The organism is Paraburkholderia jirisanensis, from assembly GCF_054782355.1.
Genome location: NZ_BAAGSQ010000029.1, coordinates 800,093 through 857,763, shown reverse-complemented (window position 1 = coordinate 857,763; position 57,671 = coordinate 800,093). Strand labels below are relative to the sequence as shown.

General features: G+C 65.5%; 49 protein-coding genes (2 of these 49 running past the window's edge). 22 read left to right on the top strand and 27 right to left on the bottom strand.

The window, feature by feature from the left end:
• Window positions 1-209, top strand: the 3' end of a protein-coding gene (locus ACYVNQ_RS29545; RefSeq protein ID WP_460907581.1) for an SDR family oxidoreductase. The gene continues 538 nt to the left of window position 1, outside the view; only the last 209 of its 747 coding nucleotides appear in the window; the start codon falls outside the window, past its left edge; the stop codon is at window positions 207-209.
• Window positions 210-271: 62 nt separating this feature from the next.
• Here ACYVNQ_RS29545 and ACYVNQ_RS29540 read toward each other — a convergent pair whose 3' ends face one another.
• The 16 genes from ACYVNQ_RS29540 to ACYVNQ_RS29465 form a co-directional block, all read right to left on the bottom strand.
• The gene (locus ACYVNQ_RS29540) at window positions 272-922 is read right to left on the bottom strand and encodes a DUF924 family protein (protein WP_460907579.1); all 651 of its coding nucleotides are present in this window, start codon (window positions 920-922) and stop codon (window positions 272-274) included.
• The gene (locus ACYVNQ_RS29535) at window positions 919-1,650 is read right to left on the bottom strand and encodes an alanyl-tRNA editing protein (protein ID WP_460907577.1); all 732 of its coding nucleotides are present in this window, start codon (window positions 1,648-1,650) and stop codon (window positions 919-921) included. The genes ACYVNQ_RS29540 and ACYVNQ_RS29535 overlap by 4 nt, the downstream gene beginning before the upstream one ends.
• 84 nt (window positions 1,651-1,734) lie before the next feature.
• Window positions 1,735-2,145 carry a group II truncated hemoglobin gene (locus ACYVNQ_RS29530; RefSeq protein WP_460907575.1) on the bottom strand — a complete coding sequence of 137 codons (411 nt, stop codon included), beginning with the start codon at window positions 2,143-2,145 and terminating at the stop codon, window positions 1,735-1,737.
• Between the two features lie 34 nt (window positions 2,146-2,179).
• Window positions 2,180-4,669 (bottom strand): ABC transporter permease, encoded by a 2,490-nt coding sequence (locus ACYVNQ_RS29525; RefSeq protein ID WP_460907761.1) that lies wholly within the window; start codon window positions 4,667-4,669, stop codon window positions 2,180-2,182.
• Between the two features lie 92 nt (window positions 4,670-4,761).
• Complete coding sequence (locus ACYVNQ_RS29520) at window positions 4,762-5,373, bottom strand: DUF4126 domain-containing protein (RefSeq protein WP_460907573.1); 612 nt, start codon at window positions 5,371-5,373, stop codon at window positions 4,762-4,764.
• A 380-nt stretch (window positions 5,374-5,753) separates the two neighbouring features.
• Complete coding sequence (gene sugE, locus ACYVNQ_RS29515) at window positions 5,754-6,074, bottom strand: quaternary ammonium compound efflux SMR transporter SugE (protein WP_460907571.1); 321 nt, start codon at window positions 6,072-6,074, stop codon at window positions 5,754-5,756.
• A 146-nt stretch (window positions 6,075-6,220) separates the two neighbouring features.
• Window positions 6,221-6,919, bottom strand: a complete 699-nt coding sequence (gene kdpE / locus ACYVNQ_RS29510) for a two-component system response regulator KdpE (RefSeq protein WP_175109242.1) — start codon at window positions 6,917-6,919, stop codon at window positions 6,221-6,223.
• A complete protein-coding gene (locus ACYVNQ_RS29505; protein WP_460907569.1) occupies window positions 6,912-10,085 on the bottom strand; it encodes a DUF4118 domain-containing protein in 3,174 nt (1,057 codons plus the stop codon). Before ACYVNQ_RS29505 ends, kdpE begins: the two co-directional genes overlap by 8 nt.
• Before the next feature lie 195 nt (window positions 10,086-10,280).
• Window positions 10,281-10,859: a potassium-transporting ATPase subunit KdpC gene (gene kdpC, locus ACYVNQ_RS29500; RefSeq protein ID WP_460907567.1), complete on the bottom strand. Its 579-nt coding sequence runs from the start codon at window positions 10,857-10,859 to the stop codon at window positions 10,281-10,283.
• 26 nt (window positions 10,860-10,885) lie between these two features.
• Entirely contained in the window at window positions 10,886-12,970 is a 2,085-nt protein-coding gene (gene kdpB / locus ACYVNQ_RS29495; RefSeq protein ID WP_460907565.1) for a potassium-transporting ATPase subunit KdpB, read from the bottom strand.
• Between the two features lie 34 nt (window positions 12,971-13,004).
• On the bottom strand, window positions 13,005-14,810 hold the full coding sequence (gene kdpA / locus ACYVNQ_RS29490; protein ID WP_460907563.1) for a potassium-transporting ATPase subunit KdpA: 1,806 nt from the start codon (window positions 14,808-14,810) through the stop codon (window positions 13,005-13,007).
• Window positions 14,807-14,899 carry a K(+)-transporting ATPase subunit F gene (kdpF, locus tag ACYVNQ_RS29485; protein WP_175226450.1) on the bottom strand — a complete coding sequence of 31 codons (93 nt, stop codon included), beginning with the start codon at window positions 14,897-14,899 and terminating at the stop codon, window positions 14,807-14,809. The genes kdpA and kdpF overlap by 4 nt, the downstream gene beginning before the upstream one ends.
• Window positions 14,896-15,009 carry a potassium ABC transporter ATPase gene (locus tag ACYVNQ_RS29480; RefSeq protein WP_460907561.1) on the bottom strand — a complete coding sequence of 38 codons (114 nt, stop codon included), beginning with the start codon at window positions 15,007-15,009 and terminating at the stop codon, window positions 14,896-14,898. The genes kdpF and ACYVNQ_RS29480 overlap by 4 nt, the downstream gene beginning before the upstream one ends.
• A gap of 270 nt (window positions 15,010-15,279) precedes the next feature.
• Window positions 15,280-16,254, bottom strand: a complete 975-nt coding sequence (locus tag ACYVNQ_RS29475; protein WP_460907559.1) for a quinone oxidoreductase family protein — start codon at window positions 16,252-16,254, stop codon at window positions 15,280-15,282.
• Window positions 16,255-16,272: 18 nt separating this feature from the next.
• Entirely contained in the window at window positions 16,273-16,692 is a 420-nt protein-coding gene (locus ACYVNQ_RS29470; RefSeq protein ID WP_460907557.1) for a methylglyoxal synthase, read from the bottom strand.
• A 202-nt stretch (window positions 16,693-16,894) separates the two neighbouring features.
• Window positions 16,895-17,686, bottom strand: coding sequence for an SDR family oxidoreductase (locus ACYVNQ_RS29465; protein WP_460907555.1), 792 nt, complete (start codon window positions 17,684-17,686; stop codon window positions 16,895-16,897).
• 470 nt (window positions 17,687-18,156) lie between these two features.
• Between ACYVNQ_RS29465 and upp the strand changes: the two genes are divergently transcribed.
• The 13 genes from upp (at window position 18,157) to ACYVNQ_RS29400 (ending at window position 28,846) form a co-directional block, all read left to right on the top strand.
• Window positions 18,157-18,807 carry a uracil phosphoribosyltransferase gene (gene upp / locus ACYVNQ_RS29460; protein WP_460907553.1) on the top strand — a complete coding sequence of 217 codons (651 nt, stop codon included), beginning with the start codon at window positions 18,157-18,159 and terminating at the stop codon, window positions 18,805-18,807.
• Window positions 18,808-19,579: 772 nt separating this feature from the next.
• A complete protein-coding gene (locus ACYVNQ_RS29455) occupies window positions 19,580-20,308 on the top strand; it encodes a YebC/PmpR family DNA-binding transcriptional regulator (RefSeq protein ID WP_460907551.1) in 729 nt (242 codons plus the stop codon).
• A gap of 279 nt (window positions 20,309-20,587) precedes the next feature.
• Window positions 20,588-21,865, top strand: coding sequence for a phosphoribosylamine--glycine ligase (gene purD / locus ACYVNQ_RS29450; protein WP_460907549.1), 1,278 nt, complete (start codon window positions 20,588-20,590; stop codon window positions 21,863-21,865).
• A gap of 363 nt (window positions 21,866-22,228) precedes the next feature.
• Window positions 22,229-23,152 (top strand): oxygen-dependent coproporphyrinogen oxidase, encoded by a 924-nt coding sequence (gene hemF / locus ACYVNQ_RS29445; RefSeq protein WP_460907547.1) that lies wholly within the window; start codon window positions 22,229-22,231, stop codon window positions 23,150-23,152.
• Between the two features lie 55 nt (window positions 23,153-23,207).
• The gene (locus tag ACYVNQ_RS29440) at window positions 23,208-24,074 is read left to right on the top strand and encodes a nicotinate-nucleotide adenylyltransferase (RefSeq protein ID WP_460907759.1); all 867 of its coding nucleotides are present in this window, start codon (window positions 23,208-23,210) and stop codon (window positions 24,072-24,074) included.
• A gap of 4 nt (window positions 24,075-24,078) precedes the next feature.
• Window positions 24,079-24,534, top strand: coding sequence for a ribosome silencing factor (gene rsfS / locus ACYVNQ_RS29435; RefSeq protein WP_460907545.1), 456 nt, complete (start codon window positions 24,079-24,081; stop codon window positions 24,532-24,534).
• A 58-nt stretch (window positions 24,535-24,592) separates the two neighbouring features.
• A complete protein-coding gene (rlmH, locus tag ACYVNQ_RS29430) occupies window positions 24,593-25,063 on the top strand; it encodes a 23S rRNA (pseudouridine(1915)-N(3))-methyltransferase RlmH (protein WP_460907542.1) in 471 nt (156 codons plus the stop codon).
• Between the two features lie 101 nt (window positions 25,064-25,164).
• Window positions 25,165-25,797 (top strand): Maf family protein, encoded by a 633-nt coding sequence (locus tag ACYVNQ_RS29425; RefSeq protein ID WP_460907540.1) that lies wholly within the window; start codon window positions 25,165-25,167, stop codon window positions 25,795-25,797.
• A 9-nt stretch (window positions 25,798-25,806) separates the two neighbouring features.
• Window positions 25,807-27,276: a ribonuclease G gene (gene rng, locus ACYVNQ_RS29420; RefSeq protein WP_460907538.1), complete on the top strand. Its 1,470-nt coding sequence runs from the start codon at window positions 25,807-25,809 to the stop codon at window positions 27,274-27,276.
• 197 nt (window positions 27,277-27,473) lie between these two features.
• Window positions 27,474-27,878, top strand: a complete 405-nt coding sequence (locus ACYVNQ_RS29415; RefSeq protein ID WP_460907536.1) for a hypothetical protein — start codon at window positions 27,474-27,476, stop codon at window positions 27,876-27,878.
• A 131-nt stretch (window positions 27,879-28,009) separates the two neighbouring features.
• Window positions 28,010-28,210, top strand: a complete 201-nt coding sequence (locus tag ACYVNQ_RS29410) for a hypothetical protein (protein WP_460907534.1) — start codon at window positions 28,010-28,012, stop codon at window positions 28,208-28,210.
• A 123-nt stretch (window positions 28,211-28,333) separates the two neighbouring features.
• A complete protein-coding gene (locus ACYVNQ_RS29405) occupies window positions 28,334-28,492 on the top strand; it encodes a hypothetical protein (protein ID WP_460907532.1) in 159 nt (52 codons plus the stop codon).
• 24 nt (window positions 28,493-28,516) lie between these two features.
• Window positions 28,517-28,846: a hypothetical protein gene (locus ACYVNQ_RS29400; RefSeq protein ID WP_460907530.1), complete on the top strand. Its 330-nt coding sequence runs from the start codon at window positions 28,517-28,519 to the stop codon at window positions 28,844-28,846.
• Window positions 28,847-28,919: 73 nt separating this feature from the next.
• Here the strand turns inward: ACYVNQ_RS29400 and ACYVNQ_RS29395 are convergent, their stop codons facing one another.
• The 5 genes from ACYVNQ_RS29395 to msbA all read right to left on the bottom strand — a co-directional run bounded on the left by ACYVNQ_RS29395 (window position 28,920) and on the right by msbA (window position 36,601).
• Entirely contained in the window at window positions 28,920-30,218 is a 1,299-nt protein-coding gene (locus tag ACYVNQ_RS29395) for an O-antigen ligase family protein (RefSeq protein ID WP_460907528.1), read from the bottom strand.
• Window positions 30,215-31,354: a glycosyltransferase family 9 protein gene (locus tag ACYVNQ_RS29390; protein ID WP_460907526.1), complete on the bottom strand. Its 1,140-nt coding sequence runs from the start codon at window positions 31,352-31,354 to the stop codon at window positions 30,215-30,217. The genes ACYVNQ_RS29395 and ACYVNQ_RS29390 overlap by 4 nt, the downstream gene beginning before the upstream one ends.
• Before the next feature lie 546 nt (window positions 31,355-31,900).
• Window positions 31,901-33,019, bottom strand: coding sequence for a glycosyltransferase family 4 protein (locus ACYVNQ_RS29385; RefSeq protein ID WP_460907524.1), 1,119 nt, complete (start codon window positions 33,017-33,019; stop codon window positions 31,901-31,903).
• Between the two features lie 418 nt (window positions 33,020-33,437).
• Window positions 33,438-34,694, bottom strand: a complete 1,257-nt coding sequence (locus tag ACYVNQ_RS29380; protein WP_460907522.1) for an O-antigen ligase family protein — start codon at window positions 34,692-34,694, stop codon at window positions 33,438-33,440.
• Between the two features lie 113 nt (window positions 34,695-34,807).
• On the bottom strand, window positions 34,808-36,601 hold the full coding sequence (msbA, locus tag ACYVNQ_RS29375; protein ID WP_460907520.1) for a lipid A export permease/ATP-binding protein MsbA: 1,794 nt from the start codon (window positions 36,599-36,601) through the stop codon (window positions 34,808-34,810).
• A gap of 283 nt (window positions 36,602-36,884) precedes the next feature.
• Between msbA and ACYVNQ_RS29370 the strand changes: the two genes are divergently transcribed.
• The gene (locus ACYVNQ_RS29370; RefSeq protein WP_460907518.1) at window positions 36,885-37,652 is read left to right on the top strand and encodes a glycosyltransferase family 2 protein; all 768 of its coding nucleotides are present in this window, start codon (window positions 36,885-36,887) and stop codon (window positions 37,650-37,652) included.
• Window positions 37,653-37,654: 2 nt separating this feature from the next.
• On the top strand, window positions 37,655-38,059 hold the full coding sequence (locus tag ACYVNQ_RS29365; RefSeq protein ID WP_460907516.1) for a DUF6088 family protein: 405 nt from the start codon (window positions 37,655-37,657) through the stop codon (window positions 38,057-38,059).
• Window positions 38,060-38,145: 86 nt separating this feature from the next.
• Here ACYVNQ_RS29365 and dnaE read toward each other — a convergent pair whose 3' ends face one another.
• A complete protein-coding gene (gene dnaE, locus ACYVNQ_RS29360) occupies window positions 38,146-41,742 on the bottom strand; it encodes a DNA polymerase III subunit alpha (RefSeq protein WP_460907757.1) in 3,597 nt (1,198 codons plus the stop codon).
• Window positions 41,743-42,020: 278 nt separating this feature from the next.
• Here dnaE and ACYVNQ_RS29355 point away from each other — a divergent pair, with 278 nt between their 5' ends.
• Window positions 42,021-42,938 (top strand): sulfurtransferase, encoded by a 918-nt coding sequence (locus ACYVNQ_RS29355; protein WP_460907514.1) that lies wholly within the window; start codon window positions 42,021-42,023, stop codon window positions 42,936-42,938.
• Window positions 42,939-42,999: 61 nt separating this feature from the next.
• On the top strand, window positions 43,000-43,902 hold the full coding sequence (gene gluQRS, locus ACYVNQ_RS29350; protein WP_460907513.1) for a tRNA glutamyl-Q(34) synthetase GluQRS: 903 nt from the start codon (window positions 43,000-43,002) through the stop codon (window positions 43,900-43,902).
• A gap of 207 nt (window positions 43,903-44,109) precedes the next feature.
• On the opposite strand, the gene ACYVNQ_RS29345 is transcribed toward gluQRS, so the two are convergent.
• Both ACYVNQ_RS29345 and ACYVNQ_RS29340 read right to left on the bottom strand, forming a co-directional pair.
• Window positions 44,110-44,862, bottom strand: a complete 753-nt coding sequence (locus tag ACYVNQ_RS29345) for an SDR family NAD(P)-dependent oxidoreductase (protein ID WP_460907755.1) — start codon at window positions 44,860-44,862, stop codon at window positions 44,110-44,112.
• Window positions 44,863-44,871: 9 nt separating this feature from the next.
• Window positions 44,872-45,075 (bottom strand): hypothetical protein, encoded by a 204-nt coding sequence (locus tag ACYVNQ_RS29340; RefSeq protein WP_460907511.1) that lies wholly within the window; start codon window positions 45,073-45,075, stop codon window positions 44,872-44,874.
• Window positions 45,076-45,110: 35 nt separating this feature from the next.
• Here ACYVNQ_RS29340 and ACYVNQ_RS29335 point away from each other — a divergent pair, with 35 nt between their 5' ends.
• Window positions 45,111-46,628 carry a xylulokinase gene (locus ACYVNQ_RS29335; protein WP_460907509.1) on the top strand — a complete coding sequence of 506 codons (1,518 nt, stop codon included), beginning with the start codon at window positions 45,111-45,113 and terminating at the stop codon, window positions 46,626-46,628.
• A gap of 181 nt (window positions 46,629-46,809) precedes the next feature.
• Here the strand turns inward: ACYVNQ_RS29335 and ACYVNQ_RS29330 are convergent, their stop codons facing one another.
• Window positions 46,810-48,492 carry a methyl-accepting chemotaxis protein gene (locus ACYVNQ_RS29330; RefSeq protein ID WP_460907507.1) on the bottom strand — a complete coding sequence of 561 codons (1,683 nt, stop codon included), beginning with the start codon at window positions 48,490-48,492 and terminating at the stop codon, window positions 46,810-46,812.
• Between the two features lie 466 nt (window positions 48,493-48,958).
• Between ACYVNQ_RS29330 and ACYVNQ_RS29325 the strand changes: the two genes are divergently transcribed.
• Both ACYVNQ_RS29325 and ACYVNQ_RS29320 read left to right on the top strand, forming a co-directional pair.
• On the top strand, window positions 48,959-50,215 hold the full coding sequence (locus ACYVNQ_RS29325) for an MFS transporter (protein WP_460907505.1): 1,257 nt from the start codon (window positions 48,959-48,961) through the stop codon (window positions 50,213-50,215).
• A 338-nt stretch (window positions 50,216-50,553) separates the two neighbouring features.
• Window positions 50,554-52,485, top strand: coding sequence for a propionate--CoA ligase (locus ACYVNQ_RS29320; RefSeq protein WP_460907503.1), 1,932 nt, complete (start codon window positions 50,554-50,556; stop codon window positions 52,483-52,485).
• 209 nt (window positions 52,486-52,694) lie between these two features.
• Here the strand turns inward: ACYVNQ_RS29320 and ACYVNQ_RS29315 are convergent, their stop codons facing one another.
• Both ACYVNQ_RS29315 and ACYVNQ_RS29310 read right to left on the bottom strand, forming a co-directional pair.
• Window positions 52,695-53,489, bottom strand: a complete 795-nt coding sequence (locus ACYVNQ_RS29315) for a 5'-methylthioadenosine/adenosylhomocysteine nucleosidase (RefSeq protein ID WP_460907753.1) — start codon at window positions 53,487-53,489, stop codon at window positions 52,695-52,697.
• 20 nt (window positions 53,490-53,509) lie between these two features.
• Window positions 53,510-55,870, bottom strand: a complete 2,361-nt coding sequence (locus ACYVNQ_RS29310; RefSeq protein WP_460907500.1) for a UvrD-helicase domain-containing protein — start codon at window positions 55,868-55,870, stop codon at window positions 53,510-53,512.
• Between the two features lie 385 nt (window positions 55,871-56,255).
• On the opposite strand from ACYVNQ_RS29310, the gene ACYVNQ_RS29305 reads away from it, so the two are divergent.
• Window positions 56,256-57,671: the start of a valine--tRNA ligase gene (locus ACYVNQ_RS29305; protein WP_460907498.1), read on the top strand. Its footprint extends 1,452 nt past the window's final position; 1,416 of the gene's 2,868 nt are visible here — the first part of the coding sequence; the start codon lies at window positions 56,256-56,258; its stop codon lies off the right edge, out of view.

The following is a 57,671-nucleotide window of genomic DNA, read 5'->3' as shown; positions in this document are numbered from 1 at the left end:
TGCGCGTGAATGCGGTGCGGCCGGGACTGATCGATACCGAGATTCACGCGAGCGGCGGCCGCCCGGACCGCGCCGCGGTGCTAGGCGCGACGACACCGCTCGGGCGTGCGGGCGGTGCGGATGAAGTCGCCGAGGCGATCGTGTGGCTGCTGTGCGATGAGTCTTCGTATGTGACGGGCGCGACGCTGGATGTGTCGGGTGGTCGGTGAGATGTTGATGTGAGCGACAGGCGCGACGTGCTAACGCGCCTCTCGCCGCACGCATGCGGCGCTCAAAACGACGAACCGCGTTGCGTCAGAAACACCCGCTCTTCGTCAGTGGACGTGCGACCGAGAATCGCATTGCGATGCGGGAAGCGTCCGAAGCGCTCGATCACCTGCGCATGCCGCAGCGCCGCTCCGTAGTACGACGGGTCGATCGGCTCCGCCTGCAACTGTTCCGCTAACCGCAGCGACTCGCGCTGCACGTCCAGCGATTCGCTGTGCTCGTACGGCAGGTACACGAATGCGCGGTGATAGGGCGTCGGCAACTGCCGGTCCGCGCCCACTTCGACCATCCGCTGTGCCACACGCAATCCGTGCGCATCTGCCGCGAAGGCTCGCGCGGTATTGCGGTGGCAATTGCGCGAAAACTGATCGAGCACGATGACCAGCGCCAGCGCGCCAGGCGGTGTGGCCTGCCACGCATCGAGTTCGCCTGCGATACCCGCGTCGATCAGTGCGCCGAAGCGCGTGCGTAGCATGTCGTCGAAAGCGGCATTGCGTTTGAACCACTGCTTGCGGTCGGTACCGAACTCCGGCGAACCCGGCACGCCAAACCAGCAGTCCAGCACCTCGCGGGCACGTGGCTCGAGCGAAGCGTATGAAGCGTCCGGATCAGGCGCCACGTGGTCGCCCGAAGCAGCCGGCGACGGTGGCTTCACACCAGCTCCAGCACCAGCCGTCGCGTGCGCGCGCTCTTCTTTTCGAGCTTCGCTACGCGCAGCACGCCGATTTCGCCGGTGTTGCGTACATGCGTGCCGCCGCACGGCTGCAAGTCGACGCCTTCGATACGCAACAGACGCACGCGGCCCAAGCCCATCGGCGGCTTCACGCTCATCGTGCGGACCAGTTCAGGACGCGCCGCCATTTCATCATCGGTGATCCACTCGGTCGCGACGCCGTGCGCGCCGCCGACCAGTTGCGCGAGTCGCGCCTCGACGTGCTCGCGTTCGATCGGCTCGACCGTCGCGAAGTCCAGACGCGCGTAGTCGGTGGTAATGCTGCAGCCGTCGACCGCATACGGCAGCACCGCGCACATCAGGTGACTCGCCGTATGCAAACGCATATGCCGATAGCGGCGCTCCCAGTCGATTTCCGCCTGCACGCGCGTGCCCACAGCAAATTGCGCAAGCAGCGCTTCCTGCCCGGCGGCAGGCACGTGCACCGCATCGTCGGGCGTCGCGCCGTCGAACTTCGCCTTGCGCGTATCCGCAATCGCGATGCGCGTGCCGTCGGCCAGCACCAGCGCGCCGGCGTCGCCGGCCTGGCCGCCGCCAAGCGGATAAAACACGGTCTGGTCGAGATGGATGCCCAGTTCGTCGACGGCGGTAATGGTCGCGTCGCAGTGGGTCAGATACGCGTCTTCGCGAAACAGTGCGCGTGTGGTCATGGGGAGTCTCCTGGACGTTTTTTATGGAACGGTCGAGCGGCGACGCGTAATGCAATCACACCGCGTGCAATACGCCGCGTGCACTCAACCCGGGCGGTTGCGCATCCAGTCCGCGGTATCGAAGAACGAGTGCAACAGCCGCTCGCGCAGCGCCTCGGACAGCCCGACGTCCTCCATCGCCCACGCCATCGCGCGCAGCCACTGGTCGCGCTCCGACGAAGCGATCGCAAACGGCAGATGCCGCGCGCGCAGCCGCGGATGGCCGAAGCGATCTTCGTAATGGCTCGGGCCGCCGAGCCAGCCGCACAGGAACCAGAAGAACTTGTCGCGCGAACCGTCGAGCGTCGGCGGATGCAGCGCGCGGATGCCGGCGAAATCCGGCTCGAGGTCCATCAGATCGTAGAAGCGGTCGACCAGCTCGCGCACGCGCGTCTCGCCGCCCACCAGTTCGAACGCAGTCGGTTGCGCCAGCGTTTCGTTGTTGGAGTCGGTCATACGGTAAAAAGAAAATGAACTGCGAAAACACCCATCACGCGTCGCGCAGCGACTGCAGCGCGGGCCGCATCAGCACGTGCCGCAAGCTGAGCCAGCCGCCGACGCCCGCACAGACGACCCCGGCCGCCACCCCCGCCGGCAACACCCACGGATCGAACGCGAGATAGAACTCGAACACACGTGTCGCGAGGATCGAGCCGATCAGCTGCGCGCCGAGTGCCGCCATCAAGCCGGACAGCGCGCCGACCGCGACGAACTCCGCCACCTGCACCGCGCGCACCTGGCGGTGCGACGCACCCAGCGCGCGCAGCAGCGCGGATTCTCGCATACGCTCGTCGCGCGTACCGGCAAGCGCCGCGTACAGTACCAGCACGCCGGCCACCAGCGTGAACAGGAACAGGAACTGCACCGCGCCGATCACCTGCTCCATCACCGCCTGCACCTGCGCGAGGATCGGCCCGGTATCGATCGCGGTCAGATTCGGATAGAGCGCGATCAGGCCGTCGATCACGCTGCGCTTCTCTGGCGGCACGTTGAAGCTGGTGATGAAGGTCGCCGGAAAATCCTTCAACGCGGCCGGTGGCATCAGCACGAAGAAGTTCACCTTGAACGAGCCCCAATCGAGCTTGCGCGTGCTCGTCACCGGCGCGTCGACCTGCAGGCCGGTCACGTCGAAGCGCAGCGTATCGCCAGGCTTCACGTTGACGATCTTCGCGAGACCCTGCTCGATCGAGATCTGCGGTTTGTCGGTGGCGCCGTACCAGCTGCCCGCGGCGATCCGGTTGTCGTCGGGTAGCTGCGTCGTGTACGACAGGTTGAACTCGCGATCCACCAGGCGGCGCGCGTCTTCGCTCTTGTAGTCGTCCGGATTGACCGGCTTGCCGTTGATCGCGATCAGCCGGCCGCGCACCATCGGCGACAGGTCGACGCCCGTCATGCCATGCGCGCCGAGATACTGCGTGACCGCGTCGCGCTGATCCGGCTGGATGTCGATGATGAACTGGTTCGGCGCGTCGGCCGGTGTCGATTTGCGCCAGCCTTCGACCAGATCGTTGCGCGTCATCGCGATCAGCAGCAGGCACATCAGGCCGATGCCGAGCGCGGTGATCTGCAGTGCGCTCGCATTGGCACGCCGCTCCAGCGACGCAAGCGCATAGCGCCAGCCAATACCGATACTGAAGCGCTCGCTGCGCACGAGACGCGCGGCGCCCCACAGCGCGGCGCGCGCGATGCACGCAAAAGCCAGCAACCCGCCCGCGAAGCCGCCGGCAACGATGCCGCCGAGTTTCACTTCGCCCGCCGCCAGCACCAGCAGCCCGGCAAACAGCACGATGCCGAGGCCGTACGCGAGCCACGCGGTGCGCCCCGCGTCGCCCCATTCGCGGCGCAGCACGCGCACCGGCGGCACGTGCGTAAGCGGCAGCAGCGGCGGTAGCGCGAAGCCGAGCAGCAGCACGAGACCCGCGCCGATGCCTTCGAGCGCCGGCCACGCACTGGGATACGGCAACGCGACGTCGATCAGGGTGCCGAGCCATTGCAGCAGCGCGAGATGGCCGGCAAAGCCGAGCGCGACGCCGATCACACCGCCGATCAGCCCCAGGCCGACGAACTCGAGCGTGAACAGCGTACGCAGCGTGCGCTGGCTGACGCCGAGGCAGCGCATCGCCGCGCAGCTGTCCAGATGCCGGCGCATGTAGCGATGCGCGGCCATGGCGATCGCCACCGCCGCGAGCAGCGCGGTCAGCAGCGACACGAGCGTCAGGAAATGGCGCGCGCGGTCGAGCGTCTGCCGCACTTGCGGCTGGCCGTCCTGCAGCGACTCGAGCGCGACGCCGCGCAGCTTGCCGCCGTCGACGCGCTCGTGCGCCCACTTCGCATATTGCTGGACCGCGCCGTCGCTGCCGGCGACCAGCAGCCGGTACGTGACGCGGCTGCCGTACGTGACCAGCCCGGTGGACGGCAGGTCTGCCGCATTCAGCATCAGCCGCGGCGAGAAGTTGACGAACGCGAAGCCGCGGTCGAGTTCCTTCGTGATCAGCGCGCCGATCGTGAACTCGCGGCCGCCGACTTTCACCTTGTCGCCCACCTTCAACTTCAGCGTATCGAGCAGTTGCTGGTCGACCCAGACGGTGCCGGGCGCCGGAATGGAAGTCGCCGCGGCATCGGGCGCGCCAGGTGCCGGCGCAATGCGCAGCGCGCCGCGCAGCGGATAACCGGGCGACACGGCCTTGATCGCCGCGAGCCGCGACATCGGCTGCGCGGCCATCGTGTTGACCATGCTGGGAAAGATCGCCGTATTCGCCACCGCAAGGCCCAGCGATTTCGCCTGCTGCGCGAACTGCGGATCGACCGGATGATCGGCGCGCACGATGAAATCGGCGGCGATCATGCGCCGTGCATCGCGTTCGAGCCCCTGGTGCAGGCGGTCGGCCAGAAAGCCGACACTGGCGAGCGCCGCCACCGCCAGCACCAGCGCGAGCAGCAGCATCGTCAATTCGCCGGCGCGCCAGTCGCGCGCGGTCATCAGCGCGGCTTGACGCAGCAGGTCGGAGAGCGTGAGGCGGCGCGCTTGCGGGCGCGGCAGACGGAGATCGTCAGGGGTATGGGCCGGTGCGCTCAATCGTGACGGCTCCGCGCGAGCCGCGACACCATATGCGTCGCCATGCCGCGAAAGCCGCCCTGCACGCTGCGCCACAGCCGCGGCAGGATCCAGCCCGCGACCATCAGGAAGCCAACCAGCATCACGAGGAACACCACCGGCACGAACAGCGCAAGCAGCACGCCGCCAAATACCAGGCCGTCTTCAGCGGTCGACGTAACAACGTTCGACACCGGTTCCGGCGACAGGTTGATCAGCGCGCGGGTGCCGGCCTTGGTCAGATGCGCGGTGCCGGCGAGCGTGCCGCCCGCCAGCGCCGCAACCGTCAGCAGCGCCGGGTCCGCATGGCCGAGCGCGCCGGCGGCCAGCATCGCGCCGGCAGGAATGCGGATAAACGTATGGACCGCATCCCATAGCGAATCGAAGGCGGGGATCTTGTCGGCGAGGAATTCGGTGATCGCGAGCGCGGCGGCCACGCCGATGACCCACGGCGAACTGAGCGCGGACAGCGTGTCCGGCAAATGGATGATGCCGAAGCGGGCAAACAGGCCGGCGATCAGCACCGTCAGGTAGAGGCGCAGCCCACTGCCCCATGACAGGCCTGCTGCAAGCGAAAGGGGTTCAAGCATGGCCGCCTCCGAAGGCGCGCGGCACGCGCCTCATGCTTCACGCAGCCAGGGACGCGAAGCACGCCCGGGCGCTCCGCCCCGCCGAAGCCGCCAGTCCCGCGCGGCGCGGGCCGCACGGTACGAGTTCAGGTTGGAATTGGGTTCATTATAGCCACGTCGATTCGGAAACCGTCGGTCGAAAACCGCGCATAGTGTCGCGAAATACCCGAATGGATGGCTTTGGAGACGGTTTTTTTGCGAGTTTCGCGCGTGGATGCGAGGGTTTTTGCGGAGGCGGGAGGCGGTAGGTGAGCCGGACGAGGGCCGGCTCTGCGGCAGAATCGAGGACCCGCGCGGGGACCAAGCCAGTGGCCAACTCAGTCGCCAACCCAGTGGCCAACTCAGTGACCGGACGACAGCTTCAGCCCGATCAACCCGACCACGATCAGCGCCGCGCTCGCCACGCGAGCCAGCGTGACCACTTCGCCCAGCATCACGATGCCAAACACGAAGGCGCCGACCGCACCGATGCCGGTCCACACTGCATAGGCGGTGCCGAGCGGCAGTTCGCGCATCGCATACGCGAGCAGCACGAAGCTGCCGAGCGCGGTCACGATGGTGAACACCGACGGCCACAGCCGCGTAAAGCCTTCGGAAGATTTCAGACCCGCGGCCCACGCTACTTCGAGCAGACCGGCGATAAAGAGAAGAATCCAGGACACGAGAACGCTCCCAGTGGATGGGGTCGTCCCCGTTGAGGCGAATGCGCAAGGCCGTCCTTACAGCGGTGTAATTATATCAAACGGAACTGGTTTGCGCGGGTCGTCATGCGCAAACCGATATATTGCGGCGATTTGCCGCGACGTCGTCAGGCAACGCCAACCAGCCGATACCCAACCCCGGTCTCCGTGACGATATGCTCCGGCTGCGCCGGATCGCGTTCCAGCTTCTGCCTCAGATGCGCCATATAGATGCGCAGATAGTGATGGCTCTCGACATGCGACGGCCCCCACACGTCGCGCAGCAGCTGCCGGTGCGTCAGCACGCGGCCCGCGTGCCGCACCAGCGTCGCGAGCAGCCGATACTCGATCGGCGTCAGATGCACCAGTTCGCCGTCGCGCCACACCTGGCGCAACGCGAGGTCGACGGTTACCGCGCCGAAATGCGCCTGCGGCGAATCGCTCGCGGCGGCCTGATTGCGCCGCCGCAGATGCGCGCGAATGCGCGCGAGCAGTTCCGATACGCCGAACGGCTTGGTCAGATAGTCGTCGGCGCCGGCGTCGAGCGCGGCCACCTTCTCGCTTTCCTGGGTGCGGGCGGACAGCACGATCACCGGCAGATCGCTCCAGCCGCGCAGCTCGCGGATCACGTCGAGGCCGTCGGTATCCGGCAGGCCGAGGTCGACGATCACGAGGTCGGGCTTGCGCGTGGCCGCTTCGACGAGCCCCTGCTTGCCGGTTTGCGCATCGTGCACGACGATGCCCTCGCCTTCCAGCGAAGCCCGCACGAAACGGCGGATCTGTTTTTCGTCTTCGATCAGTACGACCGTAATGCTGGGGTCACTCATGGGCGGGTCTGGTAGTCGTGGGCGGGGCGAGCGGCTGGTCGGCCGGAGCCGGCGCAGCTGCGGGCCGGCTGGCGGAAGGCGCGGCTGCGTCCCGTGCCGGCGCCCCGGTTGATGCCGCGTCTGGGGCGTCGGGTGATGCGTCGTCTGGTGCGTTGCGTGTTTCGTCGCTGGTTGCGTGGGCCGATGCCGCAGCCGACGTCGCGCCCGGCGCGTAGCTTGACGCGATACCTGCTGCGGGCGGCGTAACGAACGTTGGCGCTGAGGTTGCCGCTGAGGTTGCTGCGAATGACGCTGCCGGCAGCAAGTCCTGCGGTTCCTCGTCCAGTTCCTCCAGCGCATCGTCATCCAGCACTTCGGGCACCGGCGGCGGCGTCTCGGCCGGCAACGTAAACCAGAACCGCGCGCCTTCGATACGGCCATCGGCCGACAGCCGGTTGGCTGCGCCGATTGTACCGCCGTGTGCATCGACGATCGCGCGACAGATCGCGAGCCCAAGGCCGATGCCCGGCTTGGCCGATTCCTTCTCGCCGCGCGTGAATTTCTCGAAAATGCGCGACTCCATACCGACCGGCAGTCCCGGCCCGAAATCGTCGACGCTCACGCGCACATACGGCTTGCCGTCTTCGTCGATGCGCTGCGCGCCGATCATCAGCGGCGTATCCGCAGGCGTGTATTTCGCGGCGTTCTCGAACAGGTTCGAGAACAGCCGCTCCATCAGCACGGCATCGAGCTGCAGCAGCGGCAGATCGGCGGGCAGCTGCACCTGCACCGGGTGCCCGGCCAGTACGCGCCGGCACGCGCGCAACGCAGCGCCGACGGTTTCCTCCAGCAGCGACCATTGCCGGTTCAGTTGCAAACCGCCGGCCTGCAGCCGCGCCATATCGAGCAGATTGGTGACGATGCCGGCCATACGCATCGATTCTTCGTGGATCGCTTCCACGAGGTCGTCGATCGCCTGCGACTGCGTGTGCTGCGCTTCCTGCAACGCGTCCTCGGAATACGCTTGCGCGGCCGCGCCTTCCGCGGCGTTCTGCGCGGCACGCGCCTGCGCGAGCATCGACGAAAAACCGACGATGGTGGTGAGCGGCGTACGCAGATCGTGCGAAATCGCCGACAGCAGCGAATTGCGCAAACGCTCCGATTCCATATTGACGAGCGCATCGCGCGCGATTTCGACGTAATGCACCCGTTCGAGCGCCAGTGCGATCTGCGCGGCAAACGCTTCGATCATGCGCTGCTGCTCGGGCACGTCGAGTTCGCGCTCGTCCTGCATCTTGACCGCCAGCACGCCGCGAGTACGCATCGGCGCTTTCAGCGGCAGGTACAGCGCGGCGGCCGCCGGCAGCGTATCGGTGCCGTGGCCGGCCGGTTTCTGCTGGTCGTACACCCACTGGCCGACGTCGATATCGAGCAGCGGGCCGTCGAGCATGATCTTCACGTCCGGATCGTCGACTTTCTGCTTCACCTGGTCTGCGCTGTCCGGCAGCAGGATCGCGACGCGCGAGCGGAACACCTCGCTGACGTGCCGGCTGCCGATCCCGACGATCTGCTCGGTGCTCAGCGCGGCAGCCAGTTCGCGCGCCATCGCATACATCGCGCTGGTGCGCTGCTCGCGGCGCTGCGCGACGCTCGCTTCGCGGCGCAGGCTGGACGTGAGATGGCTGATCACCAGCGAGGTCAGCAGCATGCCGACGAAGGTCAGCAGGTATTGCGTATCGGTAACCGACAGCGACAGGCGCGGCGGCACGAAAAAGAAATCGAACGCGGCAACGCTGAGAAACGACAACAGCACGCCTGGCCCGCGCCCCAGTTTCACCGCGGCGAAGATCACGCCGAGCAGATACAGCATCACGAGGTTCGCGAGATCGATCCGGCCGATCAGCGTGCTCGCAATAAACGTGACGAACGCGCAGATCGCGCCGGCCCACGCATAGGCAGATAGCGGCGAACGCCGCGCCTTGGCGTTGCGCAACGCATCGCGCCACGCGCTGGCGTCGGCGTTTTGCAGCAGGTCGCGCGCGCTGCCCTCGTCGGTCATCGCACGGATCAGCGTCAGGTCGAGATCGTCGGAGCGCTCCGCGATGCGCTCGCCGAACGGGCGGCGCAACCAGCGCGACGTGCCGCTGCGCGACGAACCGCCTGCCACCAGCTTCGATACATTGCGCACACGCGCATAACCGACCAGCGTCGCGATCGGATCGGCGCCGGCCAGTGTGGCGGTTTCCGCGCCGAGATCGGCGGCGAGGCGCAACGCGTTCAGCGTGCGCTCGCGCAATGCATCGGGCAGCCGTTGCAGTTTCGGCGTTTCGACATAGACGGCGATCCAGTCGGCCTTCAATGCCGCGGCAAGGCGCGCGGCCGCGCGCACGAGGCGCGGCGCTTCCGGGCCGGGCCCCACGCACACCAGGAGCCGCTCGCGCGCCTGCCAGATATGCTGGATCGAACGGTCGGCGCGATACTCGCGCATCTGCGCATCGACGCGATCGGCGGTGCGTCGCAACGCCAGCTCGCGCAGCGCGATCAGATTGCCTTTGCGGAAGAAGTTGCGCACCGCGCGCTCGGCTTGCTGCGGCAGATAAACCTTGCCGTCGCGCATCCGGTCGAGCAGTTCTTCGGCGGGCAAATCGACCAGCGTCACTTCGTCGGCGCGATCGAACACGCGGTCGGGCACCGTCTCCCACACGCGGATGCCGGTGATCTGGCCGACCACGTCGTTCAGACTCTCCAGATGCTGCACGTTGACCGTCGTGTACACGTCGATGCCAGCATCGAGCAGTTCATAGACGTCCTGCCAGCGCTTCGCATGGCGCGCACCGGTAACGTTCGAATGCGCGAGTTCGTCGACGAGGATCAGTTGCGGCTTGCGCTCGAGCGCGGCATCGAGATCGAACTCGCCAAGCAGGCGGCCACGATACGTAATGCGCGCAAGCGGCAGCACGTCGAGCCCCTCGAGCAGCGCAGCGGTTTCGCTGCGGCCGTGCGTCTCGGCAATGCCGACCACCACGTCGATGCCTTCTTCCTTGCGCCGCGCGGCGGCCAGCAACATCGCATAGGTTTTGCCGACGCCCGCCGACGCGCCGAAAAACACCTTCAGCCTGCCGCGCTGGCGCCGCTCTTCTTCGCGTTGCAACTTACCGAGTAATTCGTCCGGATCGGGTCGATTCATACGGATTCAGGCCGTTGCCGGCCGGGTGATGCTGCGCATGCCAGGTGTGTCGTGCGGTGGGTCGTGCGCAGCGAAGTTGCGCGGCCTGACCGCCCGCGCATCGCAGATGGTGACACGTCTTCTTCATTGCACGCAAATGGCGAGCGGGGCGACGTCCGTGCGGACGCCGCCCCGCAAGCGCAACGCGCACGCGGTTTAGCCGTGCGGCATCGCGTCGAGTGCGAGGTTCAGCTTCAGCACGTTGACGCGCGGCTCGCCGATCAGGCCGAACGTGCGGCCGGTCGTATAACGGTCGACCAGCGCCTGCACATCAGCCTGCTGCAGGTTGCGCACCTTCGCAACACGCGCCACCTGATAAGCAGCGGCAGCCGGCGTGATCTCCGGATCGAGACCGCTGCCCGACGACGTCACCAGGTCGACCGGCACCGGCTGCGACATATCGGTACCGGCGGCCTTCAGTGCGTCCAGACGCCCTTTCACCTCATCGGTCAGCGCCGAGTTCAGCGGACCGATGTTCGACGCGCTCGAACCCGCCGCGTTGTACGGCATCGGCGAGGTTGCCGACAGACGGCCCCAGAAGTACTTCGGCGCATCGAACTGCTGGCCGATCAGCTCAGAGCCGACCACCTTGCCGTCCTGCTCAAGGATGCTGCCGTTCGACTGGTGGTTGAACACCACCTGGCCGAAACCGGTCATCACGGCCGGATAGGCAAGACCAGTGATCGCAGTGAGCACCACAAACAGCACGATCAACGGACGAAACATGGATTTCATGATGGTTTCCTTAATTCAAGCGCGCATCAGGCCCAGCCGCACGCGGCCAGCACCATATCGATCAGCTTGATACACGGGAACGGCAGGATCAGGCCGCCGAGGCCGTAGATCAGCAGGTTGCGGCGCAGCAGCGAAGCCGCACCGATCGCGCGATACTTGACACCCTTCAGCGCCAGCGGAATCAGCATCACGATGATCACCGCGTTGAAGATCACCGCCGACAGGATCGCCGAAGCGGGCGTGGTCAGATGCATCACGTCCAGCACGCGCAGTTGCGGGTAGGTCGACGCGAACGCCGCCGGGATGATCGCGAAGTACTTGGCGACGTCGTTGGCGATCGAGAACGTAGTGAGCGAGCCGCGCGTCATCAGCATCTGCTTGCCGATTTCGACGATCTCGATCAACTTGGTCGGGTTCGAATCGAGGTCGACCATGTTGCCCGCTTCCTTCGCGGCCTGCGTACCGGTGTTCATCGCCACCGCGACGTCAGCCTGGGCCAGCGCCGGGGCGTCGTTGGTGCCGTCGCCGGTCATCGCGACAAGGCGGCCTTCTGCCTGGTGCGCACGGATGGTCGCAAGCTTCGCTTCCGGCGTCGCTTCCGCGAGGAAGTCGTCAACGCCGGCTTCGGCTGCGATCGCCGCGGCGGTGAGCCGGTTGTCGCCGGTCACCATCACGGTCTTGATACCCATCTTGCGCAGTTCGGCAAAACGCTCCTTGATGCCGCCCTTCACGACGTCCTTCAGCTCGATCACGCCGAGTACGCGCGCGCCGTGTTCGCCCTTTTCGGCGACTACCAGCGGCGTGCTGCCGCGCCGTGCGACTTCATTGACGACGTTCTGCACTTCGGCCGGGAAACGGCCGCCGCGAGCTTCGACATACGCCTTCATCGCTTCGGCCGCGCCCTTGCGGATTTCGCGATCGGCGAGGTCGACGCCGCTCATGCGGGTCTGCGCGCTGAACGGAATGAATACCGGCTTGAGCACTGCCATGTCGCGCTGGCGAATATTGAAGCGCTGCTTGGCCAGCACCACGACACTGCGGCCTTCCGGCGTTTCGTCCGACAGCGACGCGAGTTGCGCGGCGTCAGCCATCGCTTCCTCGGTGACGCCCGGCGCCGGCACGAAGGCCGAAGCCTGACGGTTACCGAGCGTGATCGTGCCGGTCTTGTCGAGCAACAGCACGTCGACGTCGCCGGCCGCTTCGACCGCACGGCCCGAGGTGGCGATCACGTTAGCCTGCATCATGCGGCTCATACCCGCCACACCGATGGCCGACAGCAGGCCGCCGATGGTGGTCGGAATCAGGCACACCAGCAGGGCGACCAGCGCGGTAATCGTCACCACGTGGCCCGCTTTCACCGCTTCGACCGAGAAGATCGAGAACGGCAGCAGCGTCGCGGTAGCGAGCAACAGCACGATGGTCAGAGCGACCAGCAGAATCGTCAGCGCGATTTCGTTAGGCGTTTTTTGACGCTTGGCGCCCTCCACCATCGCGATCATGCGGTCGAGGAACGCCTCGCCCGGATTCACGGTGACGCGCACCACGATCCAGTCCGACAGCACGCGCGTGCCGCCGGTCACCGACGTGAAGTCGCCGCCCGACTCGCGGATCACCGGCGCGGATTCGCCGGTAATTGCCGATTCGTCGACCGATGCGACGCCTTCGATCACTTCGCCGTCGGCAGGAATCGTGTCGCCGGTCTCGACCAGCACGACATCGCCCTTGCGCAGATCGGACGCCGTCATGATGCGGATCGGCGACTTCGGGTGCGGCTCGTTCAACTTCTTGGCCATCACGTCTTTCTTCGCGCTGCGCAGCGACGCAGCCTGGGCCTTGGAACGGCCTTCGGCGAGCGCTTCTGCGAAGTTGGCGAACAGCACCGTGAACCACAGCCACAACGAGATCGCGAGAATAAAGCCAGCCGGGGCTTCCGCTTGCCCAACCAGCGCGGCGATCCACAGGATGGTCGTCAGGATACTGCCGACGTACACGCAGAACATCACCGGGTTGCGGAACTGCGTGCGCGGCGTCAGTTTCTTGAAGGAGTCCACGATCGCCGGACGCACTAGCGTCGGGTCGAACATGGACCGTGTTGCCGAATGTTCAGTCATTTCTTCCTCGAATATTCTGTGATGAGGTCCACGCTTATTGGCCGAGAACCATCATCAGGTGTTCGACGCCAGGGCCGAGCGCAAGCGCCGGCACATAGGTCAGCGCGCCCACCAGCAAGACGGTGCCGAACAGCAGCACGACGAACAGCGGGCCGTGCGTGGGCAGCGTGCCGCCCGTGACACCCAGACGCTTCTTCTCTGCGAGCGAACCGGCAATCGCCAGCACCGCGATCAGCGAGCCGAACCGGCCGAACCACATCGCGATGCCGAGCATCACGTTGTAGAACGGGGTGCTCACCGTCAGGCCGCCGAAGGCGCTGCCGTTGTTGTTAGCCGCCGAGCTGAACGCGTAGAGAATCTCCGAGAAGCCATGCGGACCGGGGTTCATGATGCCGGCCTTGCCTGCATCCGTGAGCACGCCGACCGACGCACCCAGCAGCACCAGCAGCGGCGTCAGCAGGATCACGATCGAGACCATCTTCATCTCGTACGCTTCGATCTTCTTGCCGACGTATTCCGGCGTGCGGCCGATCATCAGCCCCGCGACGAACACTGCCAGCAGCGCGAATGCGAGCGCACCGTACAGACCCGAACCCACCCCACCGAAGATCACTTCACCGAGCTGGATCAACAGCATCGGCACGAGGCCGCCGATCGGCGTCAGCGAATCCTGTGCGCCATTCACTGCGCCGCACGAAGCTGCCGTGGTCGACACGGCGAAGATGCCCGACTGCGCGATACCGAAGCGCGTTTCCTTGCCTTCCATGTTGCCGCCCGACTGCAGCGCGCTCGCGTTCTGATCGACGTGCAGCGCGGCGATGGCCGGGTTGCCGCCTTGCTCGGAGCTGATCTCGACGCCGATGCTGATCGCAAAGGCGATCGTCATGAAGGCGAGCAGTGCAACGCCCTGGCGCTTGTCGGTCACCATCCGGCCGAATACCAGACACAAGGCCGCCGGAATGATCAGCATCGCAAACATCTCGACGAAGTTCGCGAACGGCGTCGGGTCTTCATACGGATGCGCGGAGTTCGCATTGAAGAAGCCGCCGCCATTGGTGCCGAGCATCTTGATCGCTTCTTGCGAAGCCACCGGGCCCATTGCGATGGTCTGCTTCGTGACCGGCGTATCGACCGTGACCGCATTGCCCTTCGCGTCCTTGACCGGGTTACCTTGCGCGTCGAGCTTCGGCGCGGCATAGGTGGTGGTCTGGAGCGTCGGCACGTCCTGATAGGCCTTGAAGTTCTGGATCACGCCCTGGCTCATCAGGATCGCGGCAATCACCACCGACATCGGGATCAATACGTACAGCGTGGTACGCGTGATATCGACCCAGAAATTGCCGATGGTTTTGGCCGAGTGCCGTGCAAAACCGCGGATCAGCGCGATCACGACGACGATACCGGTGGCCGCCGACAGGAAGTTCTGCACGGTGAAGCCGAGCATCTGCGTCAGATAGCTGACTGCCTGCTCACCCGAGTAGTCTTGCCAGTTGGTGTTCGACACGAAGCTGATCGCAGTGTTGAACGCGCCATCCGGTGTCATTGCGCCGAGCGCCTGCGGATTGCCCGGCAGGATGCCTTGTATGCGCAGCAGCAGATACAGGAATGCGAGACCGATCACGTTGAAAGCGAGCGTGACGATCGTGTATTCCTTCCAGCCCATCTCAGCGGATGAATCGACGCCCGCCACGCGGTACAGCAGTTTTTCGAGCGGCGCGAACCAGCGCACCACCCGCGAGGTGCCGTCCAGCACGCCCGTGATATAGCGTGCGACCGGCACCGCCAGCGCAAGCAGCACGACGATGAAGATCACCGTCTGCAGGACATTGTTCGTATTCATTCAATGTCCTCCGCGCGCAGTAGCGCATAGACCAGATAGATAAACAGCAGCGCCGTCACAGCGCCGGATAACCAGAGGATCCAGTTCATGAGCGCGCTCCCTGTCCCCGCCGGAATTGCATCAGCTTCGAGCAGCCGGCAACCAGCCCGAAGGTGAGCACCGTGAACACCACGAGCCCCCCGACATACAGCACATCCATTTCGTGTTCCCCATTGGTAGCTATGGATGCAGAACGTTATGCCGATCGAGATAAAGGCCCGGTCAAAGATTGGTCCAGCGGTATAAAAAACGCGTAAACGGCTTTGCCATACCACACTGGAGTGGCACAGCTGGACATGCGTGGTAGAGGGCGGCTTGCGCCAGTGTGGGCGGGGCTGCGCGGGCTACGGCGCAGCCCGCGCATGGTTCGGAAGAAGGAGGCGGACGAGGCCGCGCGGGGGCGGATCAGCCGCCCCTTATTTAGATTCCTTTACGGCAGAAGGATCGTCGAGCCGGTGGTGCGGCGCGCTTCGAGATCTTCGTGCGCCTTCGCGACGTCCGACAGCGCATAGCGCTGGTTCACGCTGGTCTTGACCTTGCCCGACACCAGCACGTCGAACAGTTCGGCGGCCATCGCTTCGAGGTCGCTGCGTTTGCTCGTATACGTGAACAAGGTCGGTCGCGTAAAGAACAGCGAGCCGCGACCGGCGAGTTCCGACGAATCGATCGGCGGCAGCGGGCCCGACGAATTGCCGAACGTGACGAACAGGCCGAGCGGCGCGAGACAATCGAGCGACGCAGTAAACGTGTCCTTGCCGATCGAGTCGTACACCACCGGCACGCCCGCGCCGTTGGTGATCTCGCGCACGCGTTTGGTAAAGTTTTCGCGCGTGTAGACGATCGGATAATCGCAGCCGTGCTGCTGCGCGATTTCCGCCTTCGCGTCGGAACCGACCGTGCCGATCACCGTCGCGCCAAGCGCCTTCGCCCACTGGCACACCAGCAGCCCGACGCCGCCCGCGGCCGCCTGGATCAGGATCGTGTCGCCCGGCTTCACGCGATACGTGCGGCGCAGCAGATACTGCGCGGTGAGACCCTGCAGCATCACCGAAGCGGCCTCTTCATAGCTGATCGCATCGGGCAGCTTGACGATCTGCGCGGCCGGCATCACGCGCTCCTGCGCATACGCGCCCGGCGGGCGCGCCGCGTACGCGACGCGGTCGCCCGGCTTGAAGCCGGTGACGCCGTCGCCGACCGCGGTGATCTCGCCGGCCCCCTCCATGCCGAGGCCGCCGGGCAGCGGCAGCGGATAGAGGCCGTTGCGGAAATACACGTCGATATAGTTGAGGCCCACCGCGTGGTGCTTGATCCGCACCTCGCCTGCCGCGGGCTCGCCCACCTCGACGTCGACCCACTTCATCACCTCCGGGCCGCCAGTCTTGTCGAATCGGATTGCCTTAACCATCGTTTCTCCCAGGTTCGTTCACGCCTGCTGCGCCGGTTGCGCGTGCTGCGTGGTTTGCTGCGCGAGGCGCAGCGTCAGGACTTCGAGAATCATCCGTGCGCTCGAAATGTTCGTCGCGCACGGTACGTTGTGCACGTCGCAGGCACGCACCAGCGCGTTGATATCCGGCTCGTGCGGCTGCGGCGTCATCGGATCGCGCAGAAAAATCACCATGTCGACCCGCCCCTCCGCGAGTTGCGCACCGATCTGCAGGTCGCCGCCATGCGGACCGGACAGCATCCGTTCCACCGGCAGCCCGTGCGCCGCGGTGACGCGTGCGCCGGTCGTGCCGGTCGCGATGATCTCGCAGCGCTTGAGTGTGTCGACAAATTCGCCAGCCAGCTTGACGATGTCGTCTTTCTTGTGGTCGTGCGCGATCAGTGCGATGCGAGTAGCCATCGATGCGTTTCTCCGTGTTGCGGTGTTGTTGTGTGGTCGCGGCGGCGGGTGTGCGGTCTGTGTGCCGCCGCCTGTTAGCGTGTTGTCGTGTTATCGGTGAGCGCCGGCCCGATCCGGCGCCCGGTTCGACGCGTAGGCCTGCGTAGCAGGTCTGGCGCGTGTTTGCGGTGTTGCGGTTGAGTACGTCGCCGCGGTTTGGTACCTAGTACGTGCCCGGATAGGCGCCGCCGTCGATCAGCAGGTTCTGTCCGGTGATGTAGCCCGCGTGCACGCTAGCCAGAAACGCGCAGGCGCGGCCGAATTCGTCGGACTCGCCGAAGCGGCGTGCCGGAATGCCTTTGACGCGCAGTGCACGCGCCTCTTCGACGGTGATGTTCTGCGACTTCGCCTGGCTCACCAGCGTCGACTTGATGCGGTCGGTGTCGAATGCGCCCGGCAGCAGGCTGTTGATGGTCACGCCGTGCGGCGCGACCTTGCGCGCGACGCCCGCAACGAAACCGGTCAGTCCAGAACGCGCGCCATTCGACAGGCCGAGCGTATCGATCGGTGCCTTCACCGACGAACTCGTGATGTTGATCACCCGCCCGAAGTTGCGCGCGATCATGCCGTCGATGGTCGCGCGGATCAGTTCGATCGGCGTCAGCATGTTGGCTTCGAGCGCGCTTATCCAGTCGTCGTGCGTGAAGCTGCGGAAGTCGCCGGGCGGCGGGCCGCCCGCATTGTTGACGAGGATGTCGGGCTGCGGGCAGGCGGCGAGCGCGGCGGCGCGGCCTTCCGGGGTCGTGATGTCGCAGGCGACGGTCTTGACGGTCGCGCCGCTCTTCGCCGCAAAATTCGCGCGGATCTCCGCGGCGGTGGCTTCGAGCGTTTGCGCGGTGCGTGCGAGGATCACGACATGCACGCCTTCGGCGGCGAGCGCTTCTGCGCAGCCGCGGCCGAGCCCTTTGCTGGCCGCGCAGACCAGCGCGGTCTTTCCTGCGATTCCGAGATCCATGTGTGCGTCCTCTGTCGATGTGATTGCCGATGAATGAAGGCGACGGCGGCACGATGTGCAGCCGCGCGGCGGACTGCCCCCGATTCTAGAAGAATCGACGCGGCGCTGCCGGACGTGAATTCGGGATCGCTGCTGCGCTGCGCGCAGCGCACCGGCCCAGGGAACACGTAAGCGCAGACCTGCGCGAGGACGCAGGCGCAGACACAGGCGGAATCTGAGCGGGAGAACTGAGCGACAACCCGGGCAAGCACCAGGCGAAAATCCTGCGTTTCACCGGACGTTTCTTTCGGTAAACTTGCGTGCGTGGCGCGCCGTGCGTCCGGACCTTGCATGCCGTGCCGACGCGCTGCGGGCCGGTTGCACGAAGTGCTTGCGAACGGCCTGCGCATGGCCTGCAGGCGGCCCGCGAGCTGCCCATATTATTCGCCGCGGATCCCCGCTCCCTGTTTCTTGCCGCCTCGCGCCACGTCATGACCCAAGACGCCCGTTTTCCGAATCTGTTCATCCTCGACCACCCGCTGATCCAGCACAAGCTCACGCATATGCGCGACCGCGACACGTCGACTCGCACGTTCCGCGAGCTGCTGCGCGAAATCACGCTGCTGATGGGCTACGAGATCACCCGCAACCTGCCGATGACAACCCGCCGCGTCACCACGCCGCTGGTCGAGATCGATGCGCCGGTGATCGCCGGCAAGAAGCTTGCGATCGTGCCGGTGCTACGGGCCGGCGTCGGCATGTCGGACGGGCTGATGGAGCTGATTCCGTCGGCCCGCGTCGGGCATATCGGCGTGTATCGCGCCGACGACCACCGGCCGGTCGAATATCTGGTGCGGCTGCCGGATCTCGAAGACCGCACTTTCATCCTGTGCGACCCGATGGTCGCGACCGGCTACTCGGCCGTGCATGCGGTCGATGTGCTCAAGCGCCGCGGCGTGGCGGGCGAGGATATCTCGTTCCTCGCGCTGGTTGCGGCGCCGGAAGGCGTGAAGGTGTTTCATGACGCGCATCCGGACGTGAAGCTCTATGTCGCGTCGCTCGATTCGCATCTGGACGGGCATATGTATATCGTGCCGGGGCTCGGCGATGCGGGCGACCGGCTGTTCGGCACGAAGAACTAAGCGCGCTTATCGGCTAAAGGCTGTCCGAAGGTCCTCTGAAAGTCGTCCGATGAAATCTGATGCGCTCCGGGTGTTTTCCTATCGCCTCCGATGCGCATCGGAAACGTCCGAATCCGGCATCGGCCGCCCTCCGCGACCACACGCATTGCCGCAATCGCCCGCCGCGTGGGCCTTTCGCGGCGCCAGCCTGCGTGAAACGCAGGTCTCGCGCAGCCGCGGCATGTTAAAATCGGCGTCTGCTCATCGAGCGGTTCACCCTGCCTGAATCGACGCGCACAGCGCGCGTTGGCGGCACAGCGGCCAACGCCGTCGGCCCAGGTCCGCGCGGCAATCCGAAGGCAGCGCAGCCGCGCACCGGCCCGGATGGTTTTGACCCGGGCCGGCGTTCGGTCCAGCTGCGACACCCCGTGTGGTGCATTGCCGGGCACGGCCTGCAGGATCGGCCGGACAGCGTCGCCCGCAGGCGCGAGCCGTGCAGCATCGGCAGTGTGCGTGGTGCTGCGCTGCAGCGGGCATGCCGCTACGCCGCCACCGCCCCGCTGCGCCGTCACTGCCGCTGGCTGCTGCGCCCGGTCACCGGCGCGGCACAGGCGGGGTGCAGAACGAACATCTCGGCGAACACTTCGGGGCGCGCTTCGCGAAACGCGCCCCTGCTGCGGCCAACGATGCAGCAGTCGCCGCAGCCGGCCAAAGGCGGCGGCAACCAGCAGCAACATTCGCGCGACGACAATTGCACTGCGTGCGCCCACCGGCGCGCGCGACGGAGAAAGGTATGGCGGGTCATTCGAAATGGGCCAACATCAAGCATAAAAAGGCAGCGGCCGATGCCAAGCGCGGCAAGGTCTGGACTCGGCTGATCAAGGAAATTCAGGTCGCGGCCCGCATGGGCGGCGGCGAGATCGACTCGAATCCGCGTCTGCGGCTCGCAGTCGAAAAGGCGTACGACGCCAACATGCCGAAGGACAACATCAGCCGCGCGATCCAGCGCGGCATCGGCGGCGTGGACGGTGCGAGCTACGAGGAAATCCGCTACGAAGGCTACGGCATCAACGGCGCGGCGATCATCGTCGACACGATGACCGACAACCGCATCCGCACGGTGGCCGAAGTGCGTCACGCATTCTCCAAGTTCGGCGGCAACATGGGCACCGACGGCTCGGTGTCGTTCATGTTCGATCACGTCGGCCAGTTCCTGTTCGCGCCCGGCACGCCGGAAGACAAGCTGATGGAAGCGGCACTCGAAGCGGGCGCCGACGACGTCGTGACCCACGACGACGGCAGCACCGAGGTGCTGTGCCCGGCCAACGACTTTCCGAAGGTGAAAGCGGCGCTGGAAGCCGCCGGCTTCAAGGCCGAGCTGGCCGAAGTCACGATGAAGCCGCAAACGGAAGTCGAATTCAGCGGCGACGACGCGCTCAAGATGCAGAAGCTGCTCGACGCGCTGGAAAATCTGGACGACGTGCAAGAGGTTTATACCAACGCGGCGATCGCGGAGGAATGAAGCGCGGGCGAGCGGCGCGGCGCGGTTGGCTGCGGCCCTCGCTTGTGTTTTTGGGCGTCACCTGCGTTGTTGGCGTCGCTTGCGGTTTTTGCAGCGCCTGCGATTTTGCCTCACACCGCGGCCTCGCGGCTTGACTGCGCAAGCCCTACGGTGTGAAAGCAGTACGCAATTGTGTTGGCTGCGTCACAGGCATCGCGTACCAGTTGTGCGAATCTTGCAGATATTGACGGCGCCGCCGCCGGGCGGCCCGTTCACGGTTTTTAGCATTCGGGGAATTTCATGAAGTTACTCGTCGTCGGATCGGGCGGTCGCGAACATGCGCTCGCGTGGAAGCTCGCGCAATCGCCGCGGGTGCAGCTCGTCTACGTCGCGCCGGGCAACGGCGGCACCGCGCAGGACGAACGCCTGCGCAACCTCGACATCGTCGACCTCGAAGCACTCGCCGATTTCGCCGAGCAGGAGCAGATCGCCTTCACGCTGGTCGGGCCGGAGCAGCCGCTCGCCGCGGGCATCGTCAATCTGTTCCGTTCGCGCGGCCTGAAAATCTTCGGGCCGACCCGCGAAGCCGCGCAGCTCGAAAGCTCGAAAGATTTCGCGAAGGCCTTCATGAAGCGCCACGCGATCCCGACCGCCGAATACGAAACCTTCGCCGAAGTCTCGGCCGCCCATGCGTACATCGATGCGAAAGGCGCGCCGATCGTCATCAAGGCCGACGGCCTCGCGGCCGGCAAGGGCGTGGTGGTCGCACAGACGCTGGAAGAAGCGCATGCCGCGGTCGACATGATGCTGTCGGACAACAAGCTCGGCGACGCCGGCGCGCGCGTCGTGATCGAAGAATTCCTGTCCGGAGAAGAAGCCAGCTTTATCGTGATGGTGGACGGCAAGCACGTGCTGGCGCTCGCGTCGAGCCAGGACCACAAACGCCTGCTCGACGACGACCGCGGGCCGAACACCGGCGGCATGGGCGCCTACTCGCCCGCGCCGATCGTCACGCCGCAGCTGCACGCGCGCGTGATGCGCGAAATCATTCTGCCGACCGTGCGCGGCATGGAAAAAGAAGGCATCCGTTTCACCGGTTTCCTGTACGCGGGCCTGATGATCGACGCGCAGGGCAACCCGCGCACGCTCGAATTCAACTGCCGGATGGGCGACCCGGAAACGCAGCCGATCATGGCGCGTTTGAAGGGCGATTTCTCGAAGGTAGTCGAACAGGCGATCGCCGGCACGCTCGATACGGTCGAGCTCGAATGGGACCGCCGCACGGCGCTCGGCGTGGTGCTCGCGGCGCACAACTATCCGGACACGCCGCGCAAGGGCGACCGGATCAACGGCATTCCGGCCGAAACCGTCGATTCGGTCACGTTCCACGCCGGCACCACGCTTGCGAACGGCAAGCTGAGCACGTCGGGCGGCCGCGTGCTGTGCGTCGTCGGGCTGGCGGATTCGGTGCGCAGCGCGCAGTCGGTCGCGTATGAGACGATCAACCAGATTGCGTTCGACGGCATGCAGTATCGGCGCGACATCGGGTTTCGCGCGCTGAACCGCAAGCATGGCTAGCGTCTGACAAAACCGGCGGCGCCTGGTCAAGGCGGGCGGTGCCGGTGTTACGCCAGGGTTTGCGTTGGGGTTTTACGTGTTCTGCTACGCGAGCTTCTGGTGCCTCTCGCCGGTGCTCGGCTTGGGCTGGGCTTTTTGCTGCACTGTTGCTGAGCTTTTGCCGATTTCGGCCACTTTTTTCCGCTTCCTTTGCTCCAGCGCTAAACTGACGGCGGTTTGTAGCGCGCGCGGGCGGATTCCGTACTAACGTCAAGCGTCGCAGGCATGCGCTTCGCATGATCTTGCGTCATTCGCCGTCTGGCGCCGTCCCCATTTACGAGAATCTCGCACGCGGCCCGCGTTACGCGCCGCGGCCTTTTATTGATGACTGATTCGACTTACGACGCAGCCGCTGTGCGCAGCTGGCTGCAAGGCCTGCAAAGCCGTATCGCCGACACCCTCGGCGCCTTCGACGGCACCCCGTTCGCCACCGACAGCTGGCAGCGCGCCCCCGGCGAGAAGCTGCGCGGCGGCGGCTGCACGCGCATTCTGGAGGGCGGCCAGTTCTTCGAGCGCGCCGGCGTCGGTTTTTCCGACGTCGCCGGCGACGCGCTGCCCGGCTCGGCCAGCGCGCTGCGCCCGCAACTGGCAGGCCGCGGCTTCGAAGCGGCTGGCGTGTCGCTGGTGCTGCACCCGCGCAATCCGTATTGCCCGACCGTGCATATGAATGTACGGATGCTGGTGGCCACCAAAGCCGGCGAGGAACCGGTGTTCTGGTTCGGCGGCGGCATGGACCTGACGCCGTACTACGGCTACGAAGACGACGCGCGGCACTTCCACCAGGTGTGCCGCGACGCGCTGCAGCCGTTCGGCCCCGATCTGTACCCGCGCTTCAAGCGCTGGTGCGACGATTACTTTTTCCTGAAGCATCGCAACGAAGCGCGCGGCATCGGCGGCATTTTCTTCGACGACTTTGCGGAGCCGGGCTTCGACCGCTCGTTCGAGATGGTGCGCAGCGTCGGCGACGCGTTCCTGCAGGCGTACCTGCCGATCGTCGAGAAGCGCCGCGCCGAGCCTTATGGCGAAGCGCAACGCGAATTTCAGGCGTACCGGCGCGGCCGCTACGTCGAGTTCAATCTGGTGTTCGACCGTGGCACACTGTTCGGGCTGCAAAGCGGCGGGCGCACCGAGTCGATCCTGATGTCGATGCCGCCGGTCGTGAACTGGCGCTACGACTGGAAGCCCGAGCCGGGCACGCCCGAAGCGCGGCTGTACACCGATTTCCTGGCGCCGCGCGAATGGGTCTGATCGTGCGCGGCGCAACCGGTGTGCGGCGCGCGGCACGCACACGGAGGATTTTCCGCTGAACCCGACCGCCCGCCCCGCCTCGCTGCCGCCAGCGTCGCCGCTGCCTGCGCTGCCGCGCCGTATTGGCCTGCTCGGCGGTACCTTCGATCCGATTCACAACGGCCACCTGGCGCTCGCGCGGCGCTTCGCCGAGGTGCTGCAGCTGACCGAGCTGGTATTGTTGCCGGCCGGCCAGCCGTGGCAGAAGGCTGGCGTGTCGGCCGCACCGCATCGCCTCGCGATGACGCGCGCCGCGGCCGGCGCGTTGCAGATTCCGGGCGTGCGCGTCACCGTAGCCAGCGAGGAAATCGAACACGACGGCCCGACTTACACGGTCGAAACGCTACAGCAATGGCGCGCGCGCGAAGGCGGGCAGGCGTCGATCGCGCTGCTGGTCGGTGCAGACCAACTGGTGCATCTCGACACGTGGCACGAGTGGCAGCGATTGTTCGACTATGCGCACGTGTGTGCGGCGACGCGGCCGGGCTTCGATCTCGCGGCGGCGGCACCTGCGGTGGCCGCGGCGATCGCGACGCGCGCGGCTAGCGCACAGGTATTACGCGGCACGCCTGCCGGGCATCTGCTGATCGATGCGACGCTTGCCGAAGATGTATCGGCCACTGAAATCCGCGCGCAGTTGCGCGAGCGGTTTGCGAATGTTACGGCGGACGTTATCGCGGACGGCCGCCCGGTGGACAGCGCGGCCGGTGGTACGCCCGCCGGCAACGCTACCGCGAGCCGTGACGCAAAGGACGCTGCCGGCAGCAACCCCGCGGAAAGCCGCCCCGCGGAGAGCCGCCCTGCGGATGGCCGCCCCCCCGAAATTCAGGTCCCCGCCCCCGTGTGGGACTATATTGTTCAACATCATCTGTACCATCGGTAACCACATGGATATACGTAAGCTGCAACGCACGATCGTCGACGCGCTCGAGGACGTCAAGGCACAAGACATCAAGGTGTTCAACACCAGCCATCTGACCGCGCTGTTCGACCGCGTGATCATCGCGAGCGGCACGTCGAACCGCCAGACCAAGGCGCTCGCGTCGAGCGTGCGCGACAAGGTCAAGGAAGGCGGCGGCGACATCGTCAGCACCGAGGGCGAAGACATTGGCGAATGGGTGCTGGTGGATTGCGGCGACGCTGTCGTCCATATCCTGCAGCCGGCGCTGCGCCAGTACTACAACCTCGAAGAGATCTGGGGCGACAAGCCGGTGCGCGTCAAGCTCGCCAACCCGAGCCCGTTCGGCGGCGCCCGCTCGAGCGAGCCCGACGACGAAGACGAAGAGGAGCAGGAACAGGCCGTCGTCCGCCCCGCGCGCCGCGCGCCGGCCCGCCGCCGATGAGTGTGCGGCCGCTTGCGCGCCGCGGCTGGCGCGCCGGTTGCCCGGGGCGTTCTTGCCGATGAAACTGCACATTCTCGCGGTCGGCCACAAGATGCCCGACTGGATCGCGGCTGGCTTCGACGAATATACGAAGCGGATGCCACCCGAACTGCGCATCGAACTGCGCGAAATCAAACCGGAACAACGTTCGTCCGGCCGCCCCGCCGAAAGCGTGATGGCCGCCGAGCGGCTGCGCATCGAAGCGGCGCTGCCCAAAGGCGCGCGCCTCGTCGCGCTCGACGAGCGCGGCAAGGACTGGACCACGATGCAGCTCGCCGGCGCCCTGCCCGGCTGGCAGCAGGATGGACGCGACGTGGCGTTCCTGATCGGCGGCGCGGATGGGCTCGACACGGAACTGAAAGCGCGTGCCGACCTGCTGCTGCGGCTGTCGAGCCTGACACTGCCGCATGCGATGGTGCGCGTGCTGCTGGCCGAACAGCTGTATCGCGCGTGGACCATCACGCAGAATCATCCGTACCATCGCGTATGAGCGATTGAACGGATCGTCCCGGTTCGTCTCGCTTCGTTTCATTTCGTCCCGCTTCATCTCGTCCTGCTTGACAGCTTCATTCCGTTTCCCGAGATCCATTCATGCCGACGTCTGCTGACCACGTTTCGTATCCGTTCGTTTATCTGGCATCGCAAAGCCCACGCCGTCAGGAATTGCTGACGCAACTCGGCGTGCGCTTCGAGCTGCTGCTGCCGCGCGCCGACGAAGACGCCGAAGCGCTCGAAGTCGAACTGCCCGGCGAACGCGCGCACGACTACGTGATGCGCGTGTGCGTGCTGAAGGCGCAAGCGGCGCGCGCGCGGCTCGTCGCGCGTGGCGGCACGGTAGCGCCGATCCTGGTGGCCGACACCACCGTGACGATCGACGACGCGATCCTCGGCAAGCCGCGCGATGCCGACGACGCGGTCGCGATGCTGACGCGCCTCGCCGGCCGCGCGCATGAAGTGCTGACTGCCGTCGCGGTAGTGGACGCACACGGCGCGCCATTGCCCGCCGCGCTGTCGGTATCGCGCGTGCGCTTCGCCGCGCTGCCGCGCGACGCGCTCACGCGCTACGCCGCGAGCGGCGAGCCGCTCGGCAAGGCCGGCGCATACGGCGTGCAGGGCCGCGCTGCGGAGTTCATCGAACATATTGACGGGTCCTATTCGGGTATCATGGGTTTGCCGCTCTTTGAGACCGCCGCGCTATTGCGCGCGGCGCGCATCGACTTCTAGAACAACACCATGAACGAAGAAATCCTGATCAACGTGACGCCGCAGGAGACGCGCGTCGCGCTGGTCCAGCAAGGCGCTGTACAGGAGCTTCATGTCGAACGCACGCTGTCGCGCGGGCGCGTCGGCAACGTCTATCTGGGCAAGGTAGTGCGGGTGCTGCCGGGCATGCAGTCGGCGTTCATCGACATCGGTCTCGAGCGCGCCGCGTTCCTGCACGTGGCCGACATCTGGCATCCGCGCATCGCCGGCGAAGCTCCGCACGCGGCACCGCATCAGCCGATCGAGAAGATTGTTTTCGAAGGCCAGGCGCTGATGGTGCAGGTGGTCAAAGACCCGATCGGCACCAAAGGCGCACGGCTGTCGACGCAGGTGAGCATCGCCGGCCGCACGCTCGTGTATCTGCCGCAGGAGCCGCACATCGGCATCTCGCAGAAAATCGAAAGCGAAGCCGAACGCGAAGCGATTCGCGCGCGGCTCACCGCGGTGCTGCCGGTCGACGAGAAAGGCGGCTATATCGTGCGCACCATCGCCGAAGATGCATCGAGCGAAGAACTCGCGGCCGACGTCGCGTATCTGCGCAAGACGTGGGCGACGATCCTGTCGCAGGGCCAGCGCATGCCGCCTACCAGCCTGCTGTATCAAGACCTGAATCTGGCGCAGCGCGTGCTGCGCGATTTCGTCAACGACGAAACATCGCGCATCCAGGTGGATTCACGCGAAACGTTCCAGATGCTGACCGATTTCGCCGGCGAGTTCACGCCTGCGGTGCTGGCAAAGCTGCATCACTATGTGGGCGAGCGGCCGCTGTTCGACCTGTACAACATCGAGACCGAGATCCAGCGGGCGCTGTCGCGACGCGTCGATCTGAAGTCGGGCGGCTACCTCGTGATCGACCAGACCGAGGCGATGACGACCATCGACGTGAACACCGGCGGCTATGTCGGCGCGCGCAACTTCGACGATACGATCTTCAAGACCAACCTCGAAGCCGCGCATACGATCGCGCGGCAACTGCGGCTGCGCAATCTGGGCGGCGTGATCATCATCGACTTCATCGACATGGAGAATGTCGAGCATCGCGACCAGGTGTTGTCGGAACTGAAGAAGGCGTTGTCGCGCGATCGCACGCGGGTGACGGTGAACGGCTTCTCGCAGCTCGGGCTTGTGGAGATGACGCGCAAGCGCACCCGCGAATCGCTCGCGCACGTGCTGTGCGAACCTTGCCCGGTATGCCAGGGCAAGGGGCAGGTGAAGACCGCGCGTACCGTGTGCTATGACGTGCTGCGCGAGATCCTGCGCGAGTCGCGGCAGTTCAATCCGCGCGAGTTCCGCGTGGTCGCATCGCAGCAGGTGATCGATCTGTTTCTCGAAGAAGAATCGCAGCATCTGGCGATGCTGATCGACTTTATCGGCAAGCCGGTTTCATTGCAGGTGGAGTCGAATCTGAGCCAGGAGCAGTACGATATTGTGCTGATGTAGCGTTGAGCCTCCGACACCGCATTTGATTGATCAAAAGGCCTTGCACTGCGAGGCCTTTTTGTTGATGCGACAGCCACCTCCGCAAAAAGCCGCACTGCAGCGCAATGAATCAGCGTAAGAATGCCCGCCACCCGACACGCCGCACGCGATGCCTTTAAAATCCCCGCACCACCTCCGCAAAACCGACCCACCGAACCATGAAGTCCATCCTCGCAGCGTCATTCGCAGCAGCCCTTGCGCTTATCGGCTCGCCGGGCCACGCCCAGACACCCGCCAGCAGCCCGACCTCCAGCCATCCCTGCGCGATCGGCAACGTGACCGGCGTCGGCGGCTCGCCGCAAAGCGTGCATGACTATCTCGCGAGCCCGTCGCGCGACCAGTACCGTTATCTGACTGAAAACCAGATCCAGTGCCAGGTCTCCGACGAAGGCCGCGCATCCGGCTGCACCGGTATCACCAGCCTGCGGCACGAGCGCGTCAGCGTGTACGACGACAGCGATCCCACCACCACCACCGTGATCGCGCGCGTCGAACTCGACCACGGCACCTACACGGCCATGATCGTCGTGCCGAAGCAGGACCTGCAGTGCGAGCAGAACTGAAGGCATTGAAAGTATCGAAGGCTCCGCATCACGGAGACTGCGGCGCGCATATCGCCTGAACCACCCGCGCGCCCCGATGGCACACCGATTGCTGATTGCCAGCACCACACCTCAGCAGCGGGACCCACGCCATGCACTCCGACCATCTAGACCTCGCCGACGATCCGGCAGCCGAAGTCCCCGCCTTTGGTGCTTTCGCGACGCCGGCAGGCGACGCATCCGCGGTGCCGGAACCGGCGCCCACGCCGGTCGGCCTGCTGACGCTCGGCATTGCATGGCTGTTCGGCCTCGAGGCCTTGCTCGGCGACGAACGCCGCATGCCGCGCAAGTAGCGCAATTTCGACTCACGGCATGTAGCCGTTACAGAACATACCGCCCCTGCGCGTCGAATGCGCGAGCGCAGCCGGAATCGCCTAGACTTTTCGATATGCGGTTGAACTGAAACGGAGGCTGCCATGGCCGAATCAATGGTCAGCGTCGTGATCGTAATTGCGCTCGTCGCGTTGGCGGCGATCCTGCTGTCGCACCAGATCCGGCGCGAACATCATCGCAGCAGACACATCGGCCGCTTCGACGGTCGAAGCGTTTGGGAACGGATGCGGCACCGGCATTAGCCCGATCCCGCTCGAGAGGCCACCATGTCTGACGAAGACGTCCAGTGGGAATCGGTCGACTACGAAGGGTTCGAAATCCATCTGTCGACGCGGCCGAAACAACCCGCGGTGCCCGACGAGCCCTACGCTGTGCGCAACGCGCAGCCCAATCGGTACACGTATATCGGCTTTGTCTGCCATCCAGGCGCGAACCCCACGCTGCCTGGCCATACCGTGCCGTTTTACGCGGACGGCGAAGCGTCGTTTCGCAACCCGCAAGACGCGCGCGACGAAGCGGTGCACATCGGGCGCAGCATCATCGAGGGCACGCATCCCGATCTATCCGTACTGGCGCTGGTGACGAGTGGCGTCTGATGCCGTGACACCGCCTGGATGCCGCGCCAACACGCGACGCAACGCGCCGCGCCCCCACCGGGCCCAGCCCACCTCACATCACGCCGCCCCGCACCGAAACGCCGCGCAACGCCGCCCGCTGCGCGCGCTGCCGCTCGCCGCAGCCGAGCATCAGGCCGGCAAACGACCAGAACGCGAGGATCGTGGTTTGCCACATGAAATCGTCGGTGATGTTCTTCATGATCATGCCGACCACCAGCGCGATGCCCGCCGCGCACAGCCACATGTTGATGCGCCGCAAGCGCCAGAAACGCGCGACCAGCGCCGCCAGCAGCACGATCTGCAGCACCACGCCGATCACGCCGGTCTGCAGCCACGTGTTCAGAAACAGGTTGTGCGCGTGCGTCAGCGCAACCGGCTCGAACTGCAGCAGCGCCTCGGGCATCGTACTTTTGAACGCGAGGCCCGGCAGCGGCTTGCCGAAGCCGATGCCGATCCACTTGTGCGGCACGCCGGCGTCCCGATAGAACGCCCACAGCCGGGGACGCGTATCGTTCGACATCGTGTCGCCGATACCGACCAGCGAATGCGGCAGGTAAAGCGGATGGCCGCCAATCTGGAAACCGCTCGGCGCCGGCGCCGCGGCCGCCGGCCCAAGCCGGATGCGCGCGCTGAGTTCGAGGCTACCCATGCCCGCCACCGCCACCAGTACGATCGCCACCGCAGCCAGCAGCAGATGCCGGCGATACAGCGGATACAGCGCAACGAACAGCGTCACCGCGACGGTCGGCCAGAAGAAGCGGTTCAACGTCGCGAGGCCGATGAACAGACACATCGCGATGCCCGTCAGACCGGCCAGCAGCCAGCCGCGCCCGCGCAGCAACAGCCCGGCGAACAGCGTCAACGCGAACAGCGCGAGCGTGCTCGTGTGTCCGACACGGTTGTAGTAATGCAGCAGAAACGTATCTGCGGTCGGCGGCTGCAACTGCCCCCAGTAGATCACGCTGGTCAGCACCAGCAGCCCGCAGGCGACCCACGTGACGAGCACGAAGCGCTCGGGCCGCGCGGTCTTCGTACCGAGCAGCCAGAAGCCCCAGAACGACACCAGCGGATACAGCACTTCGTCGAGCCATGCGTGCAGCGTCACCGGCGGCGCGAACGACCACATGGCCGATGCGAGCGTCCAGCCGCCCCACAGCGCGATCGGCAACGCCAGCGGCCAGTGCATCTCGCCGGCGCGCAGCGCGGACCACGCGGCGGCCAGCGTGCCGATCAGCAGCAGCGCCAGCCCGTAGAACATGACCGCCGTCATGTGCCCAAACATCACGACGAACAGCAACACCGGACACGCAATCCACAGTAGGCGCTCAAGGCGCGCGGCCGTCAGGCTCATGGCACTTTCACCAGAACGTGTTGCAATGCGTTGCTGACCATTTCCACCGACAGACGGCCCATGCAGTCGGCGTGATCGCCATGCCACGCGACGCAGGTGGTCGAATTGCGGTCGCAGCGGCGCACCCACGCCACCTCGCGCCGGAAGATACAGGGCTCGTCGCGGCACGGCATATCGGCGATCGTCACCGGCACGAACGGCGCCTGCTGCCAGTAGCGTCCCGCACCGTGGATCGACGCGTTGCCGGGGCCGAACAATGCGACCGTCGGCACGCCGGTCAGCCGCCCGAGGTGCGCGACGCCGGTGTCGGGACACACCACCGCCTGCGCGCCGGCAAACAGATGCCACAGTTCGCCAAGCCCGAGGCGGCCTGCCAGATTCGGATGGCCCGGATCGGGATCGATCGTGCGCACCAGCTCGACTTCGCCTGGGCCACCGCTCCACACCGGCGTAAAGCCGAGCGATACGACCACCTGCGCAAGCTCGCGCCAGCGCGCGTCCGGCCAGCGCTTGACCGCCGTGCTGGCACCCGGATGCAGCACCACGTACGGGCGCCCTGCCAACCGTTCGATGTCGGGCAACCGCACCGGCGGCGGCGGCGGCGCGGGCCAGTCGGCCACACGATACGGCCGCGGCGCCGGGCCCGGCACCAGTTCGGCTGCGAGGTCCGCCCACGCGGCGGGTTGCTGCGGATACGGCACGTTCTCGTTGACCGGCCAGTTCTTCCACGCCGGCACATCGTGCGCGTGGGCGACGATCCAGCGGCAGCCGGCGGCGAGCGCGAGCCAGCTATGACGGTTGTCGCCCGCCACGATGCCGAGATCGTATGGGCCGGAGCGCAGCACGTTCTTCACGGTCGCGACGTCGCGCGGATCGAACGGCAGCGCGGTCACGTCAAACGGCCGCTGCGCGTACAGCGGCACGATCGGCTTCGGACAGGCCAGCACGATGTCGGCGCGCGGATACTGCGCACGCAGTTTTGCGATCAGCGGCGTGAGCAGCAGCGTGTCGCCCAGCAACAGATGATGCGCAATCAGAATACGTTGCGGCTGCAACGGCTTGCGGCGCGTCGGGCTCAACAGCAGCCGCGGCAGCGCGCGCGCAAAAATGTGGATACGTCCCGTTAGTCGACTCATCGGGTGATCGGCGTATTGTCAAACTTTTCAGGCTTGTCAGGCTTATCGGGCGGTTACCTCGCGCCATGCTGCGTACCGGCGCGCAATCGGCGCGAATCCGGCCCGCATGTGCGACCTGTACCGTGGTTTCAATTAATTGCAAGTATGGAGCTTGGCACGCGACAGGCTCGCGCGATATCTTGAAAAAGAGGCGCAACGGGCCCAATAGCGACGCTCAGCTTTGGCCCGCGGGCTTGCGATGCAGCGTGCACTCGAATCGATACACGGCTGCAGTGCGACCCGAAACACGGCCGCGCGATCTTAACATGCCCCCTTGCGACAACACGACTGCTGCAGCGCGCGTGGCTGTGGCACCGGTTGCAACGCGGGTGCCGGCTGCAACGCACGCCACAGCGCGGGCTTTGACACAAGCGGGTTGGCTCCGCGTAGTCGCGCGTGCGGCGTTGGCGCGAACCGCAGCGAAATGTGGCCAGCGACGTGACCAGCCACGTGGCTGGTCACGCGATTGGCCGCGCGGCACGCAGTGCGCACCGCTGCCACCGTGCGTCATCGGTGCGCGACCGCGCGCGCGTCGACGAAGCGATGCTTGAGCGCGCGAGCGTCGGCGATCTGCTGCGCGGCGCGCAGCAACGCGCCGACGTGATTGGTGACGCTGGTGTCGTACAAGACCGCACCGCGTGCAATGTCCTCGGGCGTCATGTGTGCCGATGCGGCGCGCTGCGCCAGCACCCGCGCGAGCGTGGCGCGCAGGTCGTCGACGTCGTTGGGCGCGAATACGTGCTTCGCGTGCGGCGCGATCGCCGCGCTGCAGCCAAGCGTCGGCGGGCAGATTACCGGCGTGCCGCACATCACCGATTCGATGCCGACAAGGCCAAACGGCTCGTACTTCGATGCAAGGATCGTGAAATCCGCTGCGCGGTAAGCGTCTTCGATACGCTTCACGTAGCCGAGGTAGCGCACCCGGGGCGCGGGCTGCGCCGGCGGGCGGCCCGCTACCGCCAGCACGAACGGCGCCCCGAGCTCGCGCAACGCGGCTTCGATCAGCGGCAAACCCTTGCGGTCGTGGCTGCTGGACGGGAACAGCAGCACGATTTCGTCGTCGGCAAAACCGAACTCGCGGCGCAGTTCCGCGCGGCGCGTGGCGTCGACCGGCGCAAAGCGGGTGCGGTCGGTCGGCGGGTACAGCACCTTGATTTTCGTGTCGGCGATGCCGTACAGCTGACGCAGCTCGTCGCGCATCAGGTCCGAATGCGCGACCACCAGCGCCGCTTCGTGGTACTGGCGCCGTTCCAGTTCGATCTGGCGTACGTCGAAGAATTTGCGCGGCTTGCCGCTCGCGCGCAGAAAGCCCTCGTGCGTGCCGCCGCAAATCGCAATATCCGACGAATCGACCCGGTTGCAGCCGATCAGCACATCCACCTGTGCCGCGCGCCGCAGCGAGCGCAGACGCCGCGCGAACCAGCTGTCGCGCAGCTTGCCCGGCAGGAAGGAAACGTTGATCCGGTGCGGCTCGATCAGGCCGTTTTCCGGCAGCGACGCATCGAAGGTCCGGGCGAAGAATGCCGGCTTGATGCCGAGCGCCGCAAAACCGCGCACCAGATCCATCGCATAGCGCTCGAAGCCGCCGCTATGTTTCAACGCATTGGAGGAGATACCTATTTTCATGTAACAGACCGGTCAACTGACTACAACACGCGGCGGCCGGAAACCCGCTGCGATGCAAGGGAGTGTTTGGTCTCTTGTACGCGGCCCGTTTGCATTCTGGCGGCAAACGGTGCTGTGTTCGTCGGCTGCGCGCTTCTCGCATGTTTCGCATGCCTCGCGTGGCCGCCATGCCGGTGACTCGCTTCGGCATGCTCTATAGAAGCCGATCTGCCCGATAGGTTCCTCTGATCGGACAAACCGGGCGCGTGCCGCGCGACCGTCTTCGGCGGTGAGAAGCTTACCTCAGTTCAAAGATGCACACGCGCAGCGCATAATGCAGCACGTTCCTTTCAATTTCGATGCAACCATCCGCGGAGGAGGCGCTGCCGTCCGTACGGCAGCGCCCCGATGGCCCGTATGGCGTCGAACGGCCCGCGAATCAGGCAGCCGACAGCGTGCCTCTGCGGCAGCTCAGAAAAATACCGACCAGAAAGATAAACAGATTGCCTTCGCTAAAGTTGAGCAGCAGCGAATTGACGAAGCACCCGACCGTGAACGCGAACAGGTAGGCACACACGATCGTATGCGCCGGCTCGCGCAGGCCGCGCGCGGAACGGCCGATCTGCACGAGGAACCATACGAACAACGCGATGCCGATCGCGCCGACCTGCACGCCCATCAGCAGAAATTCGTTATGCGGATTGCCGGCAGTCGTGCCGGCCGCCCCCGTGTTGTTGCGCGCCAATGCGTCGAACTCTTCCTGCACCGAGCCCACGCCGTGACCCACCAGCGGACGCTGCGCGATCAGTTCGAGGCTGCGGCGGTAGAACACGATCCGCTCGCCCATCGAGGTGATCTTGTTTTCGGTCTGGTACTGCACGATTTCGTCACGCGTTTGCGCCAGCCGCGAGCTGTGCGAGTGCAACGCGGCGAATACGAGGCCGCAGGCGATCGCCAGCATCGCCACGCCGCCGCCCCAGCGCACCGCGCGCGGCATCGCACGCAGCGCCCTCAGACGCGACACGACGAACAGCACGATAAACAGCATCACCAGCACCTGGCCGGTACGCCCCTGCATCATCAGCAGCACGTTGAGCGCGGCGAGCAGGGCGACCGCGTACAGCACGACTTTCCCGGGCAGCGTGCGCGCCTCGCGCGCCAGCGTGATCGACAGATAGAACAGCAAGGCCGTCAGCACACCCGCCGCGATGTGATCCTTGAAGACCCACGCACGCCGCACCGGATCGGTAGTCGAGTGCCACGAACCGATCGAGGTCCAGCCGAGATAGTTGGTGCACGACAGCAGCAACAGCAGCGTCAGCGAACTGAACAAGGCCCACTTCGCCGCGTCGGTCCAGGCTGTGGTGCGGGATACACGAAACGTCAGGATCAGAAACGGCAGATACAGCAGCTTGCGGTACTTCATCAGGAAGTCGACTGCATGCGTGCGATCCGCCGATGTGTACGCGAGGCTCACGGCCAGGGCGCCGAACAGCAGCCACGCGGCAAGGCTGACGCGATCGGTGAACAGCGCGCGCCAGTTGCGCCACACTTCCCGCGACAGCAGCGCGCACAGCATGAAAAGGCCCGCCGCGATATTGACGCCCGCCGTGGACAGCGGGATCGCGAACAGCGCAGCCAGCGCGAAAAAGCGCGCCAGCATCAGTGGATAAGAATCTTGTTTTATGAGTTGCATGGTCTTTTTGTTGTGCTTCTGAAACCGCGGCCGCTTCTACGGCTTCTACGGCTTTTACGGCTTCTACGGCTTTTACCCCATCCACTGCTGCCGCAGCTGGCGCGCCCTCCCGCTCACGCCGCGTTCTGCTGAAACTGGATCCGGTGCAGATGCGCGTACAAGCCGTCATGCGCGAGCAGCTCCCGATGCGTGCCCCGCTCGACGATGCGCCCCGCCTCCATCACCAGAATCCGGTCGGCGCGCTCGATGGTCGACAGCCGGTGCGCGATCACCAGCGTCGTGCGGCCCTTCATCAGCGTTTCGAGCGCCGCCTGAACGTGGCGCTCCGATTCGGAATCGAGTGCGGAGGTTGCTTCGTCGAGAATCAGGATCGGTGCGTCCTTGTAGATCGCGCGGGCAATTGCCAGACGCTGGCGCTGGCCGCCCGACAGCATCAGGCCATTGTCGCCGATCAGCGTGTCGATCTTGTTCGGCATCGCGTCGACGGTGTCCCACAGGTTCGCCGCGCGCAGTGCGGCCGTCACCCGTTCCGGATCCGGCTCGTGCCCGTAGGCGACGTTGTGCGCGATCGTGTCGTTGAACAGCACGACCTCCTGGCTCACCATCGCGATCTGGCTGCGCAGCGCATGGATGCCGTATTCGGGCAACGCGACGCCATCGACCAGCACCTCCCCGCCGCTCGGGTCGAAAAAGCGCGGCAGCAGATTGACGAGCGTGGTCTTGCCGCTGCCGGACGGACCGGCCAGCGCGACCATTTCACCCGGCGCGATCACAAACGACACATTCTCGAGCGTCTGACGCTGCATCGGCGCGCTGGTGCCGTACGTGAACGACACGTCGCGGAACTCGACCTCGCCGGACGCGCGCTCGAGCGGCCGCCCGCCGCCGGCCGGTTCGGTCGGCTCGTCGATCAGCCCGAAAATCAGCTCGGCGGCCGTCATGCCGCGCTGCAGCGGCTGGTTGACGTCCATCAGGTGCTTGAGCGGCGAAACGATCAGCAGCATCGACGTGACGAACGCGACGAAACCGCCGACCGTCGTCTGATCGGCCGACGACTGCACCACCGCGATCGTCACCACCACCGCCAGCGCAATCGACGACAGGAACTGCGTGAGCGGCTGCGCGAGGCCACCTGACACGGTCATGCGCATCGAATAGCCGCGCAGCCGGCGGCTCATTTCCGTGAAGCGGTCGAGCTCGTACTGTTCGCCGTTGTGCACCTTGACGACCTTGTAGCCGCCGACCGTTTCTTCGACGATGTACGACAGTTCGTTGGTCAGCAACTGATGCTCGCGATTCAGGCGCCGCAGCCGCCGGTTGATCTTGCCGACCAGCCAGCCGATGCCGGGCAGCAACACCGCGACGATCAGCGTCAGGCGCCAGTTCAGATAGAACAGGTAGGCGAGCAGGAACAGCACGGTCAGCGAATCGCGCACCAGCGTGACCATCACGCCGAGCAGGACGTTCAGGATCTGGTTGACCTCGAACACGATCGCGTTGATCACCGTGCTGGCGGTTTCGCGCTGGAAGAACGAGACGCTGGTGTGGATCATCCGCTGGAACATCGTGAGCCGCAGATCCAGCAGGATGCGGTTCGACACGTAGGCGAGCAGATAACCGGACGCGTATTGCGACACGCCGCGCACCAGCGCGAGGCTGACGATCGCGATCGGCACGAACCATTTGGCGCGTTCGCTGCCGTGCGCGCCGAAGCCCTTGTCGAGCAGCGGTTTGAGCAGCGCGGGAATGGCCGCGTCGGTGGCGGCGCTGAAGGCCATCGCGAGAATTGCCCCGATGATGACCCAGATCAGCGGCTTCATGTAAGGCCATAGCCGGCGCAACACGCTCACCGACGACGACGCCTCACCGGATCCGATGGGTTTGCTTAACGTAGGCTTTGCGCTCAAGACTTCCTCAGGATTGGCGGGACCGGCATGGGCGCGGGTCCTGCGATGCGTGTGATGCGCCCGCGCGAAGAGGCGCGACGGGCGGAAAAAGCAGCATTGTAAACCCGCTGGGGGACGCGGCTCAGTTCCCGTGCTGGTTTGGGAATGCGGGCGGGCGACGGCGCAAGGGTAATTCGGGACGGGCTGGGCTGTGTATACTTTCGCGACGCTCGGCCCGCGGTCGATTGCGGTTGTTGATCTGCTGCGGTCGAGCGGGTTCTTACGCCCTCCACTTCGTTCTCGCATGAATAAACCCACTCTCGGCGTTGCCATCATCACGAAAAATGCCGCCGCGCGGCTCGCCGAGTGCCTGCAGGCCGTGTCGTTCGCCGACGAAATCGTCGTGGTGGACAGCGGCAGCACCGACGCGACCGTCGAGATTGCGCGCGCGCATCGCGCCCGCGTGCTTGTACATACCGACTGGCCAGGCTTTGGCCGCCAGAAGAACCGTGCGCTCGATGCGCTCGAGACGGATTGGGTGCTGTCGATCGATGCGGACGAGATCGTCACGCCCGAGCTGGCGGCGTCGATTGGCGCCGCGCTCGCCGCGCCTTCGACGAATGTGTACGCGCTCGACCGGCTGTCGGCGTTCTGCGGACACTGGATTCACCACAGCGGCTGGTATCCGGACTGGATTCCGCGTCTGTTCCGACGCAACGCTGCGCGCTTCTCGGACGACCTGGTGCACGAGCGGCTCATGTTCGACACCGGTGCGGCGCCTGTCGCACGCCTGAGCGGCAAGCTGCTGCATCACTCGTACGAGGACTTCGAAACGGTGGTGCGCAAGCTTGACGCTTATTCGAGCGCGGGCGCGCAGCAGCGCTTCGCTGCTGGGCAGCGCGGCAGCTTTGGGAAGGCGGTGATGCGCGCGGGGTGGGCGTTTGTGCGTACCTATTTGCTGCGGCGCGGGTTTCTCGATGGCCGCGCGGGCTTCATGATCGCGGTGTTCAACGCGGAAACGGTTTATTACCGGTTTTTGAAGCTGGCGCGGTTGGGGGCGGGACGGCGGTAGGCATGGTTCTGGTACACCGGCTGCGGATATCGATTGCGAAACAGTCGTCCGACGTATTTTTGCGTGCGGACTTCGCGCGCTTCGGAAGCGAAGCGCAGGTTAGCCGCGCGCTGCGCAAGCTGGTCGACGAAGGCCTGATCGCGAAACTTGGCATCGGAGTCTATGCAAGAGCCAAGCGCAGCGTTCTGTCCGGCAAGCCGATTCCGGTTGAGCCCGTTGAAATACTTGCGGGAGAGGCGCTAATGAAGATGGGCGTAGAACTTTTCCCGAACAAAGAGGTAGAACGCTACAACCGGGGCGAGACAAGCCAGGTGCCAGTGGCGACGCGGCTTAACACGGGCAACCGCCGCATCACGCGAAAACTAGGCTTCGGCAAGAAGACTGTGCAGTATGCGAATAATCTCTAGCGAGCCTCGAATGAGGCGGGGGGATTCGACCTGCAGTTGCTCACTGCAGTCTGACAGGGCGGGCGGTGCAATACCGCCCCGTGTCATCAATACACGATCTCGATCGAACTGCCCTCGAACTCGCCGCGCAATGCCGCAAGTAGCTCGTCAGTCGGTTTGACGCGCCATGCGTCGCCCAGACGTACCTCGCCTTCCGCGTGTTCGCTGCGGTAGTGGATCTGCACCGCAAGGCCGTTCGGTATCGGCGCCGACGGACGCTGCCCGCGGCCGAAATCGCGGCCGCCGTCACGACCACCATCGCGCCCATTGCCGCCGCGGCCTTTATCCCGGCCGTTCGCCGCGGACGGCGCCGGTGCCGCGCTCGGCGCTTCTTCGGCCGGCGGCCGGTACGCTTCGAGCACGCGGCGCAGTGCGTGGGCGTCTGCGTTGCCGTTCATCTGCACCTTCACCGCTTGCGCATAACGGCTGCGGGCGCGGCCGAGATCCATTGGCGTATCGACGGTAAAGCGGATGCCGCCCGTGAACGCATCGTTGCGCGCCTGGCCTTGCACCACCAGCAGTTCGTCTTCCTTGAACAGTTGCTTGTTCGCTTCGAACTGCTCGTTGAAAATCGTCACCTCGCACTGGCCGGTGCCGTCGTCGAGCAACGCGATCAGCATCTTGCCGCGCTGGGTCATCTGCGTGCGCAGTGACGAAATCACGCCGGCCACCAGCTTGTCGCGCCCTTCCTTCAGCTCGCCGATCTTCTGCCGCACGAAGCGGCGCACTTCATCCTTGTACGCATCGAACAGGTGGCCGGACAGATAGAAGCCGAGCGCCCCCTTCTCCTCCTGCAGCCGACGCTTGTCGGACCACATGGGCTCGTCGACCAGTTCGTGGCCTTGCAGCGGCACGTCGTCGCCGATGTCGAACAGACCCGCCTGCATCGCGTTCGCGCTCGCCTGGTCGGCCGCTTCCATCGCCAGCGACACCGACGCGATCAACTGCGCGCGATTGGCGTGCAGCGTGTCGAATGCACCGGCGCGAATCAGCGCCTCGACCGTGCGCCGGTTCACCACGCGCCGGTCGATCCGGCCGCAGAAATCGAACAGGTCCTTGAACGGACCTTCTTCACGCGCTCGCAGGATTTCTTCGATCGCATTCTGGCCGCTGCCCTTGATCGCGCCGAGACCATAACGAATCGTGCGCGAGCGCTTGCCATCCGCTTCGGCGACCGGCTCGAAGCGATACGCGGACAGGTTCACGTCCGGCGGCAGCACGGCCATCTTGTTCGCGATGCAGTCCTCGAACAGGATCTTGACCTTGTCCGTGTCGTCCATCGCGAGCGACATGTTGGCCGCCATGAATTCGGCCGGATGGTGCGCCTTCAGCCACGCGGTGAAGTACGCGAGCAGCGCGTACGCGGCCGCGTGCGACTTGTTGAAGCCGTAGCCCGCGAACTTCTCCATCAAGTCGAAGATTTCGTCCGACTTCTCGCGTGTCAGGCCGTTGTTGGCAGCGCCCGCGGCAAAAATCTCGCGGTGCTGCGCCATTTCCTCGGCCTTCTTCTTGCCCATCGCGCGACGCAGCAAGTCGGCGCCGCCCAGCGAATAGCCGCCGATGATCTGCGCCATCTGCATCACCTGCTCCTGGTAGACCATGATGCCGTAGGTCTCTTTCAGAACAGGTTCGACGCGCGGATCGGGAAACTCGACCGTTTCGCGGCCGTGCTTACGCGCACAGAAGCTCGGGATCAGGTCCATCGGACCCGGACGGTACAGCGCGACCAGCGCGATGATGTCTTCGAAGCGGTCCGGCTGCGCGTCTTTCAGCATGCCTTGCATGCCGCGGCTTTCCAGCTGGAACACAGCGACGGTGTTCGCTTTCTTCAGGATCGAGAACGACGCCGGGTCGTCGAGCGGCACCTGCGCGAGCGACCAGTTTTCCTTCGACGGATCGAGCCGGCGGATATAGCGCTCGGCCCAGTCGAGAATGGTCAGCGTGGTCAGGCCCAAAAAGTCGAACTTGACGAGGCCGACGGCTTCGACGTCGTCTTTGTCGTACTGGCTGACTACGCCGCCTTCGTCGCCCTGCGTGTACAGCGGGCAGAAATCGGTCAGCTTGCCGGGCGCAATCAGCACGCCGCCCGCGTGCATGCCGACGTTACGCGTCAGCCCTTCGACGCGCTGCGCGAGCTCGAGCAGCTGGTGCACTTCGTCTTCGTTGTCGAAGCGCTCCTGCAACAGCGGCTCTTCCTTCATCGCGTCGGCAATCGTGACGTGCTTGCCGGGCTTGAACGGAATCAGCTTCGCGATGCCGTCGGTGAACGTATAGCCGAGATCGAGCACACGGCCGATGTCGCGCACGGCGGCCTTCGCCGCCATCGTGCCGAACGTGGCGATCTGCGACACCGCATCCGCACCGTACTTGCCTTTCACGTACTGAATGACGCGGTCGCGGCCTTCCTGACAGAAGTCGATGTCGAAGTCGGGCATCGACACCCGTTCCGGATTCAGGAAACGCTCGAACAGCAGGTTGTAGCGCAGCGGATCGAGGTCGGTAATGCCGAGCGCGTACGCCACCAGCGAACCCGCACCGGAGCCGCGGCCCGGCCCGACCGGCACGCCGTTGTTCTTCGCCCAGTTGATAAAGTCCGCCACGATCAGGAAGTAGCCCGGAAAGCCCATCTTGATGATCGTGCCGCACTCGAAATCGAGCCGTTCGTAGTACGTTGCGCGTTGCGCGTCGCGTTCCGCCACGGCCGGGAACAACTGCTCGAGACGCTTCTCGAGGCCGTCTTTCGACAGCTGCACGAGGTAGTCGTCGAGCGACATGCCGTCTGGTGTCGGGAACAGCGGCAGCTTCGGCTTGCCGAGTTCGAGCGTCAGGTTGCAGCGTTTGGCGATTTCGACCGTATTCGCGAGCGCCGACGGAATGTCGGCGAACAACGCGACCATGTCGTCTTGCGTGCGGAAGTACTGCTCGGTCGTGAAGCGCTTCTGGCGCCGCGGGTTCGCGAGAATGTCGCCTTCCGAGATGCACACGCGCGCCTCGTGCGCGGTGAAATCGTCGTGCGTCATGTACTGCAGCGGGTGCGTGGCGACCACCGGCAGCTTCAGCGCGGCCGCGAGCGTCACCGCCTGCTGCACATAGGCGTCGCCGCCCGGCTGCCCGCTGCGTTGCAGCTCGATATAGAAACCGTTCGGGAAAATTTGCGCCCAGCGCTGTGCATTGCGTTTGGCCGCTTCGTCATTGCCCGCGGCGAACGCCATGCCGACATCGCCCTGCTGCGCGCCCGACAATGCAAGCAGGCCTTCGGCCAGCCCGGCCTCGAGCCATTCGACGTTGACTTCCGCGCGGCCGCGATACTGGTTCGTGAGCCACGCCTTGCTCAACAGCTCGCACAGATTCAGGTAGCCGCGCTTGTTCTTGACCAGCAGCAGCAGACGCGACGGCTTGTCGCGATCCGCTGGATTGGTGATCCAGACGTCGCAGCCAGCGATGGGTTTGACCCCTTTGCCGCGGGCTTCCTTGTAGAAACGAACGAGGCCGAATGCGTTACCGAGATCGGTAAGCGCGAGCGCGCCCTGACCGTCTTTGGCTGCGGCCGCGACGACGTCGTCAAGGCGCACGATGCCATCGGCAATCGAGAATTCGGAATGGACGCGGAGGTGAACGAAGCGGGGATCTGACATGGGCGGTATTGTAACTCGCGACCCGCCGGATTTTGCCGCCGATCGCCCGTCGAATTCGCAGGTTAGCCGTTCGGCCAGGGGTACGCGCCGCATGGCACATCAGGATGCGCCGCGTCAATATGCCATTCGGCAAACTGTCGGCGCGCGGACCAGATAAGGGATAATACGGTTTTGTCAGTTTGCCGCTGCGCCGCCCATGCCCGTCCTGTGGTCGGGTGCACGCCCAGACCTTTGTTGGGCTGCCATGTCAGGTTGCGTTGCGCGCGGCCCGTTCTTGCCGATTCAATATGAGTATCCTCAATCTATCCGCGTATCAGTTCGTCACGCTCGATGCAATCGCACAATGGCGCCCGCTCGTCACGGAGCGCTGTCACGCGCTCGAGCTGCGCGGCACGATCCTGCTTGCGCCGGAGGGCATCAACCTGTTCATCGCAGGCACGCACGAGAATGTGCGCACGTTCATCGAATACATTCGCCACGATCCGCTGTTCGACGGCAAGTTCGCGCAATTGCAGTTCAAGGAGAGCGTGTCGGATACGCAGCCGTTCCGGCGCATGCTCGTCAAGCTGAAGAAAGAAATCATCACGATGAAAAGGCCGGCCATCAGGCCGGCGAACGGCCGCGCGCCGTCTGTCGATGCACGCACGCTGAAAGCATGGCTCGACCGCGGCCACGACGACGCGGGGCGGCCGGTCGTGATGCTGGATACGCGCAACGCGTTCGAAGTAGACGTCGGCACGTTCGACGCCGCGCTCGATTACCGCATCGCGAAGTTCAGCGAATTTCCCGACGTGATCGACAAGCACCGTGGCGATCTCGAGGGCAAGACCGTCGTATCGTTCTGCACCGGCGGAATTCGCTGTGAGAAAGCGGCCATCCATATGCAGGAAGTCGGCATCGACCACGTGTATCAGCTCGAGGGTGGCATCCTGAAGTATTTCGAGGAAGTCGGCGGCGCGCATTATCACGGCGAGTGTTTCGTGTTCGACTACCGCACCGCGCTCGATCCGAATCTCGAGCCTACTGCAACCGTGCAATGCTTCGGCTGCCGCGCCGTGATTACGCCCGAAGAGCAAAAGTCGCCGCTTTATGTGCCGGGCAAGACCTGCTCCGCGTGTCATCCGCAACGAGACGCCGCGCAAACATCGCAGACCGGGCAGAGCGTCTGCGCAGCGAACACGCCGCAGCCCGCGCAGGCCGCATGAAGGGCACCGGCGCGGGCGCTGTAACGGCCTGCGTGCCACGCAACCACCCGGCATCGCTGTCATGAGCTATCGCGGACGCTTCGCGCCATCGCCCACCGGGCCGTTGCACTTCGGCTCGCTGGTCAGTGCGCTTGCCAGTTGGCTCGATGCGCGCGCGCACGATGGCACGTGGCTCGTGCGCATCGACGACATCGATGGGCCGCGTACGGTGCCCGGCGCGGCGCAAGACATTCTCGCGATGCTGGAGCGCTTCGGCTTGCACGCGGACGAGCCGCCGGTCTGGCAGAGCCGTCGCGTTGCGCACTACCAGCGTGCGTTCGCGCAGTTGCAAGAGGCCGGCCTCGTCTATCCGTGCGGCTGCACGCGCAAGGAAATTGCCGACTCGCTGCTACGCGCGCATGCGCGGCACACGACGCTCGCCTACCCCGGCACCTGCCGTGCCGGCCTGCACGGCAAGGCGCCGCGCGCATGGCGCTTGCGTGTGCCCGACGACGAAACCGCACTGATCACCTTCGACGATCGCTGGCAGCATACGCAACAGCAGAATCTGGCCACCGAGGTGGGCGACTTCGTGCTGTACCGCGCGGATGGTCAATGGGCATATCAACTGGTAGTGGTGGTCGACGACGCGGACGCCGGTATCACGCATATCGTGCGCGGCGCCGACCTGCTCGATTCGACGGCGAGGCAAATCTGGCTGCAGCGCTGTCTCGTCGTGCCGACGCCGTCGTATCTGCATGTGCCGGTGGTCACCAATGCGGCGGGCGAAAAACTCAGCAAGCAAACCGGCGCGCGCGCGCTCGATGCAAGCCGGCCGCTCGATATGCTGCATGCAGCGGCGCGCCACCTGGGGCTGGAAGGATTCGAAGAGATGGCCAGCGCGGCTCACACTTCGCTGCCGGCGTTTTATGCCGCCGCGACCAGGGCGTGGGCAAAACGTCTTGAATCGCTCCCGGCACGTTAGTCGAGCTCGCGCCACGACGCCCCACAACGCGCCCCACAACGCGCCCAAAAAGTCGCACCACACACAGCTCCGCGACTTTCCGCGTGACCGCACGTCCGCCCTGCCGAAAACTTGCCCAGCACTGCTCGCCCCCTCCCGCCGCAACCACCCGCACTCAACGCAAGCCGGCCCATCCCAATCTCCCCACGCCGCCTCTCCCGCCTCCGGTCAAAAGCTCTCCGTATAAGGCCGCACATCCAGCTCCTGGGTCCACGCAGACCGGTGCTGCTGATGCAAGTACCAATACGCGTCGGCGATCGCATCGATATCGAGCAGGCCGTCCGCATCCATTTTCGCGGCAGCCTCAGGCTGCTTCGACATAAACCGCTCGCCGCGAATCACCCCATCGATCACCACATGCGCGACATGGATGCCCTGCGGCTGAAACTCGCGCGCCAGTGCCTGGCTCACCATCCGCAAACCCGCCTTGGCAGCCGAAAAAGCCGCGAAACGCGGCCGGCCTCTTAGCGAAGCGGTCGCGCCGGTGAACAGCAGCGTGCCGCGGCCGCGCTTTTGCATCGACCGGATCACTTCCCTGCCGAACACGAACCCGCCGAAGCAGCACACGCGCCAGCTTTGTTCGAATGCCGCGCTATCGAGTTCGAGCGTCGGTGCCCAGTGTGCGCTGCCCGCGTTGTAGACCCCCACTTCCAGCGTCCCGAGGCTTTCGATGCGCGCCAGAATGTCGAGCAGGTCGCGCTCGCTGCCTACGTCGCCGGGCGCGGCAAGCGCGCTGCCACCGGCCTGTTCGATCGCGCGCACCACGCCGGCGAGGCGCTCCGGCGAGCGGCCGGTGACCACCGCCGTGAAACCTTCCTTCGCAAACCGCTGCGCGACTGCCGCACCGGTTCCCTGCAGCGCGCCGACGCCTGCTATCCACGCGATCTTCGTGTCGCGGGCCGTCTCGTTTTCCGTCATGATTCGCTCCGTTCAGGTCGTGCCGCGGGTTCGTCGTACCTTGCTGGACGTCGCCCGTCCCGCGGCCGTCATCGTGTAAATTCGGGCAAGATGATCGACCACCATGCTATGCGAAGCGTGCCGCCGCCGCTCGCGCTGCAACGCCCGCTCGCGCTGAAGCACGAGCACGAGCACGAGCACGAGCACGAGCACGAGCACGAGCACGAGCACGAGCATTCAGCATCGACCCACCCACATCCCGAGGCAAGCCAATGAGCGTCGTTTTTGTAGCCGATCTTGGCGGCACCCACTTTCGCGCCGCCCTCGTCGACCGGGATGGCGACGTAGTCGCACAAAGCTCGCGCGCGAGCGCGCCGAGCGAGGCCGACGCCGACGGCCGCTCCGAAGTCGCCCCCGACATCTGGTGGCAGACCCTCCTCGCCCTCGCTACCGATCTCGCCGAAAGCGCCCCCGAAGCGTTCGCCGCCACTCAGGCCATTGCGCTAAGCGCCGTCACCCGCACGCAGGTATTGATCGACGCGCACGGCCGTGTATTGCGCGACGCACTCACATGGCGCGACACACGCGCCGCATCCATTGCCAAAGAACTTGTCGCGCAATTGCCACCGCATCATCCGGAAACCGCGCAGGTCAATGCGTTTCATCCGCTCGCGCGTCTCGCATGGCTGAAGCAGCACGAGCCGGATCGCTTCAGCCACGTAGCAACGGTGCTGGAACCAAAGGACTATCTGAACTTTTGCCTGACCGGCGTGCGCACGTCCGACCGCATTTCGAGCGCCCGCCTGAGCGCCGCCGCCACGCGCACGCAAAGCGCACCGGATCTGCTGGAAGCAGGCGGAATCCGTCATTCCCTGCTGCCGCCGCTTGTCACACCGTGCGCTCAGGTCGGCACAATCCGCGCCGACACGCCCGCCCCGTTCGGCCGACTGGCCGGCATCCCCGTGCTGTGCGGCTCGAACGACACGTGGAGCGCCGTGGTCGGGCTCGGCGCGCTGCAACCGAACCTCGCCTATAACCTGTCCGGCACGACCGAGGTATTCGGCGTGATCAGCACCGACGCGCACAGCGCCGCAGGTCTCGTCAGCGTCGATTGGGGCGGCGTCCATCAACTCGGCGGCCCGAGCCAGAACGGTGCGGACACGCTCGCGTGGCTGCTGTCGATCCTCGGCCTCGCCGATCACGACGGCCCGTTCCCCACCGAAGCGCTCGCCGCGCTGCTGGCCATGCCGCGTCATCCGCAGCCGCTGCTGTTTCTGCCGTACCTGCAAGGCGAGCGCGTGCCATGGTGGGACCCGGCACTGCGCGGCGCATTCATCGGCCTGCAGCGCGCCCATACCCGAACCGACATGGCGTGGGCCGTGCTGGAAGGCGTGGCGTTTCATAACCGGCTGGTGCTGAACCGCGCAGAAGCAGCGCTTGGCCGCAACGTCGACGAAATCCGCTTCGGCGGCAAAGCGGCGTCGAATCTGCTTTGGCGGCAGATCAAGGCAGACATCTGCGAGCGACCGGTGGTGGTCGGCACAGCGGCCGAAGCAGGTCTCACAGGCGCGGCGGCGGTCGCATGGACCGGCATCGGCGCATTCGCCTCGTTACACGACGCGCAGCGGCACCTCGCTCGCAGCGCCGCGCGTTGCGAGCCCGACGCAACGCGCGTGACGTTCTATCGTCCGCTGTTCGAGCTATACCAGCAGGCGCACAGCGCGCTCGCTCCGATCTCGCGCGAACTCGCGGCGCTGCCAGTCAACCGCGCGGCACCGCAGGCGCGGTGAGAGAGCCGGACGCCGCGCGAGTGCAGCAGAGAAAACGATGACCTCAATCCCGGTTGCCTGACCACCGCGCAGCGCGCAGCGCACACGTGCCACCCGCCCGACGCGCGGCCGCCCACGATCCCATCTCCGCGCCCGCACGACATGCACGCTGTGAACCAGAAACAGCACGCCCCCCACGTCCTCACGCGTGCAACCTGAACCGCCCCACCATCCCCTGCAACGCACGCGCCTGATCGTCCAGCGACTGCGCCGCCGCGGTCGCCTGCTCCACCAGCGCCGCGTTCTGCTGCGTGCCCGCATCCATCTGCGACACCGCGAGATTGATTTCCTCGATGCCCGAACTCTGTTCGGCCGAGGCCGCCGAGATCTCGCCCATGATGTCGGTCACCCGCTTAACGGCCTTCACCACTTCGTCCATCGTCTGCCCGGCGTCCTGCGCAAGCTGCGAGCCATTGCTCGCGCGCGCCACCGACGCGCCGATCAGCGTCTTGATCTCTTTGGCCGCCGCCGCGCTGCGCTGCGCGAGATTGCGCACCTCGGCCGCCACCACCGAAAAGCCACGCCCTTCCTCACCGGCCCGCGCCGCCTCGACCGCGGCGTTCAGCGCGAGGATATTGGTCTGAAACGCAATCCCCTCGATCACACCGATGATGTCGCCGATGCTCTTCGCGCTGTCGTTGATGTCGCTCATCGTCGCGACCACCCGGCCGACCACGTCGCCGCCTTTCACGGCGATCGCCGACGCATTGTCCGCCAGCGTGCGCGCCTGCTTTGCGTTATCGGCGTTCTGCCGCACCGTCGAGGTCAGCTCTTCCATGCTGCTCGCGGTACGCTCGAGCGCCATCGCCTGCTGCTCGGTGCGCTGCGACAGGTCGAGATTGCCCATCGAGATCTGCCCGGACGCCGCGGCAATCGCCTCGGCGCTCGCGGAAATATCGGCCACCGTCGCCGACAGCCCGTGCTGCATGTCGCGCAGCGCGGACAACATGCTCGACGTATCGCGCCGTTTCAGCGCGATCGCATCGGACAGATCGCCGGCCGCGATCCGGCTGGCGATTTCCTTTGCATAGCCGGGCTCGCCGCCGAGCTGGCGCGCGAGCCGCCGCACCACCCACTCGCTGATGGCGAACGCCAGCACGATCAGGCCGAGCGTCATCGCGGCGATCATCACGAACGACGATTCGAAGATGAACGAAGATGCGTCGATGGTGGCCTTAGCGGCCGTGCCGCGCTGCGCGACCAGCGCATCGACGCGTTTTTCGAGCTTGCCCGTTTCGACCAGCAGCGATACGTCCTGGGTGCCGACCTGCCAGTTCATCTGCGAAAGATCGAGCGGCTGCGCCTGCACCAGCTTCACGAAGTCGCGCAGATGCGCGCTCCATGCGGCAATCGCGGCGGCGAACTGCTTTTGCTGGCTGGCCGCATCGGCCGATACCGTGTACTGCTGCAGCGTGTTCAGTTCCACGTTCAGCGCGGCGAGGCCTTTTTCGATGTCGGCGCCGAGTTCCTCGCGCTCTTTCGCGGTGGTCGCGGTGAGCAGCATTTTCTGCGCGCGGCTGGCCCGCAACATGTTGCCGCGCGCTTCCTCAGCCGCGCGGCTCGCGACATAGCCCTGTTGATAGATCGATTGCGTCGAGCCGTTCAGCCGGCTGATCTGCATCAGCGAAAACACGCCGATGGCGAGCGTGCCCGCCAGCAACACGGCGAACGCGAGCCGCAGCGTGGTCTTTACCGACAGATGGCGGCGCGTGCGCGGCCGGCGCATGTCGCCGCTTCGATGCCCGTTCGGCGCCGCAGCAGCGCCGGCAGCGTCGGCCGGCAGGAACGCTTCGTCGGGCCGCTTGCCCAGCGGAAGTGCAGTCATGTTTTTTCCCCACTTGTCTTGCAGCCGGAAAGGTCTGTTCCGGCGAACTTTCGTCTCACGTCAGGTCAACGACACAACCGCCGGCATTCTTTAGCTTCCCCGTGCCGTGCGGTGCGACGCGCGCCGCCTCGTGGGCCGCGCGCGAGCGGTGTTATACATGGCCAAAAACGCGGCGTCACTGGAGGTCATCCTCGTCTCATGCGCAGCGCTTAAGGTGACCACCGGTGATCGCCCGGCGGCCATCCAGCGGCTGCAAACAGCCGGTCGCAGACTCGCCAATATGCGCCGCTTTGGTGCACCGCAGCGTTGCAGACCTGTCCGATTCGCGACAAAACTTGGCCGGACAACTGTCCTACGCCACATTACAATGGCTCGTACCCTAACGATTCGCCCGGTCCCGCTCCGACCCGAAGCCCCCCGCAGCGCCGCGCGAGCCCCGTTCAGCCCAGCCCAAGCCAAGTCACATATGGAATCGAGCCTCGACAAACGCGCCCTTGCCGGCGCCTCCGCGTCATCGGTCGCCACGGCGCCCGCCAGCAGCACCGCCAAGGTCCCCGGCACCGTTTATTCGATCCTCGGCCTGATCAGCTTCTCGCATCTGATGAACGACATGATCCAGTCGTTGATCCTCGCGATCTATCCGATGCTGAAGGACAACTTTTCGCTGTCGTTCGGGCAGATCGGCCTGATTACGCTGACCTACCAGATCACCGCATCGCTGCTGCAACCGCTGGTCGGCGTCTATACCGACAAGCATCCGAAGCCCTACTCGCTGCCCGTCGGCATGGGCTTCACGCTCGCCGGCCTGCTGCTGATGTCGGTGGCGCCGAACTTCGGCGTGCTGCTGATCGCGGCGGCGCTGGTCGGCTGCGGTTCGTCGGTGTTTCATCCGGAGTCGTCGCGGGTCGCGCGGATGGCGTCCGGCGGCCGCCACGGCCTCGCGCAGTCGCTGTTCCAGGTGGGCGGCAACGCCGGCACTTCGCTCGGGCCGCTGCTCGCTGCGCTGATCGTGATTCCGCATGGCCAGCGCAGCATCGCGTGGTTCTCGGTGGCGGCGCTGATCGGCATGGTGGTGCTGTCGCAGGTCAGCCGCTGGTACAAGCAGCACCCGGCCACGAAGAAGGCGCGCGTCGGTGTCGCGCATCCGTCGCTGTCGCGCAACCGCGTGATGTTCGCGATGAGCATCCTGGTGCTGCTGGTGTTCTCGAAGTACTTCTATCTGGCCAGCATCAACAGCTACTTCACGTTCTATCTGATCGACAAGTTTCACCTGCCGGTGCAGGCCGCGCAGATTCATCTGTTCGTGTTCCTCGCGGCGGTCGCGGCGGGCACCATCATCGGCGGTCCGGTAGGCGACAGGATCGGCCGCAAGTATGTGATCTGGGTGTCGATTCTCGGCGTCACGCCGTTCACGCTGCTGCTGCCGTACGCGAACCTGTTCTGGACCGGCGTGCTGACCGTCGTGATCGGCGTGGTGCTCGCGTCGGCGTTCTCGGCAATCCTCGTCTACGCGCAGGAGCTGATTCCGGGCAAGGTCGGGATGGTGGCGGGGCTGTTCTTCGGCTTCGCGTTCGGCCTCGGCGGCATCGGCGCGGCGGTGCTCGGCCAGCTCGCGGACGCAACCAGCATCCCGTATGTGTACAAGGTGTGCTCGTATCTGCCGCTGATCGGCATCCTGACGGTGTTCCTGCCGAATATCGAAGGCAAGCACGCGAAGGCGTAAGTCAAGCAGACGCGCTTTCGAACGAGCGAACCACCAACCTCACGCTTTTCGAAGCGTGGGGTTTTTTTACGTCTTTGTTCAGCGCAAACCGCTCACGTATCCGCTCACGTAGCGCTCATGGTGAACCCGCGTTGTACGCGCATCGGCGGCGCTCTATGCTGTGCTGACTGACGGTTCCGGCGCGCATCGCATCTGTAGACGGCGCACCCGCCCAATCGGTGCCGGCCACGCACCGGCGCACCGGCGCACCGATGTATCGCGCCGGCACGCCGATTGCGTACCCGCATCGCGTTTTCGTTCGAGCCTCTCGTCCCACGCTGACCGAAGGATCGCCGCCGATGACCCGCTATCACGAATTCCACCGTCACTCGATCGACGAGCCCGAAGCATTCTGGCGCAACGAAGCCACGCGCATTCATTGGGAGACGCCGTTTCACACGGTGCTCGACCGCTCGAATCCGCCGTTTGCGCGCTGGTTTGTCGGCGGCCGCACCAACCTGTGCCATAACGCGGTCGATCGCCACCTTGCGCAGCGCTCGCAGCAGAACGCGCTGATCTACGTATCGACCGAAACCGGCATTGAGCGCAAGTACACCTACGCCGAGCTGTACGCCGAAGTGAACCGGATGGCCGCGGTGATGCGCGCGCTGGGCGTGAAGCGCGGCGAGCGCGTGCTGATCTATCTGCCGATGATTCCCGAGGCGGTGTTCGCAATGCTCGCCTGCGCGCGGCTCGGCGCGGTTCATTCGGTGGTGTTCGGCGGCTTCGCCGCGCCGAACCTCGCGGCACGCATCGACGACGCGCAACCCGTGCTGATCGTCACCGCCGACGCGGGCGCGCGGGCCGGCAAAGTGATCGACTACGCGCCGCTGATCGACGAGGCGCTGTCGCGCGCCGCGCACAAGACGACGCGCGTGTTGCTGATCGACCGGCAACTGACGCCGGAAAAGCTGGTCGCGTCATATCTGGTCGACTACGAGCCGCTGCGCGAGCAGTTCTTCCACGCGCACGTCCAATGCGAATGGCTCGAGTCGAATGAACCGTCGTATGTGCTGTACACGTCCGGCACGACCGGGCGGCCGAAGGGCGTGCAGCGTGATGTCGGCGGTTATGCGGTGGCGCTGGCGGCATCGATGGAATACATCTTCCAGGGGCAGCCGGGCGACACGATGTTCACCGCTTCGGATGTCGGCTGGGTGGTGGGCCACAGCTATATCGTCTACGCGCCGTTGCTCGCGGGGCTCACGACGGTGATGTACGAGGGCACGCCGATCCGGCCCGACGGCGGCATCTGGTGGCGCCTGGTGCAGAAATACGGCATCAACCTGATGTTCACCGCGCCGACCGCACTGCGCGTGCTGAAGAAACAGGACCCGGCGTTGCTGAAGCAAGCCGATCTGTCGAGCCTGCGCACGCTGTTTCTCGCAGGCGAACCGCTCGATGAGCCGACCGCCGCATGGATTGCCGAAGCACTCGGCAAGCCGGTGGTCGACAACTTCTGGCAGACCGAAACGGGCTGGCCGATCCTCGCAATCCAGCGCGGCGTCGAAGCGCTGCCGCAGAAGCTCGGCTCGCCCGGCTTACCGGTGTACGGCTACAAACTGACCTTACGCAACGAGATGACCGGCGACGCGTGCGCGCCCGGCGAGAAAGGCGTGGTCACGCTGGGTTATCCGCTGCCGCCTGGTTGCATGTCGACGGTGTGGGGCGACGATGCGCGCTTTGTCAGCACGTACTGGTCGGGTGCGCCGGACCAGCCGGTGTACTCGACCTTCGATTGGGGCATTCAGGACGACGACGGCTACGTGACGATCCTCGGCCGCACCGACGATGTGATCAACGTCGCCGGCCACCGGCTCGGCACGCGTGAGATTGAAGAGGCGCTGTTGAGCCACAAGGCGGTGGCAGAGGTGGCCGTGGTCGGCGTAACCGACCCGGTGAAAGGCCAGGTGGCGCTGGCATTCACGGTGCTGCGCGATGCGGCGCGCTATGAAGCGGACGACGCGCGTGCGGCGCTCGAAGCGGAACTCGCGGCAACGGTGGACCGGCAGTTGGGCGCGATTGCGCGGCCGTCTCGCGTGCATGTGGTGGCGATGCTGCCGAAGACGCGCTCCGGCAAGCTGCTGCGCCGGGCGATCGCTGCGCTGGCGGAAGGACGCGACCCGGGCGATCTGCCGACGATCGAAGATCCGTCGGCGCTGCAGCAGATTCGGGATGCGCTGGACGCGCAGGTGCCGGTGCCGGTGCCCGTGCCGGTGCCACAGCGATAGAGGCAGGCCGCCTAAGCGACGGAAATTGTGCAACGGGTTATTGCACAATTTCCGGGACATTCAACGCCTGTGCGAGCGCCCGCAAAAACTCAAGGTTGCGCCGCGACGTGAGGCGTGGCCCGGCTCCGCAAACGCGGCGTCCGCACACGCGGCGTCCGCACACGCGGCGTCCGCAAACACGGCCTGCCAGCCTCCCGCGAGACGCCCGATCACTGCCGCGCCTGCAAAAACCGCCGCAAAATCCCACTCGAATACGTCCCCGCGATCTCGACCAGAAACGTCGCGAACGACGCCGGCGCATGCGCATCCGCGGTATCGGACACGGTCCGCACGATCGCACACGGCACGCCGTACTCATGACACACCTGCGCGATCGCCGCGCCTTCCATTTCGACGGCCAGCGCATCCGGCAGCACCGCGCGCAGCGCTTCGACCGCCGCCGCGCTCGCGATGAACTGATCGCCGCTGATCACCAGCCCGCGGTGCACGCGCGGCTGCTGCGTGGCAAAGCGCGTGGCCAGCGCACTGCCTTCTTCATCGAGGAAACGTTCGCATGCGGCGGCGAGTTGCGCGGCGAGCGCAGCATCGGCGGCAAAGCGCGCGACGCCAAGCAGCGGCACTTCAAAGCGCGGAAACAGCGGCGACGCATCGAGATCGTGCTGCATCAGGCTCTCGCCCACGACGATGTCACCGATCCGCACATCGCGCCCCACACCACCGGCCACACCCGTGAACACCACCGCCTCGACATTGAACGCATGAATCAGCGCACTGACCGTCGCGGCGGCGGCCACCTTGCCGATCCGCGCGAGCGTCACGACGCACGGCGCGCCATACACGGTACCCACGTGATAATCGCGCTGACCGTGCGTCACCGTGTGCACGCCGCCCTCGGCACGCATCGCGGCAACCAGGTCGCCGAGTTCTTCGGGCAGCGCCGCCATCACACCCAGCGGCCGGCGCACGGCCGCTTCGTTGTTATCCCCAACCTTCGCCTGCGTCATTGCCGTCGCCTTTCCTTCGTTCATTCCACCGCCTGCAGTTTCGCGACCGCGAGTGCCAGCCACTTCTCGCCGTGCCGCTTGAATTTCACCTGTGCCTTACCGTCCGTACCGCCGCCTTCGAGCGCGATGATCGTGCCTTCGCCGAACTTCGTATGGAACACCTGCTGACCGATCCGGAAACCGGTTTGCGCGGCCCGCTGCTCGTTAGCGAACGCAGGCACCGGCGCCGATGGCGTGCTGCTTTCATAAGGCGACGACTCGCGTCCGCCGCGCCCGAACCAGTCGCGGCCCCAGCCCGCGTTATCCGAACGGCCGCCCCAGCGCGCGCCGGGCTCGACCTTTGGCGTCAGCCACTTCAGCGTCTCCTGCGGCAGTTCATCGAAGAACCGCGAACGTATGTTGTAGCGGGTTTGCCCGTGCAGCATGCGGCTTTGCGCGAAGCTCAGATAGAGCCGCTCCTTCGCGCGCGTGATCGCGACGTACATCAGGCGGCGCTCTTCCTCGAGGCCGTCCGTTTCCATCGCGCTGTTCTCGTGCGGGAACAGGCCTTCCTCGAGCCCGGTGATGAACACCGCGGTGAATTCCAGACCTTTCGCCGAGTGCACCGTCATCAGTTGCACGGCTTCCTGGCCGGCCTGCGCCTGGTTGTCGCCCGCTTCGAGCGACGCGTGCGACAGGAAGCCGGCGAGCGGCGTCATCGTGTCGGGGTTTTGCGCCGGGTCGTCGAGATTGGGCGCATCGAACACGACGTTGCCCGGGTCGTCAGTCACCGCGACGAGCTCCGGCGCGTTGGTCGCGCCCGGCCGCAGCGGAATCGAGCGCGCCGGCGTGTCGAACCCGTAACCCTCTTCGCTGACGAACGCCGACGCCGCGTTCACCAGTTCCTGCAAGTTCTCGAGCCGATCCTGGCCCTCGCGCTCGTTCTGATAGAAGTCGTTGAGGCCGCTGCCGCGCACGACGTGCTCGACCGTTTCCGGCAAGCTCATCTGCTGCGTTTCGGCGCGCAGCCGGCCGATCAGCGTGGCGAATGTCGCGAGGCTCGAGCCTGCCTTGCCGGCCACATACGGTACGGCCGCGGCAAGCGAGCAGTTGTATTGACGCGCCGCGTCGGCAAGCTGCTCCAGCGAACGCGCACCGATGCCGCGCGTCGGAAAGTTGACCACGCGCGCGAACGCGGTGTCGTCGTTCGGATTGTCGATCAGGCGCAGATACGCCAGCGCATGCTTCACTTCCTGACGCTCGAAGAAGCGCAAGCCCCCGTACACGCGGTACGGAATGCCGACATTGACCAGCGTGTGCTCGATCGAGCGCGACTGCGCGTTGCTGCGGTAAAGCACCGCGATCTCGCTGCGCGACAGCCCCGAATTGATCAGCGCGCGCACTTCTTCGACGATCCAGCTCGCTTCCTGCGTATCGGTGGTCGCCTCATAGACGCGCACCGGCTCGCCGTGCCCCGCGTCGGTGCGCAGGTTCTTGCCGAGGCGCCGCGAGTTGTTCGCGATCAGCTGGTTGGCGGCGTCGAGAATGTAGCCGTGCGAGCGGTAGTTCTGCTCGAGCTTGATCAGGTTACGCACGTTGAACTCGTGCTCGAAGTCGCGCATGTTGCCGACGTTCGCGCCGCGGAACGCGTAGATCGACTGGTCGTCGTCGCCGACCGCGAAGATCGCGTTGTGTTCGCCCGCCAGCAGCTTGAGCCACGCGTACTGCAGCTTGTTGGTGTCCTGGAACTCGTCGACCAGAATCTGCCGGAAGCGCGCCTGGTAATGCGCGCGCAGCGGCGGATTGTGCGCGAGCAGCTCATAGCAGCGCAGCAGCAGTTCCGGGAAGTCCACCACGCCTTCGCGCTGGCATTGCTGTTCGTAAGCTTCGTATAGCTCGACGAACTTGAGGTTGAAGTTGTCGGTCGCGTCGACGTCCTTCGGCCGCAGCCCCTGCTCTTTCGCGTTGTTGATGAAGTACTGCAGGTTCTTCGCCGGGTACTTTTCGTCGTCGACGTTGAGGCCCTTCATCAGCCGCTTGATGGCCGACAGCTGGTCGGCGGTATCGAGAATCTGGAATGTCTGCGGCAGGCCCGCGTCGCGAAAATGCGCGCGCAGCATCCGGTTGCACAGCCCGTGAAAGGTGCCGATCCACATGCCGCGCGTATCGATCGGCAACAGCGCGGTGAGGCGCGCCGTCATTTCGCGCGCGGCCTTGTTGGTGAAGGTTACCGCCAGCACGGTGGGCGGCGACGCGTAACCGTGCTGGATCAGCCAGGCGATGCGCGTGATCAGCACGCGCGTCTTGCCGCTGCCGGCGCCCGCCAGGATGAGCGCGGGCTCGTTCGGCAGTGTGACGGCGGCGAGTTGTTCGGGGTTCAGGTTCGCGAGCAGATCGGGCATGACGTGTGGGTAGACAGCTGTTAAGCGGCGCGCGACGTCGCCGCGCGAGCGGCGCCGGAACACGGCCGAAGACCACGGAATGCAACGGAGGGCGCGGTGTCGCAGCGCCCGCAAGGCGGCGAGCCGCCACCGCGACAAGACTGGCCGGCGCTGCCGGCAAATGCGGCGGGATTTGAAGCGTTTGCTGCAAGCCGTCCGCCATTATAAGTCGCCGAACGTCTGGTCATTGCGCGCACTTTCAGCAGCGGCGAAGTGGCACCAAACCGGCCCGAGCGGCGTCGAAACGACCCCCAAAGGTCCCCAAAGCGCGGCCCGGACCGCACGCAAGCCTTTATACTTGAAGGTTTCCGGCATCTTTCCACGCATTTTTCGGCAGACTTTCACAATGAGCGACAGCACGCTGGCCAAGAGCTTCGAGCCCCACAATATCGAGGCCGAATGGGGTCCCAAATGGGCCCAACGCGGCTATGCCGCGCCCGCGATGCAGCCGGGCCGCCCGAATTTCTCGATCCAGTTGCCGCCGCCGAACGTCACCGGCACGCTGCATATGGGCCACGCGTTCAACCAGACCATCATGGACGGCCTGACGCGTTACCACCGGATGCTCGGCGACAACACGTTGTGGGTGCCGGGCACCGACCACGCGGGCATCGCCACGCAGATCGTGGTCGAACGGCAGCTCGACGCGCAGAAAGTGTCGCGCCACGACCTCGGCCGCGAGAAATTCGTCGAACGCGTGTGGGAATGGAAGCAGGAATCCGGCTCGACGATTACCAACCAGGTGCGGCGCCTCGGCGCATCGATCGACTGGTCGCGCGAATACTTCACGATGGACGACAAGATGTCAGCCGCCGTGGTCGACGTGTTCGTGCGTCTTTTCGAGCAGGGGCTGATCTATCGCGGCAAGCGCCTCGTGAACTGGGACCCGGTGCTGCTCACCGCGGTGTCCGATCTCGAAGTGGTCAGCGAGGAAGAAAACGGCCACCTGTGGCACATCCAGTACCCGCTCACCGACGGCTCCGGCCATCTGACGGTGGCCACCACGCGCCCCGAGACGATGTTGGGCGACGTCGCGGTGATGGTGCATCCGGAAGACGAGCGTTACGCGCACCTGATCGGTAAGACCGTCAGGCTGCCGCTGTGCGACCGCGAGATCCCGATCATCGCCGACGATTACGTAGACCGTGAATTTGGCACCGGCGTCGTGAAGGTCACGCCGGCGCACGACTTCAACGACTATCAGGTTGGCCTGCGCCATCAGCTGCCGCAAATCGAAATCCTGACGCTCGACGCGAAGATCAACGGCAATGCGCCCGCGCAGTATCAGGGCCTCGACCGCTTCGACGCGCGCAAGCGCGTGGTCGAAGACCTCGACAAGCTGGGCGCACTCGAATCGGTGAAGCCGCACAAGCTGATGGTGCCGCGCGGCGACCGCACCAACGTCGTGATCGAGCCGATGCTGACCGACCAGTGGTTCGTCGCGATGAGCAAGCCAGCGCCCGAAGGTACGTACAACCCCGGCAAATCGATCGCCGAAACCGCGCTCGACGTGGTGCGCAACGGCGAGATCAAGTTCGTGCCGGAAAACTGGACCAGCACCTACTACCAGTGGCTCGAGAACATCCAGGACTGGTGCATCTCGCGGCAACTGTGGTGGGGCCACCAGATCCCCGCGTGGTACGGCGAGAACGGCGAGATCTTCGTCGCGAAGAGCGAAACCGAAGCGCGCGCGAAGGCCGATGCGCAAGGCTACAGCGGCGCGCTGAAGCGCGACAACGACGTGCTCGACACGTGGTTCTCG

Bases quoted from the DNA above. Each gene is read 5' to 3' on its own strand.
- ACYVNQ_RS29355 (WP_460907514.1), top strand. From the start codon at position 42,021: ATGAGTATCCTCAATCTATCCGCGTATCAGTTCGTCACGCTCGATGCA.
- ACYVNQ_RS29395 (WP_460907528.1), bottom strand. From the start codon at position 30,218: ATGAGCCTGACGGCCGCGCGCCTTGAGCGCCTACTGTGGATTGCGTGT.
- ACYVNQ_RS29315 (WP_460907753.1), bottom strand. From the start codon at position 53,489: ATGACGCAGGCGAAGGTTGGGGATAACAACGAAGCGGCCGTGCGCCGG.
- gluQRS (WP_460907513.1), top strand. From the start codon at position 43,000: ATGAGCTATCGCGGACGCTTCGCGCCATCGCCCACCGGGCCGTTGCAC.
- ACYVNQ_RS29385 (WP_460907524.1), bottom strand. From the start codon at position 33,019: ATGAAAATAGGTATCTCCTCCAATGCGTTGAAACATAGCGGCGGCTTC.
- ACYVNQ_RS29390 (WP_460907526.1), bottom strand. From the start codon at position 31,354: ATGAGTCGACTAACGGGACGTATCCACATTTTTGCGCGCGCGCTGCCG.
- kdpB (WP_460907565.1), bottom strand. From the start codon at position 12,970: ATGACTGAACATTCGGCAACACGGTCCATGTTCGACCCGACGCTAGTG.
- ACYVNQ_RS29425 (WP_460907540.1), top strand. From the start codon at position 25,165: ATGCCGACGTCTGCTGACCACGTTTCGTATCCGTTCGTTTATCTGGCA.
- purD (WP_460907549.1), top strand. From the start codon at position 20,588: ATGAAGTTACTCGTCGTCGGATCGGGCGGTCGCGAACATGCGCTCGCG.
- rlmH (WP_460907542.1), top strand. From the start codon at position 24,593: ATGAAACTGCACATTCTCGCGGTCGGCCACAAGATGCCCGACTGGATC.
- ACYVNQ_RS29415 (WP_460907536.1), top strand. From the start codon at position 27,474: ATGAAGTCCATCCTCGCAGCGTCATTCGCAGCAGCCCTTGCGCTTATC.
- rng (WP_460907538.1), top strand. From the start codon at position 25,807: ATGAACGAAGAAATCCTGATCAACGTGACGCCGCAGGAGACGCGCGTC.
- ACYVNQ_RS29455 (WP_460907551.1), top strand. From the start codon at position 19,580: ATGGCGGGTCATTCGAAATGGGCCAACATCAAGCATAAAAAGGCAGCG.
- kdpF (WP_175226450.1), bottom strand. From the start codon at position 14,899: ATGAACTGGATCCTCTGGTTATCCGGCGCTGTGACGGCGCTGCTGTTT.
- ACYVNQ_RS29520 (WP_460907573.1), bottom strand. From the start codon at position 5,373: ATGCTTGAACCCCTTTCGCTTGCAGCAGGCCTGTCATGGGGCAGTGGG.
- ACYVNQ_RS29380 (WP_460907522.1), bottom strand. From the start codon at position 34,694: ATGCAACTCATAAAACAAGATTCTTATCCACTGATGCTGGCGCGCTTT.
- kdpC (WP_460907567.1), bottom strand. From the start codon at position 10,859: ATGAAATCCATGTTTCGTCCGTTGATCGTGCTGTTTGTGGTGCTCACT.
- kdpA (WP_460907563.1), bottom strand. From the start codon at position 14,810: ATGAATACGAACAATGTCCTGCAGACGGTGATCTTCATCGTCGTGCTG.
- ACYVNQ_RS29410 (WP_460907534.1), top strand. From the start codon at position 28,010: ATGCACTCCGACCATCTAGACCTCGCCGACGATCCGGCAGCCGAAGTC.
- upp (WP_460907553.1), top strand. From the start codon at position 18,157: ATGACCCAAGACGCCCGTTTTCCGAATCTGTTCATCCTCGACCACCCG.
- ACYVNQ_RS29530 (WP_460907575.1), bottom strand. From the start codon at position 2,145: ATGACCGACTCCAACAACGAAACGCTGGCGCAACCGACTGCGTTCGAA.
- ACYVNQ_RS29535 (WP_460907577.1), bottom strand. From the start codon at position 1,650: ATGACCACACGCGCACTGTTTCGCGAAGACGCGTATCTGACCCACTGC.
- ACYVNQ_RS29320 (WP_460907503.1), top strand. From the start codon at position 50,554: ATGACCCGCTATCACGAATTCCACCGTCACTCGATCGACGAGCCCGAA.
- ACYVNQ_RS29370 (WP_460907518.1), top strand. From the start codon at position 36,885: ATGAATAAACCCACTCTCGGCGTTGCCATCATCACGAAAAATGCCGCC.
- ACYVNQ_RS29400 (WP_460907530.1), top strand. From the start codon at position 28,517: ATGTCTGACGAAGACGTCCAGTGGGAATCGGTCGACTACGAAGGGTTC.
- ACYVNQ_RS29340 (WP_460907511.1), bottom strand. From the start codon at position 45,075: ATGCTCGTGCTCGTGCTCGTGCTCGTGCTCGTGCTCGTGCTCGTGCTC.
- ACYVNQ_RS29335 (WP_460907509.1), top strand. From the start codon at position 45,111: ATGAGCGTCGTTTTTGTAGCCGATCTTGGCGGCACCCACTTTCGCGCC.
- kdpE (WP_175109242.1), bottom strand. From the start codon at position 6,919: ATGAGTGACCCCAGCATTACGGTCGTACTGATCGAAGACGAAAAACAG.
- ACYVNQ_RS29325 (WP_460907505.1), top strand. From the start codon at position 48,959: ATGGAATCGAGCCTCGACAAACGCGCCCTTGCCGGCGCCTCCGCGTCA.
- hemF (WP_460907547.1), top strand. From the start codon at position 22,229: ATGACTGATTCGACTTACGACGCAGCCGCTGTGCGCAGCTGGCTGCAA.
- ACYVNQ_RS29470 (WP_460907557.1), bottom strand. From the start codon at position 16,692: ATGGCTACTCGCATCGCACTGATCGCGCACGACCACAAGAAAGACGAC.
- rsfS (WP_460907545.1), top strand. From the start codon at position 24,079: ATGGATATACGTAAGCTGCAACGCACGATCGTCGACGCGCTCGAGGAC.
- ACYVNQ_RS29475 (WP_460907559.1), bottom strand. From the start codon at position 16,254: ATGGTTAAGGCAATCCGATTCGACAAGACTGGCGGCCCGGAGGTGATG.
- ACYVNQ_RS29405 (WP_460907532.1), top strand. From the start codon at position 28,334: ATGGCCGAATCAATGGTCAGCGTCGTGATCGTAATTGCGCTCGTCGCG.
- ACYVNQ_RS29525 (WP_460907761.1), bottom strand. From the start codon at position 4,669: ATGACCGCGCGCGACTGGCGCGCCGGCGAATTGACGATGCTGCTGCTC.
- ACYVNQ_RS29330 (WP_460907507.1), bottom strand. From the start codon at position 48,492: ATGACTGCACTTCCGCTGGGCAAGCGGCCCGACGAAGCGTTCCTGCCG.
- ACYVNQ_RS29310 (WP_460907500.1), bottom strand. From the start codon at position 55,870: ATGCCCGATCTGCTCGCGAACCTGAACCCCGAACAACTCGCCGCCGTC.
- ACYVNQ_RS29365 (WP_460907516.1), top strand. From the start codon at position 37,655: ATGGTTCTGGTACACCGGCTGCGGATATCGATTGCGAAACAGTCGTCC.
- ACYVNQ_RS29465 (WP_460907555.1), bottom strand. From the start codon at position 17,686: ATGGATCTCGGAATCGCAGGAAAGACCGCGCTGGTCTGCGCGGCCAGC.
- ACYVNQ_RS29480 (WP_460907561.1), bottom strand. From the start codon at position 15,009: ATGGATGTGCTGTATGTCGGGGGGCTCGTGGTGTTCACGGTGCTCACC.
- ACYVNQ_RS29505 (WP_460907569.1), bottom strand. From the start codon at position 10,085: ATGAATCGACCCGATCCGGACGAATTACTCGGTAAGTTGCAACGCGAA.